General features: G+C 72.8%; 55 protein-coding genes (2 of these 55 cut by a window edge). 21 read left to right on the forward strand and 34 right to left on the reverse strand.

Annotated elements, in window-relative coordinates:
* On the forward strand, positions 1–346 hold the end of the coding sequence (locus BN6_RS31335; protein ID WP_015103857.1) for a PHP domain-containing protein. Its footprint begins 644 nt before the window's first position; the window shows 346 of its 990 coding nt (coding positions 645–990); its start codon lies beyond the left edge, outside the window; it ends in the stop codon at positions 344–346.
* Here BN6_RS31335 and BN6_RS31340 read toward each other — a convergent pair.
* Positions 330–1,334: a radical SAM protein gene (locus BN6_RS31340; RefSeq protein ID WP_015103858.1), complete on the reverse strand. Its 1,005-nt coding sequence runs from the start codon at positions 1,332–1,334 to the stop codon at positions 330–332. The two genes, BN6_RS31335 and BN6_RS31340, sit on opposite strands and share 17 nt — an antisense overlap.
* 196 nt (positions 1,335–1,530) lie before the next feature.
* On the opposite strand from BN6_RS31340, the gene BN6_RS31345 reads away from it, so the two are divergent.
* The 3 genes from BN6_RS31345 to BN6_RS31355 all read left to right on the forward strand — a co-directional run bounded on the left by BN6_RS31345 (position 1,531) and on the right by BN6_RS31355 (position 3,545).
* Positions 1,531–2,169: a sensor histidine kinase gene (locus BN6_RS31345; protein ID WP_015103859.1), complete on the forward strand. Its 639-nt coding sequence runs from the start codon at positions 1,531–1,533 to the stop codon at positions 2,167–2,169.
* 6 nt (positions 2,170–2,175) lie between these two features.
* The gene (locus BN6_RS31350) at positions 2,176–2,853 is read left to right on the forward strand and encodes a response regulator (RefSeq protein WP_015103860.1); all 678 of its coding nucleotides are present in this window, start codon (positions 2,176–2,178) and stop codon (positions 2,851–2,853) included.
* A gap of 68 nt (positions 2,854–2,921) precedes the next feature.
* Positions 2,922–3,545, forward strand: coding sequence for a helix-turn-helix transcriptional regulator (locus BN6_RS31355; RefSeq protein WP_015103861.1), 624 nt, complete (start codon positions 2,922–2,924; stop codon positions 3,543–3,545).
* Positions 3,546–3,591: 46 nt separating this feature from the next.
* Here the strand turns inward: BN6_RS31355 and BN6_RS31360 are convergent, their stop codons facing one another.
* The 18 genes from BN6_RS31360 to BN6_RS31440 form a co-directional block, all read right to left on the reverse strand.
* Positions 3,592–4,896, reverse strand: a complete 1,305-nt coding sequence (locus BN6_RS31360; RefSeq protein WP_015103862.1) for a COG1470 family protein — start codon at positions 4,894–4,896, stop codon at positions 3,592–3,594.
* Between the two features lie 89 nt (positions 4,897–4,985).
* The gene (locus BN6_RS31365) at positions 4,986–8,219 is read right to left on the reverse strand and encodes a DUF11 domain-containing protein (protein ID WP_015103863.1); all 3,234 of its coding nucleotides are present in this window, start codon (positions 8,217–8,219) and stop codon (positions 4,986–4,988) included.
* 7 nt (positions 8,220–8,226) lie between these two features.
* Positions 8,227–9,096 carry a zinc ribbon domain-containing protein gene (locus BN6_RS31370; protein ID WP_148303101.1) on the reverse strand — a complete coding sequence of 290 codons (870 nt, stop codon included), beginning with the start codon at positions 9,094–9,096 and terminating at the stop codon, positions 8,227–8,229.
* Positions 9,097–9,272: 176 nt separating this feature from the next.
* Complete coding sequence (locus tag BN6_RS31375; protein WP_015103865.1) at positions 9,273–9,812, reverse strand: phage tail protein; 540 nt, start codon at positions 9,810–9,812, stop codon at positions 9,273–9,275.
* Positions 9,809–11,749, reverse strand: coding sequence for a putative baseplate assembly protein (locus BN6_RS31380; RefSeq protein WP_015103866.1), 1,941 nt, complete (start codon positions 11,747–11,749; stop codon positions 9,809–9,811). The genes BN6_RS31375 and BN6_RS31380 overlap by 4 nt, the downstream gene beginning before the upstream one ends.
* Positions 11,749–12,159 (reverse strand): GPW/gp25 family protein, encoded by a 411-nt coding sequence (locus BN6_RS31385; RefSeq protein ID WP_015103867.1) that lies wholly within the window; start codon positions 12,157–12,159, stop codon positions 11,749–11,751. The genes BN6_RS31380 and BN6_RS31385 overlap by 1 nt, the downstream gene beginning before the upstream one ends.
* A 1-nt stretch (position 12,160) precedes the next feature.
* Positions 12,161–12,442: a PAAR domain-containing protein gene (locus BN6_RS31390; protein WP_015103868.1), complete on the reverse strand. Its 282-nt coding sequence runs from the start codon at positions 12,440–12,442 to the stop codon at positions 12,161–12,163.
* Between the two features lie 13 nt (positions 12,443–12,455).
* On the reverse strand, positions 12,456–14,270 hold the full coding sequence (locus tag BN6_RS31395) for a VgrG-related protein (RefSeq protein WP_015103869.1): 1,815 nt from the start codon (positions 14,268–14,270) through the stop codon (positions 12,456–12,458).
* A complete protein-coding gene (locus BN6_RS31400; RefSeq protein WP_015103870.1) occupies positions 14,260–15,018 on the reverse strand; it encodes a CIS tube protein in 759 nt (252 codons plus the stop codon). Before BN6_RS31400 ends, BN6_RS31395 begins: the two co-directional genes overlap by 11 nt.
* A gap of 7 nt (positions 15,019–15,025) precedes the next feature.
* Positions 15,026–15,457, reverse strand: coding sequence for a phage tail protein (locus tag BN6_RS31405; RefSeq protein ID WP_015103871.1), 432 nt, complete (start codon positions 15,455–15,457; stop codon positions 15,026–15,028).
* Between the two features lie 13 nt (positions 15,458–15,470).
* Complete coding sequence (locus BN6_RS31410; protein WP_148303102.1) at positions 15,471–15,773, reverse strand: hypothetical protein; 303 nt, start codon at positions 15,771–15,773, stop codon at positions 15,471–15,473.
* A gap of 1,413 nt (positions 15,774–17,186) precedes the next feature.
* Entirely contained in the window at positions 17,187–17,345 is a 159-nt protein-coding gene (locus BN6_RS47515; protein WP_015103873.1) for a DUF6760 family protein, read from the reverse strand.
* Complete coding sequence (locus BN6_RS31415; protein ID WP_015103874.1) at positions 17,342–17,776, reverse strand: hypothetical protein; 435 nt, start codon at positions 17,774–17,776, stop codon at positions 17,342–17,344. The genes BN6_RS47515 and BN6_RS31415 overlap by 4 nt, the downstream gene beginning before the upstream one ends.
* A 4-nt stretch (positions 17,777–17,780) precedes the next feature.
* Positions 17,781–18,224: a phage tail protein gene (locus tag BN6_RS31420; protein ID WP_015103875.1), complete on the reverse strand. Its 444-nt coding sequence runs from the start codon at positions 18,222–18,224 to the stop codon at positions 17,781–17,783.
* A gap of 13 nt (positions 18,225–18,237) precedes the next feature.
* The gene (locus BN6_RS31425; protein ID WP_015103876.1) at positions 18,238–19,761 is read right to left on the reverse strand and encodes a phage tail sheath family protein; all 1,524 of its coding nucleotides are present in this window, start codon (positions 19,759–19,761) and stop codon (positions 18,238–18,240) included.
* 289 nt (positions 19,762–20,050) lie between these two features.
* Positions 20,051–20,755: an eCIS core domain-containing protein gene (locus BN6_RS31430; protein ID WP_015103877.1), complete on the reverse strand. Its 705-nt coding sequence runs from the start codon at positions 20,753–20,755 to the stop codon at positions 20,051–20,053.
* A gap of 141 nt (positions 20,756–20,896) precedes the next feature.
* On the reverse strand, positions 20,897–22,888 hold the full coding sequence (locus tag BN6_RS31435; protein WP_015103878.1) for an ATP-binding protein: 1,992 nt from the start codon (positions 22,886–22,888) through the stop codon (positions 20,897–20,899).
* Positions 22,885–23,493, reverse strand: coding sequence for a DUF4255 domain-containing protein (locus BN6_RS31440; protein ID WP_015103879.1), 609 nt, complete (start codon positions 23,491–23,493; stop codon positions 22,885–22,887). Before BN6_RS31440 ends, BN6_RS31435 begins: the two co-directional genes overlap by 4 nt.
* A gap of 419 nt (positions 23,494–23,912) precedes the next feature.
* Between BN6_RS31440 and BN6_RS31445 the strand changes: the two genes are divergently transcribed.
* Positions 23,913–24,599, forward strand: coding sequence for an NPCBM/NEW2 domain-containing protein (locus tag BN6_RS31445; RefSeq protein WP_041314713.1), 687 nt, complete (start codon positions 23,913–23,915; stop codon positions 24,597–24,599).
* 65 nt (positions 24,600–24,664) lie between these two features.
* Here BN6_RS31445 and BN6_RS31450 read toward each other — a convergent pair whose 3' ends face one another.
* A complete protein-coding gene (locus BN6_RS31450; protein ID WP_015103881.1) occupies positions 24,665–24,940 on the reverse strand; it encodes a hypothetical protein in 276 nt (91 codons plus the stop codon).
* A gap of 89 nt (positions 24,941–25,029) precedes the next feature.
* On the opposite strand from BN6_RS31450, the gene BN6_RS31455 reads away from it, so the two are divergent.
* The 3 genes from BN6_RS31455 to BN6_RS31465 all read left to right on the forward strand — a co-directional run bounded on the left by BN6_RS31455 (position 25,030) and on the right by BN6_RS31465 (position 26,307).
* Positions 25,030–25,872, forward strand: a complete 843-nt coding sequence (locus tag BN6_RS31455) for a helix-turn-helix domain-containing protein (protein ID WP_041314716.1) — start codon at positions 25,030–25,032, stop codon at positions 25,870–25,872.
* Between the two features lie 2 nt (positions 25,873–25,874).
* Positions 25,875–26,051 (forward strand): DUF397 domain-containing protein, encoded by a 177-nt coding sequence (locus BN6_RS31460; RefSeq protein WP_084672949.1) that lies wholly within the window; start codon positions 25,875–25,877, stop codon positions 26,049–26,051.
* 79 nt (positions 26,052–26,130) lie between these two features.
* Positions 26,131–26,307, forward strand: a complete 177-nt coding sequence (locus BN6_RS31465; RefSeq protein ID WP_015103883.1) for a DUF397 domain-containing protein — start codon at positions 26,131–26,133, stop codon at positions 26,305–26,307.
* A 43-nt stretch (positions 26,308–26,350) separates the two neighbouring features.
* Here the strand turns inward: BN6_RS31465 and BN6_RS31470 are convergent, their stop codons facing one another.
* Entirely contained in the window at positions 26,351–26,908 is a 558-nt protein-coding gene (locus BN6_RS31470; RefSeq protein ID WP_015103884.1) for a hypothetical protein, read from the reverse strand.
* Positions 26,909–27,150: 242 nt separating this feature from the next.
* On the opposite strand from BN6_RS31470, the gene BN6_RS31475 reads away from it, so the two are divergent.
* The 7 genes from BN6_RS31475 to BN6_RS31505 all read left to right on the forward strand — a co-directional run bounded on the left by BN6_RS31475 (position 27,151) and on the right by BN6_RS31505 (position 32,158).
* Complete coding sequence (locus tag BN6_RS31475; protein WP_015103885.1) at positions 27,151–27,510, forward strand: ATP-binding protein; 360 nt, start codon at positions 27,151–27,153, stop codon at positions 27,508–27,510.
* Positions 27,507–28,247: a SigB/SigF/SigG family RNA polymerase sigma factor gene (locus BN6_RS31480; protein ID WP_015103886.1), complete on the forward strand. Its 741-nt coding sequence runs from the start codon at positions 27,507–27,509 to the stop codon at positions 28,245–28,247. The genes BN6_RS31475 and BN6_RS31480 overlap by 4 nt, the downstream gene beginning before the upstream one ends.
* 37 nt (positions 28,248–28,284) lie before the next feature.
* Complete coding sequence (locus BN6_RS31485) at positions 28,285–28,653, forward strand: hypothetical protein (protein WP_015103887.1); 369 nt, start codon at positions 28,285–28,287, stop codon at positions 28,651–28,653.
* A gap of 68 nt (positions 28,654–28,721) precedes the next feature.
* Positions 28,722–29,636 (forward strand): baeRF2 domain-containing protein, encoded by a 915-nt coding sequence (locus BN6_RS31490; protein ID WP_015103888.1) that lies wholly within the window; start codon positions 28,722–28,724, stop codon positions 29,634–29,636.
* Positions 29,637–29,921: 285 nt separating this feature from the next.
* Positions 29,922–30,278 (forward strand): STAS domain-containing protein, encoded by a 357-nt coding sequence (locus BN6_RS44500; protein WP_158509470.1) that lies wholly within the window; start codon positions 29,922–29,924, stop codon positions 30,276–30,278.
* Positions 30,279–30,450: 172 nt separating this feature from the next.
* Positions 30,451–31,047 (forward strand): RNA polymerase sigma factor, encoded by a 597-nt coding sequence (locus tag BN6_RS31500; RefSeq protein WP_015103890.1) that lies wholly within the window; start codon positions 30,451–30,453, stop codon positions 31,045–31,047.
* Positions 31,040–32,158 carry a CU044_5270 family protein gene (locus tag BN6_RS31505; RefSeq protein ID WP_015103891.1) on the forward strand — a complete coding sequence of 373 codons (1,119 nt, stop codon included), beginning with the start codon at positions 31,040–31,042 and terminating at the stop codon, positions 32,156–32,158. Before BN6_RS31500 ends, BN6_RS31505 begins: the two co-directional genes overlap by 8 nt.
* A gap of 61 nt (positions 32,159–32,219) precedes the next feature.
* Here BN6_RS31505 and BN6_RS31510 read toward each other — a convergent pair whose 3' ends face one another.
* The 3 genes from BN6_RS31510 to BN6_RS31520 all read right to left on the reverse strand — a co-directional run bounded on the left by BN6_RS31510 (position 32,220) and on the right by BN6_RS31520 (position 36,245).
* On the reverse strand, positions 32,220–32,648 hold the full coding sequence (locus BN6_RS31510) for a nucleoside deaminase (RefSeq protein WP_015103892.1): 429 nt from the start codon (positions 32,646–32,648) through the stop codon (positions 32,220–32,222).
* A 126-nt stretch (positions 32,649–32,774) separates the two neighbouring features.
* Positions 32,775–33,548, reverse strand: coding sequence for a GNAT family N-acetyltransferase (locus BN6_RS31515; protein ID WP_015103893.1), 774 nt, complete (start codon positions 33,546–33,548; stop codon positions 32,775–32,777).
* 84 nt (positions 33,549–33,632) lie between these two features.
* Positions 33,633–36,245 (reverse strand): CHAT domain-containing protein, encoded by a 2,613-nt coding sequence (locus tag BN6_RS31520; RefSeq protein ID WP_148303103.1) that lies wholly within the window; start codon positions 36,243–36,245, stop codon positions 33,633–33,635.
* Positions 36,246–36,356: 111 nt separating this feature from the next.
* Between BN6_RS31520 and BN6_RS31525 the strand changes: the two genes are divergently transcribed.
* The 5 genes from BN6_RS31525 (at position 36,357) to BN6_RS49245 (ending at position 42,110) form a co-directional block, all read left to right on the forward strand.
* Positions 36,357–37,526: a S8 family peptidase gene (locus tag BN6_RS31525; protein WP_231904804.1), complete on the forward strand. Its 1,170-nt coding sequence runs from the start codon at positions 36,357–36,359 to the stop codon at positions 37,524–37,526.
* Between the two features lie 72 nt (positions 37,527–37,598).
* Positions 37,599–38,234, forward strand: a complete 636-nt coding sequence (locus BN6_RS31530) for an RNA polymerase sigma factor (RefSeq protein WP_015103896.1) — start codon at positions 37,599–37,601, stop codon at positions 38,232–38,234.
* Positions 38,206–38,664, forward strand: coding sequence for a hypothetical protein (locus BN6_RS31535; protein WP_015103897.1), 459 nt, complete (start codon positions 38,206–38,208; stop codon positions 38,662–38,664). The genes BN6_RS31530 and BN6_RS31535 overlap by 29 nt, the downstream gene beginning before the upstream one ends.
* A gap of 224 nt (positions 38,665–38,888) precedes the next feature.
* The gene (locus tag BN6_RS31540) at positions 38,889–39,695 is read left to right on the forward strand and encodes an SAM-dependent methyltransferase (RefSeq protein ID WP_015103899.1); all 807 of its coding nucleotides are present in this window, start codon (positions 38,889–38,891) and stop codon (positions 39,693–39,695) included.
* Between the two features lie 105 nt (positions 39,696–39,800).
* Positions 39,801–42,110 carry a diguanylate cyclase domain-containing protein gene (locus BN6_RS49245; RefSeq protein WP_015103900.1) on the forward strand — a complete coding sequence of 770 codons (2,310 nt, stop codon included), beginning with the start codon at positions 39,801–39,803 and terminating at the stop codon, positions 42,108–42,110.
* A gap of 469 nt (positions 42,111–42,579) precedes the next feature.
* Here the strand turns inward: BN6_RS49245 and BN6_RS31550 are convergent, their stop codons facing one another.
* The 5 genes from BN6_RS31550 to BN6_RS31570 form a co-directional block, all read right to left on the reverse strand.
* Positions 42,580–43,344 (reverse strand): class I SAM-dependent methyltransferase, encoded by a 765-nt coding sequence (locus BN6_RS31550; protein ID WP_051075810.1) that lies wholly within the window; start codon positions 43,342–43,344, stop codon positions 42,580–42,582.
* A gap of 76 nt (positions 43,345–43,420) precedes the next feature.
* On the reverse strand, positions 43,421–44,008 hold the full coding sequence (locus BN6_RS31555; RefSeq protein ID WP_015103903.1) for a GTP-binding protein: 588 nt from the start codon (positions 44,006–44,008) through the stop codon (positions 43,421–43,423).
* Between the two features lie 28 nt (positions 44,009–44,036).
* Positions 44,037–44,459: a roadblock/LC7 domain-containing protein gene (locus tag BN6_RS31560; protein ID WP_015103904.1), complete on the reverse strand. Its 423-nt coding sequence runs from the start codon at positions 44,457–44,459 to the stop codon at positions 44,037–44,039.
* Positions 44,456–47,554, reverse strand: a complete 3,099-nt coding sequence (locus tag BN6_RS31565; RefSeq protein WP_015103905.1) for a nitrate- and nitrite sensing domain-containing protein — start codon at positions 47,552–47,554, stop codon at positions 44,456–44,458. The genes BN6_RS31560 and BN6_RS31565 overlap by 4 nt, the downstream gene beginning before the upstream one ends.
* A gap of 258 nt (positions 47,555–47,812) precedes the next feature.
* Entirely contained in the window at positions 47,813–48,838 is a 1,026-nt protein-coding gene (locus BN6_RS31570) for an ABC transporter substrate-binding protein (protein ID WP_015103906.1), read from the reverse strand.
* A 188-nt stretch (positions 48,839–49,026) separates the two neighbouring features.
* Here BN6_RS31570 and BN6_RS31575 point away from each other — a divergent pair, with 188 nt between their 5' ends.
* Complete coding sequence (locus tag BN6_RS31575; protein ID WP_015103907.1) at positions 49,027–50,229, forward strand: 4-hydroxybenzoate 3-monooxygenase; 1,203 nt, start codon at positions 49,027–49,029, stop codon at positions 50,227–50,229.
* Positions 50,230–50,316: 87 nt separating this feature from the next.
* Here BN6_RS31575 and BN6_RS31580 read toward each other — a convergent pair whose 3' ends face one another.
* From BN6_RS31580 to BN6_RS31600, 5 genes are all read right to left on the reverse strand, one after another.
* Positions 50,317–51,201, reverse strand: coding sequence for an ABC transporter ATP-binding protein (locus BN6_RS31580; RefSeq protein ID WP_015103908.1), 885 nt, complete (start codon positions 51,199–51,201; stop codon positions 50,317–50,319).
* A gap of 1 nt (position 51,202) precedes the next feature.
* Positions 51,203–52,000 carry an ABC transporter permease gene (locus tag BN6_RS31585; RefSeq protein ID WP_015103909.1) on the reverse strand — a complete coding sequence of 266 codons (798 nt, stop codon included), beginning with the start codon at positions 51,998–52,000 and terminating at the stop codon, positions 51,203–51,205.
* On the reverse strand, positions 51,997–52,767 hold the full coding sequence (locus BN6_RS31590; RefSeq protein ID WP_015103910.1) for an ABC transporter permease: 771 nt from the start codon (positions 52,765–52,767) through the stop codon (positions 51,997–51,999). The genes BN6_RS31585 and BN6_RS31590 overlap by 4 nt, the downstream gene beginning before the upstream one ends.
* 161 nt (positions 52,768–52,928) lie before the next feature.
* Positions 52,929–56,639: an nSTAND1 domain-containing NTPase gene (locus BN6_RS31595; protein ID WP_015103911.1), complete on the reverse strand. Its 3,711-nt coding sequence runs from the start codon at positions 56,637–56,639 to the stop codon at positions 52,929–52,931.
* A gap of 175 nt (positions 56,640–56,814) precedes the next feature.
* On the reverse strand, positions 56,815–56,941 hold the end of the coding sequence (locus BN6_RS31600; protein WP_041314739.1) for a pseudouridine synthase. 614 nt of this gene lie beyond the right edge of the window; the window shows 127 of its 741 coding nt (coding positions 615–741); its start codon lies beyond the right edge, outside the window — the gene reads right to left on this strand; the stop codon is at positions 56,815–56,817.

Below are 56,941 nucleotides of genomic sequence, written 5' to 3' on the forward strand. Positions count from 1 at the left end.
GGCGAACCCGCACGTCGACGTGCTGGGCCACTGCACCGGCCGGCTGGTGGTCGGCAAGGGCCGGCCGGAGTCGCAGTTCGACGCCGAGGCGGTGTTCGCCGCGTGCCGGGACAACGGCACCGCCGTGGAGATCAACTCGCGCCCGGAGCGCCGGGACCCGCCGGGCCGGCTGCTGCGGCTCGCGGTGGAGCTGGGCTGCGAGTTCGCCATCGACAGCGACGCGCACGCGCCCGGTCAGCTCGACTGGCTGTCCTACGGCTGCGAGCGGGCCGAGGAGTGCGGCGTCGACCCGGAGCGGGTGATCAACACGCGCGGCGTCGCGGAGCTGCTCAACTCCCGGCGCTAGCGGTGCGGGCGGTCCGCGACGCCCGCACCAGGTGGCCGTACCACGGGATCAGCGGTCCGCTGCGGCCGTCCACCAGGCGCTGCCAGGTGGCCCGGCACAGGTCCCGGAACGGGACCGCGTCCCAGCCGCCGGCGAGTTCGGCCAGCGGCCGGTCGTGCACGTTGCCCAGCCAGTAGCGGCGGTCGAAGCCGTAGGCCACCGGCACGGCCGCGCCGTTGGCCTCGATCACCAGCGGGGTCAGCCAGTGGCCCAGCGGCTGCTCGTCGGCCACCGGGGCGGCCATGAACGCCTCCGGCTTGCGGGCCAGCATGGTCCGCGGCACGGCGTCGAGCTGCACGGCCAGGCCGTGCTCCTCGGCGATCCGGCCCAGCTCGACGGCCGCGTAGGCGAGCTCCACCGCGTCCGGCCGCTCCCCCGCCATCCGCCGGTTCGCCGCGCCCTCGGGTTCCAGCGGGTGCACCTGGAGCAGCAGCGCGCCGGACTGGGACGCGGCCAGCGCCACCTCGCCGAGCTGGGTGGCGTTGCCCTGGGTGAGGGTGGTGATGACGCCGACCGGGATGCCCGCCTCGGTGAGCCGCCGGATGCCCGCGAGCGCCTTGTCGAACGCGCCCTCCTGGTCCCGGATGCGGTCGTGGGTGCCCTGGTCGCCGTCCAGCGACACGGCCACCAGGTCGACCAGCCCGCGCACCAGCCCGATCCGGCGCTGGGTGAGCGCGACCGCATTCGTCGTGACGGTCGTTCGCATTCCGGCATCCCGAGCGGCCCTCAGCAGTGCGGGCAGTTCCGGGTAGAGGAACGGTTCGCCGCCGGACACGCTCATCACGTCGTAGCCGAGTCCGGCCGCGTCCCGGACCACGGCGGACAGCACGCCGATGGGCACCGACTCGGCCACGTCGGGCCCGGAGCTGGAGTAGCAGTGCAGGCATCTGAGGTTGCAGAGCCTGGTCGGGTGAACCTGCAGGACCGCCCTGCCGCCCGTTTGCCCCATTTCCACCCTCCTGTGAAGCCCGCTATCCGTATGGAGCAGGCAAGCGCACGGGTGATACGTCATTGCGTCACCAACAACGCCGACCATTCCCTCCAACGTGGGAACCTGCGCGTTCGCCTGAAACAACGGCGGCCGGGGATGCGACTTTCCAGACGAGGCGACCAGGCCCGAATGCCGCCCGACGGGGGGAGGGGACGTGCGCCGCAGGTTCGCAGTGCCCACCGATGCGGCCGACGAGGCCCGTCGCCGGGTGCTGCGCGAGCTGCACGACGGGCTGGGCCCCTCGCTCGCCGCGATCGCGCTCGGCCTGCGCGCCGCCCGGCACCTGGTGGCGCGCGACCCGGCGGCGGCCGGTCCGCTGCTGGCCCGGCTGGAGGAGGAGATGCACACCGCGGTCGGCGAGATCCGCCGGCTGGCGGCCGGCGCGTACCCGGCCGAGCTGGCCCGGCTGGGCCTGGCGGGCGCGGTGCGGGCGCACGTGGCCACCCTCGCCGACCGGCACCCGGTGCGGGTGCTCGTCAAGGCCGAGGGCGACCTGCCGGAACTGCCGATCGCCGTCCAGGTGGCGGCCTACCGGATCATCTGCGAGGCGCTGACCAACGTGGTCCGGCACGCCGGCGCGCGCACCTGCGTGGTGCGCCTGTGGTGCGCGGACGGCCTGCACGTCGAAGTCGTGGACGACGGCTGCGGCGCGGGCGAACCCGAGGGGAACGGCGTGGGACTGAACTCGATGCGGGAACGGGCGCGCGAGATCGGCGGGACGTGGGCGATGGGGGACGCCGCCGCCGGCGGCACCCGGATCGCCTTCGACCTGCCGGTCGCGGGCGGAGTGTGAGCGGACATGCCGCCTGCGCTCCGGGCGCTGGTGGTGGACGACCACCCGCTGTTCCGCTACGGCCTGGCCGCCGCGCTGGGGGCGGCGAACGACCTGGAGCTGGTCGGCGAGGCGGCCGGCGGCACGGCGGCGGTGGAGCTGGCCGCGCGGCTGCACCCGGACGTGGTCGTGATGGACCTGAACATGCCCGACCTGGGCGGGGTCGAGGCGACCCGGCGGATCGTGGCGCACGACCCGACCGTCCGGGTGCTGGTGCTGACCATGTTCGACGACGACGACTCGGTGTTCGCGGCGATGCGCGCGGGCGCGCTGGGCTACCTGCTCAAGGCGGCCCGGCCGCAGCAGATCGTGCGCGCGGTGCGGGCGGTCGCCGAGGGCGAGGCGATCTTCAGCCCCGGCATCGCGGTGCGGCTGCTGGCGTACTTCGGCGCGCCGGCCAAGTCCGAGGTGGAGGCGTTCCCGGAGCTGACCGTGCGGGAGCGCGAGGTGCTGCGGCTGATGGCCGACGGCCGGGGCAACGCGGTGATCGCCCGGATCCTGGTGCTCAGCCCCAAGACGGTGCGCAACCACGTGTCGAACATCCTGCGCAAGCTGCACGTCGCCGACCGGGCGCAGGCGGTGTCCCGGGCCAAGCGGGCCGGTCTGGGCGACGAGTCGGGACAAGTCGGGACACCGGGCCCGTAGTGCCGGGACGCGCCGGGTCGCGACGATGGGGGTGGTGGGGGCATCGGTCGCGGAGGCGGGGAGCTGACATGAACGGTGAGCAGATCGCGGTGGCGCTGCACGCGGCGGACTCGATCACCAGGGCCGGGGTGACCGCCGCGCTGCGATCGCGGCCGGAGATCCGGCTGGTCGAACCGGACGAGCCCGCGCCGGTCGCGCTGGTGGTGCTGGAGAAGCTCGACGGCGCCGCCCAGCAGCTGCTGCGCCGGTTGCAGGTGCCCGGCAGCCCGAACATCGTGCTGGTGGCGGGCGACCTCGCCGACCCGGAGCTGCTCACCATCGTCAGCAGCGGGGTGTCCGCGGTGATCCGCCGCTCGGACGCCACCCCGGACACGTTGGTGCGCCTGGTGAAGGCCGCCGCCGCCGGGCAGGGCGCGCTGCCGCCGGACCTGCTGGGCCGGCTGCTGGACCGGGTTTCCCGGTTGCAGCGCAACGTGCTCAACCCCAACGGCTGGACCATGGCCGGGATGTCCGACCGGGAGACCGAGGTGCTGCGGCTGATCGCGGACGGCTTCGAGACCAAGGAGATCGCCGAGAAGCTGTGCTACTCGCAGCGGACCGTCAAGAGCATCCTGCACGACATCACCAACCGGTTCCAGCTGCGCAACCGGGCCCACGCCGTCGCGTTCGCCTTGCGCGAGGGCCTGATCTGACCCGCTGCGCCGACTGCCCACGCCACCCGTCCGCGCAGATCGACGCTCACGCCACCCGTCCGGAGAAGGACACCGCGGGCTTGCAGTTCCCCTTCGCCGCCGGGTTCTGGCAGCTCACCGAGAACACGATCTTCTCCCCCGGCTTGAACTGCAACGGCTGCACGTAGTGCCGGTCCAGGTCGCGGAAGTTGGCCAGGTTCAGCTCCAGGATGGTGCTGCGGGTCCCGTTCGCGTCCCGCACGACCCGGACCAGGCCGAGGTCGCCGAACGGGTTCTGCAGCACGATGTCGCTGACGTTCACCGACTTCTTGTCGTCGGCGGGGGTGAACACGAAGTCGGTGAACAGCGCCGGGTTGGCGGTGATCGCCGAGTCGGCGGCGATCCGGAAGTCGGTGGGGTCGCCGGCCGGGGTGGCGGCCGGGCGCACCGCGCTCGGCTGTGCTCCGGGGGCGGCGGAGGGGTCCAGGCCGACCGCCTGCATGGCGGCCTCCGAGTTGCCCTTGGCCGCCTGGGAATCGGTCTTCGCCTGGCCCGCGCTGTCCTCGGCCCGCTGCGCGGCGGCCTTGACGTCACCGGCCTGCTCGGTCGCGGCGTCGCGCGCGGCGGACTTCACCGCGGACTGCACGACGGTGAACCACAGCACGCCCAGCAACACCGCCAGCGCGGCGAGTGCGAGCAACGCGGGCAGCAGCCACTTGGGCATGAGTTGGCGCTGCACGAACATGCCGTCCGCGACGAACGGGTTGCCTGCGTTCGGCAGCACCTCCACCCGGAACGGCCGGGACCGGGGCTGCCCGCGCAGGAACGTGTCGCGCGGTTTCACCAGCAGCTTCACGAACGCGGCGGTGCCGGGCGCGAGCACGACCTCCCGCCGGTCCAGTCTGAAGTCCAGCTCGCCGTCCGGGTCGCTCGGCGTGAACCGCAGGCCCACCGGGTGGTTGCCGACGTTGTCCACGGCCAGCTCGAACCGGCCCCGCCGGCCCGCCTCCACCTTGCCGGGCACGAGTTCGGCGCTCAGGTCGGTGAACGAGCCGACCTCGACCACGCCTTCCTCGACCACCGAGCCGTACGGGTCCTCGCGGGAGGCGACCCGCACCCCGAACGGCACCGGCCCGGCCGGCACGTCCGACGCGCGCGGCGGCGCGAACCGGACCACCACCTCGGCGGAGCCCTGCGGCACGAGGTTCACCGAGCCCGGCTCGGCCGACGACCAGCCGGCGGCGTCGCCCACGACGTCGACGGTGAACTGGTCGACCAGCTCCCCGGTGTTGCGCACGACGACCGTGCAGGTGGTCTCGGAGCCCGGTTCCACGGCCAGGCCCGTGGCGGACAGCGTCGCGGTAGCGCCCATGTCTCGAATCCTCCGGTGGACGGACTGCGCGGGCACGTGGCGGAAGGGTGGGGCGTGGTGCGTTCCCCGCTGCCCCAACGGGCAGCCGTTCAGCCCCGGGTCGCGAAGTCGGGCGGTTGCAGGGTGCGTTGCACGACCAGGAACGGGTTCGACCGCACGGCGGCGAACCCGGGCCCGGTCACCGGCGTGGCCACCAGTTCCCTGGTGCCGACCAGGTCGTTCTCGAAGACCAGGAACCCGGTGTCGACCGTGCCGTCGTCCCGCACGGTCATCGTGCCGGGCGTGGCGGAGATGCCCTGCGACCAGGCGAGCGCCACGGTGGCACCGGGCGGCAGGCCGCTACCGGTGACCCGGGGCACGAACCCGGTCGGTCCGACCAGCGGCTCGACGGCGAGTTCCGGTCGGCGCACCAGGACCTTGCCGACGGCGGTGTTGTCGGCGGCGTCGGCGTCCGGCCCGGTGCCCAGCGCGGAGCCGCCCGCACTGGTGTCCACAGCGGCCTTGGCGGGCAACGAGATCCGCACCTCGGCCACTTGGAGCGGTTGCAGCACACCGATGTCGCACGACGTGCCGTCGGCCGCGCACCCCGGCGAGGCCGCCGTGGGCGGCACCAGTGGCGGTGGCAGCGAGGTCACCACCCGGACGCCGGTCATCGGCGTGCCGGAACCGTTGCGCAGCTTGAAGACCAGCACGACGTCCGCGCCGCCGACGTAGCTCTCGGCGGGCAGCACCGCCACGGCCATCGACAGCGACCCGGGTGTGGGCGGCGGCGTGACCTCCTCGTCCACGGTGATCGTGACCTCGGCCCGGTTGTCGGCCGGGTTCACGTCAGGGCCCGCGTCAGGGCCCGCGTCGGCGCGCACGACCTGCGCGCCGGCCGTGACACCGGTGACGGTGAGCCGGATCTCCACGCCGGTCCCGGGCGCGAGCCGGCCCAGCGCGCAGGTCCTGGCGAGGGCGTCGCAGGTGCCGGCGGTCGGCACCAGCTCGTCGACCCGCAGGCCGGCCGGGACGGCCAGCGCCACGGTGGCGTCGGTCGGCGCGAACCCGGTGTTGCTTACCCGGAACCGGGCGGTCGTGGTGCCGCTGAACGGGATCCGGGCGGGTGCCACCGCTCCGGTCACCACCAGGTCCGGCAGCCGCTGGAACGCCGGGGCACGCGCGCTCTGCGCACCGAAGGACACCAGCTCGACCGGTGTCCCGCCGCTGGGCGGCACCGCGTAGATCCGGCGCGGCCCCTCCTCCCCGGAGGGCGCGGAGAACGCGATCAGCGCGCCGTCGGGCGACCACGCGGGTTGCCGCGCGCCCGAGCCGTCCGGCACCAGCACGGCGGTGTTCGCACCGTCCACGTCGGCCGTGCACAGGCCGTTCCCGTGCTGGTACACCAAGCGTCGGCCGTCCGGCGACCAGTCCGGGTTCTCGTCGCCCCGCGCGCACACGCCGGCGAACCGCACCGACAAGTCGGTCTGCACCAGGGGTCCGGTCACGTCGACCAGCCAGATGTCCTGGTAAGCAACGTCTTCCGGAACGAACACGGCCACGATCGAGGCCGCCCGGCCGATCCGACCGCCGTCGTCCGCGGTGCACGTGACGCTGGTGACGCCGACCGGGAACAGCGCGCCGGACGTGGCGTCGCAGGACGGCGTGAGCGGCGCGCCGGCAACGGAAGTGGCCGTGGCGCTGAACGTCACGGCCACCGGGAGGCCCTGCGGGCTGGGCGCGGCGGCCCCGTTCACCACGACGGTCGGCAGGCCGGCGGCGGCCTCGGTGATCCGGATCGTCTGCTCGTGCGGGCGGGTCGGGTCCTCGCCGTCGAACCGGAACTGGACCGTGCAGCCCCTGTGGTCGCCGACCGCCCGGGTGCCGGGGCCGGTCTGCGGGTCAAGCCGGACGGTCTCCTGGAACGTGACGTCGGTGTCGCCGTTGACCGTGGCCTCGGCCGGGGTGAACGTGATGGAGACGCCGTAGTCGCAGTGCGCGACGGGCGTGACGGTGACCGGGATGCTCTTGATGCCGCGGTCGATCGCGTTGGCGATCTCGGTCGGCCGCGCGCCCTCGGTGACCATCGAGCCGCCGGTGTGCCGGACCAGTTCGGTGGCCTGGAGTTGGCGGTCCAGCCCGTCGCCGGAACCCAGGATCGGCACCGCGACGAGCTTGATGCCGCGCGGCTGCCCGGTGGGCGGGTAGCCGCCGGCGAGGTCGAACTTGATCTCGTCGAGCGACCAGTACCACTCGCAGACCGGCGGGTCGAGGTCGGACTCGCACGGGTCGCCGGTCTGCTTGCTGCTCGCGTCGCCGGCGAGCACGACGATCCGGCTCGCGCCGGGCGTGTCGAACAGCCGGTGCCGGCCCTGGTTCTCCAGGTCGAGGTCGCGGGCGATCCGGTGCAGGCCGTTGAACCAGTCCTCCGGGGCGCTGTCGCCGCCGCCCTCGGCCTTGAGCTGCTCGGGGTCCGCCAGCAGCGCCTTGACCTCGGCCGGGCTCGTCAGGGCGAGCAGGAGCTCGTAGCGCCGCCCTTGGTCGGGCGTGTCCTTGTAGGAGGCCACGCCGAACCTCGCGCCGGGATCGCGGACGAGGATCTCGTCCATCACCTTGGGGATCTCGGCCTTGAACACGGCCAGCGCGTCGCCCATGGAACCGGTGGTGTCCACCAGGAACACGATCTCGGGCAGCCGGGGCACGGCCGGGGTGCGCAGGGTCGCGGACGTGCTGAACGAGCCGCCCTCGGAGGTGGACGCGCCCACCGAGCGCGGCGTGACCAGCGGGGTGTCCTGGCCCTGGCTGGTGCGGCTGAACGCGATGGTGCGGCCGTCGGGCGACCACGCGGGTTGGCTGTCCTGGCCGCGCAGGTGGTCGGGGCGCGGCACGGTCGACAGCAGCGCGCCGTCCGAAGCGCGCAGGACGCTGATCGAATCCCGGTCCGTCACGGCGATCCGGGTGCCGTCGGGCGACCACGTGGGCTGCGACAGGCCACGGCGCTCGCCGAGGTAGCGGGCGGCCGAGCCGTCGGCGTTCGCGACCCGGACCCGGGGCGGGTCCTCCCCGCCGCCGAACTCGGTCCAGGCGATCCGGGTGCCGTCCGGCGAGTAGGCGGGGTCGGTCTCGTCGGGCTCGCCGTCGCGGGTGACCGCGCGCTGGTCGCCGCCGCGCGAGTCGGTGCTCCAGATGTCGCCGGGATCGCCCCGGTCCACCCCGATCCGGTACGGCTGGAGCGGATCCGGCTGCGCGGCGGCCACCAGGGGCCGGGCGGCCGGCAGCAGACCCGCTAACAGCACGCACACCACCGCGACCACCGTCGACCGGTTCGTCCGTCCGATCCCCACCGCTGCCTCATTCCACCGTGAAGAACTCGATCTCGGAGATGGCGACGTCGGTGCCCTGCAAGGAGGGGTACGTCGACACGATGTACATCTCGACCCGCTGCACGCCCCCCGCGTTCTGGACCTTCACCGTCTGCGGGCCGGGCTCGTCGGCCAGCGAGAGGTCGAACGTGCCGCCGGTCGAGTACACGAGGTGCAGCTGGTGGGGGCGCAGGGCGGTCTGGAAGTCCTCGCCGATGCCGATCTGGAAGATGGCCTCGTTCAGGGTGACCGGCGCCTCGAAGGTGAACACCAGGGCGGGCAGCGGTTGGGCGGGCGCGGCCCAGTAGGTGTTCTTCGCGTTGTCGGCCACCAGGTCCGGCCCGTGGTCGGCGATGGACGCGCTCGCGGTCACCTGGCTCGGGCGCACCGGCAGCACCTGCTCGGAGAACCAGTTCCGCACGGTGTTCGCCGCCGACACCGCCTGGCCGTTCACCGCCTGGCGGAACGGGCTGATCAGCCCGTACGCGCCGATCCCGGCGAGCAGCAGGATCGCCAGCACCCACCGGACCACCCGGCCGATCGCCCGGCCGGCCGACCCGCGCCGCCGGTGCCGGGTGCCGGCCTTGGCGGGCTCCCGCTTCGGGAAGATCCGCCGCCACCACTTCTCCGCCACGACCCGCGCCTCCACCAGGCCGGACCCGCAGCGCGCGCAGAACTTCCGGACCGGCGGGTTGGCCTCGCCGCACTGGCCGCAGATCAGGTCGCCGGCCTGGGCCGCGCGGCGCTCGGTGAGCCGGGGCTGGTGCCCGGCCGGGGCCTGCCGCTCGGTCGTGGGCTGCATCGCCCCCGGCTGCTGCGGTTCCGGGCCGGGCTGGTGCTGTCCAGGTTGATACGGCACAGATTGATGCTGCCCAGATTGGTATGGCACAGGTTGGTGCTGCCCAGATTGGTGCTGCACAGGTTGGTGCAGTACGGGCTGCTGGGCGGGTTTGGGCTCCCACTCCAGGTAGGTGCCGCACGAGCCGCAGAACTCCGCGCCCTCGGCGTTGCGCTCCCCGCACTGCGCGCAGACGATCATGGTCCCCCCACCTCCAGTTCCACGACGACGTGGGCCGGCACCGCGGCGGCGATCGCCGCGGCCAGCCGCACCCGGTCCACCGCGCCCGGGTCGGCGACCCGGACCCGGACGGTCACCCGCGCGGGCCCGCCGTCCGGCAGCGGCGCGCCCGGCCGGTCGGTCGACGTGCAGCCCCCGCTGTCGGACACCTCGACCCGCCCGCCGGTCAGCAGGCTCACGTGCTCCACCAGGCCCGGCCGGGTGCCACGCCTGCGGTGCAGCCGGACCGCCGTGGCCACCAGCAGCCGGCGGTGTTGCACCGACCAACCCTCGCCGACGTCCAGCGCCACCCAGTGTGCCAGCCAGTCCAGGAAGTCCTCCGGCGCGACCCTGGGGTCCAGGTAGCCCGCGAAGCCGTCCAGCGCGGTGAACACCGGCGCGAGCACCTCGTCCAGCGCCGCCAGGAACCGCTGGGTGAAGTCGTCCTCCAGGTACACCGCGGGCAGCCGGTCGGCCAGCGGGTGCGGCGTGGGCAGGGTCGGTCCGCCGGTCCTCATCGCGTCACCCGCACCTGGTGGCCGTAGGAGAACGCCAGCCCGTTGGGCGGCAGGTCCAGCCGGGGCACCGCGTTGCCGCGCTCGCCGGTCACCGGGTTCGCGCCGAACAGCTTGACGTCCTCGACCAGCTCCACGCCGGGGATCCGCTGCAACACCGCGAACACCTCGCCGGACTGCACCGGCCGGCCGAACGGCCAGCCGTCGCCGTCCGGGCCGCCGCTGATCGGGTTGAAGTAGTCGTAGAGCGCCTGCACGGCCCGCGTGCGCAGCACGTCCTCCGGGGTGCCGGCGCGGGCCTTGAGCTGCCCCACGACCGTGACGCCCTGGTAGAGCGGCGGTTCCACGGAGACCCGCGCGCCGATGCAGCGCCGGTCGTCGAGGTACCGCTCGATCCGCTGCCGCACCTCCGCACCCGGTTGCAGCGCCCCGAAATCGGCCTCCTCGTTGGTGCCCACGGCGGGCACCACCAGCACCCGCACCGCCGCCGAGCCCTGCCCGGCCGGCACGCACCGCACCCGGGCGATCTCCGGCGCGGCCTCGCGGGTCAGCAGCTCGTAGTCCTCGGCGGTCACCGCGCGGTCGCGGGTGCGCAGCACGAGGGGCCCGCGCAGCGCCGCGTCGCGCACCGACTCCCCCGCCACGCCGCCGCTCGCGGGCTCGCGGTTGACCACCGAGTTGACGAACGGCACCGGGTCGCGCTGCACCCGCAGCAGGCCGCGCGCGACGTTGCCGCGCAGCCCGCCGCCGGTCCGGTACTCCGGCACCCGGATCGCGGCCGACTTGGCCGGCACCGCGCCGAAGTTGCGCACCCCGCCGTCCGGTTGGCGGATCGCCGGCCCGAAGATCACCTCGCCGCCGACCCGGTCCAGCACCACGTGCCGGTCGGCGGGGCCGGACTCGGCGAACGTGCGGACCTCGGTCCAGCGCTCCCAGCCCGCCGGCGTGGCGACCTCCACGACGAGTGTGCCGTCGGCGACCACGACGGGCGTGCGGGTGAGCGCGAACCGCTGCCCCGGAACGCCTTCCGACACGCCGATGGTCTCGCCGCGCACGATGTCGGCGTGCGTCGCGTCCGTGGTGCCGCCGATCGTGGCGGCGGTGGCCGAGAGCAGCTTGGGCGGGCGCTGGTAGAAGGGCCGGTCCGGCGCGGGTTCCACGGCCCGGCAGCGCACCCAGCCCGCGCGCTTGCGGGCCACCACCGAGACGGTGTGCGTGCGCGGGACGTGCACGACGACGTCACCGGGTTTGTTGAAGCCGCCGGTGGAGTCGCGGTCGACCTCGCACCTGGTCCAGCCGTCGCCGTTCCACGCCTCCCACACCCACGGCGGGTCGCGCGGGTCGACGCCGCGCCCCTCGGCGTGCGCCTCGACCCGGAACAGCACGGCGCAGCCGGGCACCGCGTCGGACAGCCCGAACAGCACCACGTCGCCCGCGGCCGGCGGGTCGCCGAAGCACTCCGGCGACTTGCCGTCCACCAGCTCGTCGGTGCGGTCGGCGGGCGGGAGGTTCGCGTCGGCCGGCGCGGTGACCAGGTGGGCCAGCTCGCACGGCGTGATCGACAGCTCCCGGTCGACGGTGAACACCACCGGGTCCTCGATCTCGGTGCGCTCGGTGGCGACCTGCGCGCCGTGCGGGACCACCACCGGCACCTCGCGCGGCGCGGCCAGCCAGAAGGTGACCTCGGCGCGGGCGGCGGTGGGCGGGAACAGCGTGACCCCGATCAGGTCGAGGAACCGCAGGTAGTGCAGGTCCGGCACGCGGTTGAGCCGGTAGAGCAGCTCGTCGACCATGTGCGCGAACGCCTCGATCAGCGTCACGCCCGGGTCGGACACGTTGTGGTCCGTCCACTCCGGACAGTGCTGCTGGACGCGGCGCTTGGCCTCGTCCACCAGGTCCTGGAAGCGGCGGTCGTCCAGGTTGGGCGTGGGCAGGGACATCAGGCGCCCTCCTCGTCGGCCTCGTGCGGCGGGATGACGTAGAAGGGGAACACCAGGTTGCGCGGGTCGTTCGTGCCGCGCAGCGCGTACCGGACGTCGATGAGCAGGGTGCCGTTGTCGACCTCGTCGAACCCGACCGAGACGTCGGCCAGGGTGATCCGGGGTTCCCAGCGCTCCAGCGAGAGCCGCACCTCGTAGGCGATCCGGCCCGCCGTGGCGGCGTCGGCGGGCGCGAACACCAGGTCGTGGATGGCGCAGCCGAACTCCGGCCGCATCGGCCGCTCACCGGGCGCGGTGGCCAGGATCAGCCGGATGCTCTCCACGATCTCGCGCTCGCCGCCGACCAGCGCGACCGAGCCGGTCGCGTCGGTGTGGATCGGGAAGGCCAGTCCCCGGCCGACGAAGTCCACGTCACCCTCCGATCAGCACGGTGGGGCAGCCCAGCACGATGGGCGCGCCGCACGCGGACAGGTCGCCCGTCCGGGCCGCGGGCCGGCCGCCGATCAGCACCGTCGGGCAGCCCGGCGGCGCGATCACGGTCGGCGGGTGCGGCGGCAGGCCGGGGAACGAGCAGACGTGCGGGTTGCCGACGACCGCCGCGGGCATCCCGCCGATCAGCACGGTGGGCACCCCCGGCGGCCCGACCACGCCGGGGTGCGCGGTCGGGTCGCCCGCCCTCGCCGCTGGTGGCATGTCCGCCTCCGCTCTAGTTGATCTTGACCAGGCTGCCGCGCACGGTGAGCACGCCGCTCGCCGTGACCTCGGCCTGCGCCTGCCCGGCGACCGACACCGTCGCGCCCTCGACCTTGACGCCCGTCGAACCGCTCACGCTCACCTGCGCGCCCTTGACCTCGACGGCGGTCTGGGCCTGCGCGGTGATCTTCTGCCCCTTGAGCTCCAGCGGCCCGGTGCCCGCGTCGAGGGTGATCCCGTTCTGCGCCTTGACCACCACGGCCTTGCCGCTGGTCACCTCGACCACCTGGGCCTTCTGGTCCAGCTTGACCACGAACTTCCCGTCACCGCTGGAGATCAGGATCCCCTCGTCCTCGACGAACTCGACCTTGTGCCCCTTGCGGGACACGAAACCCCGCACCGTCACCTCGCCGGTGCCGCCGTCGATCGGCTCCTGGGTGAGCGTGGGCGCGGTGTCCTTGCTGTTGTAGAGCCCGCCGAGCACGTAGGGGGCGTCGAAGTCGCCGTGCTCGAAGCCGACCAGCACCTCGTCACCGACCTCCGGCAGCACCAGCGCGCCGCGGCCGAGGCCCGCACCGGTCTGCACGGTCCGCGCCCACCCGCTGGCGAACTCGTCGGACAGCCACGGGAACTTGACCTTGACCCGGCCGAGCTTGGCCGGGTCGCGGGCGTCGGTGACGACGGCGGGCACCACCCCGGTGCGGCCCTCGCGCCCGCCGCCGCCGTTGGCCAGGCCGTAGAGCGAGCGCTCCTGGCGTCCGGAGACGGTGAACTCCGTGGTGTAGCCGCCCTGTTCGGCGAACAGGTGCCGGGTGCTGGTGAGCGTGTACTTGCCCGCGAACGGGTCGCCGATGTTGGTCAGCGCCACCGCCGTCCCCGCACGCAGCTTGGGGTTCCCGCGCGCCACGCCCGCGAGTTCCGCGCACGCCCCGCCCAGCTGCGTGCTCAACGCCGCGGCGACCGCGTCCACCTCGCCCTGCGCCCGGTACGGCCCGGTGGCCAGGTAGGGCGGGCTGCCGAACTTGCCCGCCAGCGCCACCGGGTCCACGCCGGTCACCTCGGTGCCCACCATGTCGGGCTTCTTGGTCGCGATGATCTCCTTCTTGTTCTCGTAGTCCCAACCGCGCACCCGCACCTCGGGCACCTGTTCGGCGGCGGTGATCGAGGCCCGCAGCGACAGCAGCGTCCGGTGCATCTCCAGCACCAGCGGGTTCGACCTGGCCTTGGCCGACTTCGCCGGCGCGCCGGTCGGCTCGTCCGGCAGCCGGAAGTCGAGCTTGCCCTCCAGCACGGTGATCTGCGCGCCGACCGCGCCGGCCAGCCGGGACAGGAACTCCCAGTCGCTGAGGTTGTCCTGGCTGATCTGGGTGTTCGGCCGACCGCCGACACCCTTGACGTCATCGATCGTGCCGACCGGGATCGTGGCCCGCTGCGCGACCTTCCGGACGATGTCGGCGACGGTCATGCCCGGGTAGGCGACCGTGCGACGGCCCCGGAACAGCCGGTGCGCCAGGTCGTAGCCGCGCACCTCGGTGAACGTGCCGCCGCTGTCGAACTGGACGCCGACCGCGGTGATCTCGCCGCTCATCAGCGGTTGCGGCCCGCCGGGGTCGGTGGTCTGCACCTTCAACGCGATCTTCGCGCCGATCGTGAACTTGCCCTTGGCCAGCACCACGTGCCCGGGGTCGCGGAACCGCAGCACGAACACGTCCGGCAGGTTGCGGCTGCCGTCCACGAAAGCGTGCGTCAGCAGCGGTTTGACGTCCTCGGGCAGCGGCGCGGACTCGACCTCGACCACCAGGGTGTTCGCGAAGCTCTCATTGGCCATCGCGGATCTCCTCCAGCGCCGGCACCAGCAGCCGCGACCCCGGCCGCAGCCGCATCGGGTCGTCGATGTCGTTGGCCTCGGCGATCTCGCGCCACAGCTCGGCGTTGCCGTAAGCCTCGTACGCCAGTGACTGCAACGTGTCACCCGCGACCAGGACGTGCGAGTCCCGGGCCGCCAGCGCGCCCGAGGTGGGGTTCTGGCCGCCCTGCTCGCCGGAGATCTCCTCCAGGTTGACCGTGCACAGCGCGCGCACCGGCGTGCCCGCCGGGGTGAACAGGGTGTACTTCGCGTTCACGCTGGAGACGTAGGCCGGGAAGCCGGTCATGCCGCCCCACTTGAAGATCACCCACGGCGGCGAGCCCTTGCCGTGTTGGCGGCTGTCCTCGGTCGGCACGCAGCAGGCGAACAGCTGCTCGACCTTCTTCACCACGCTGTCGTCCATGTGCTCGGTGGCGTCGAGGAACAGTTCGAGGGTGAGCTTGGCCGGGTCCGAGCCCTTGAACTCGGGCGTGCCGGACTTGGCGTTGTTGGCCTGCCGGCTGCGCTCCCACTTGGCGTTCTTGCTCAGCGCCAGCTCCTTGGGGTTGAACTGGAAGGCGATCTCGTGCAGCAGCCCGCCGGGCTTGGCAGCACCGCCGGCCTTGGGCGGGCTGTGCACGGCGAGCGCGGCCTTCTGCAGGTTGCTGGGCGCGGCGTAGCTGGTCGCCTTCGACGCGCCGGCCGACGTGAACGTGATCGGGGATGCCACGGCCGCCTCACCTCGCCGACGACAGGAAGCCGTGGTGGGCCAGTTCGAGCGTCTCGGTCGCGACCTTCGGCGAGTCGGCGGACAGCTGCGGCCCGCTCCACCGCACGGGGACGACGCCGGACAACGACCAGCTCGCGATCACCGTGCCCTGCAACGTCCGGGCCTCGATGACCGCCGTCTTGCGCGAGATCCCGGCCGCCATGCCCGCGATCCACGTGATGATCTTGGCGGAGTCCTTGGTGACCGGCCGGGAGAGCTTGACGTTCGAGTACTTGATCCGCGTGGGGAGCTGCCACACCATCCCGTTGTTGCCGCCCTCTTCCCGCTGCTCGACGGTGAACTCCACGCCGAGCCCGTCGCAGCTGTTGAACGACCCGAGGCTCTCGTCGTCGATGCGCACCACGAAGCACACCGCGACCGCCTCCTCCACCTCAGCCATCGCCCCAGTCCTCTCAGTGCCACCGGTCGGTCAACGACCCGCGCCGTTCCCGGTCCAGCCAGAGTTCGGCCTTGAGCCGGCGCAACAGCGGGTCGTAGAGCTTCTTGAGCAGTTCCTCCGGCTCCGGCCCACCCGCCGACGCGGGCGGGCCGGCAGCGGCCGGAGCGGCGGACACGTCGGGCGCGTCGGCGGGCACATCGGCCACCTCCCGCGCCACCACGACCTCGGCGGCACGCTGCGGAACCTGCGGTTCGGGCGTCGAGGCCGGGCCTTCGACCCGCTGCACGAACGTCCCGGTGGTGTGCGAAACCGCCACCGGCGCCCCCAACCCCACCTGCCGAACCCGAGGCAACAACGCCCCGGTCTCCTCGACAATTCGTTGCACGTACCCGTTCGGCGTTGTGCGCGCTGTGCGCGCTGTCGCCGCTGACACCGGGGCCGTCGACGTTGCCGGGGCCGGCGGCCCAGCCTGACCCCCCACACCGAGCGTGCTCCGGTCAGGCTCGACACCCGCCACCACATCGGCACTCCGCAACACTCCATCCCGCTCAGAAGATCCCGAGGACATGACGCCGGGCGCGGTGGTTCCCGATGCGGTGACACTCGATGTGACGATCCGTTGGGCCGCGATCGTCGGCGCAAGCCCCGACGGCACAACGGTCACGCCAGGCGCTGTTTGCATCTCGGGCACGGGCAGTTGCGCCTCGACATGGTCTGGTTCGCTCAACACAGGCAATGCCGATGCCATCCCCAGCACCGGCCCGGTGGACTCCCTCACGAGTCCCGTGTCCAGCGTCCTCCCGCCTGACGGCGACCCTTCCTCCGCCCGACCAGCGGCAGGTTCGACCCGAGGCAACCCCAGCCCCAGCCGCGGCGGAGCAGATCGAGGTCGGGCCTCGACCCGAGCCACGACCGGCCGCTCAACCGACACCGAGGTCCCCGAAACAGGAACCGACCCCCGGTGCGCAGACTCCACGGACCGCTGCACGACACTCGGCGGCTCGACGCTCGGCGGCTCCACGCTTCTGGCTGCACCGGCCCGAGGCTCAACGGTGCGCTCCACTCGGGACTCGCCCACGATCGGCAAACCCGGCTCCGCAAACGTTTCCGTAGGCGCGATGGCCCGCTCCACCTGCACCGACTCCGGAACTCCCAGCACCGGTGCGGGTGACACAGGTTCGGGTGACGCAGACCCGTTTGGCACCGGCTCGGCCGAAGCGGACCCGAGTGCTATCGGCTCGGCGGGTGCGGGCTCGACCGCGATCTGTTCTGCCGCGACCTGTTCTGCCGTGGCCAGCTCAACGTCCGGCGTCGGAATCTGCGCCGAAACGGGGATCGGGGTCGGAATAGGGGCCGCCGTGGTGGGAGCAGTGGCGGGAGGTCTCAGTGAGGCCAGCAGGCGTTGCACTACCGAGCCGCGTGGCTTGCGGGTCGGGGAGTGGGCCAGGGGCATCGCCACGGACGGCTCGGCCGGCCTCGGCACCACCGGACGGGCCAGGCCGTCGATCAGGCCGGACGGTTCGTCGGACGCCACCCGGTGCGCCAGCGGCTCCAGGTAGGCCGGGGACCGCCAGGACGCCAGCGACGACGAGAACCGCTCCACCGGGTTCACCAGCGGGTGGTCCGGGAGCACCCGCTGGATGGGCGGCAGCGCACGCCACTCCCCGCGCAGCACGGGTTGCGCCGCACGCGGCTCGGCCTGCCTTCTGCCCCACGGCCACATCGCGGTTCACCGCCCCTGGCTGATCCGGTTGTTGATACGGGCGATCTCGGCCACGTACCGCAGCCGGTCGTGGTGCTCCATGTCCACGATGGAGTCCCACGACCAGTGGAAGTGGTACGCCACGTACGCGACCTCCTCGTGGAGGCGATCGGCCGCGTACGTCACGATTCCCCCAGGCGGCCGCCCGCGACGTCGACGCTGAACCCGTGCCCGCACTCCGGGCACGCCACCGCCGCGCGGGTGTGGCCCTCGCTGTTGATCCTGCGGTACATGTCCTGGAGGAACGCCAGGTCCGAGGCGAACAGGTTCTCCACGACGCCCACGTGGACGTCGGTGACCGTGCCGATCCGCTCGATCACGCGGGCCAGCAGCACCACCGTGAGGTAGGCCGCGTTCTCCCGCACCCGGTCGTCGCGCAACGGCACCAGCTCGTCCCGCGCGGTGGCCAGGCGCATCACGCCCGACCGGTGCACGACGCCCGTGTCGTCCACGTACCCGCGCGGCAGCTCGAAGGCGAACTCGGTGCGCATCAACGACTCCGGCGCGGGCACCGGGTCCGGTGGTTGCGGTGGAACCGCGGCCATCACCCTGCGCATGGCGTCACTCGACTTCCATCTGCTCGTAGGTGATCACGAGCTTCTCGGTGAGGACGCTGGTGTCGCCGGCCTTCAGCGAGCCGATCTCCAGCGACTTGGGCCACGCGTTGGTCAGCTTGTACCGCTTGATCGCGTTGCCCTCGTAGTCGTAGACGATGATCGCGCCGCCCTTGCGGGCGCTGGCCATCTTGCCGAAGTGCGCGTCCTTGACCCACTTCTCGAAGCTGTTGTCGCCGGTGAGGCCGCGGGTCAGGGTGACCTCGCCCGCCTTGGGCCGGCCGGGCAACTTCTTGATCATGTACTTGCCGTCGTTGGTGTTCTGCTTCAGCTCGATGACGTCCTGCTCCATCTTCAAGCCGGAGACCTCGGAGATCTGCTTGATCGCGACGCCGTCGACTTCGAGCCCGAACGAATGGCCGACCGAGGTGTCGAGGTCGGGAAGGGCCATGACTCAACCGCCTTTACTCGTTGACGAGGCTGGTGCCGCCGGAGATCTGGGCCAACCGGAAGATCACGAACTCCGCGGGCTTCACCGGGGCGATGCCCACCTCGCAGACCACCTGGCCGAGGTCGATGCTCTCGGCGGGGTTGGTCTCGCGGTCGCACTTGACGTAGAACGCCTCGTCCGGCGTGAGGCCGAACAGCGCGCCCTTGCGCCACTCCGTCACCAGGAAGGAGCTGATGGTGCGGCGGATCCGGGCCCACAGCGCGTCGTCGTTCGGCTCGAACACGACCCACTGGGTGCCGATGAGGATGGAGTCCTCCAGGTAGTTGAACAGCCGCCGCACGTTCAGGTACCGCCACGCCGGGTCGGACGACAGCGTGCGCGCGCCCCACACCCGGATGCCCCGGCCGGGGAACGACCGCACGCAGTTCACGCCGATCGGGTTGAGCAGTTCCTGCTCCGCCTTGGTCAGCTGGGTCTCCAGGGCCACCGCGCCGCGCACGACCTCGTTGGCGGGAGCCTTGTGCACGCCGCGCGTGCCGTCGGTGCGCGCCCACACGCCGGCCATGTACCCGCTGGGCGGCAGGAACTTGTGCTCGTCGCTCGCCGGGTCGAAGATCTTGATCCACGGGTAGTACAGGGCGGCGTACTTCGAGTCGTAGCCCGCGACGTTCTGCCGCCAGTCCCGGACCTGCTGCGGGTTCAGGTCGGGCGGCGGGTCGAGGATCGCCATCCGGTTGCCCATCAGCTCGCAGTGGGCGATGATCGCCAGCTGCACGGCCTTGACCGACTCCAGCGAGATCAGACCCCGCTGGTAGGAGCTCATCAGGTCGGGGACGGCGACCATGGTGATGTTCTCGATGGCTTCCAGGCCGCCGAACCCGGTGCGGTCCGCGACGTCGCCCACGTAGTCGTCCGGGGCGATCTTGCGCGGCACGGGCGGGGCGGCGGGCGCGTTCTTCAGCGTGACCGCGCCCTTGTCGGGCTTGGCCAACGCGGTGGACGTTTCCTCGATCGTGATCAGGTTCGATTTCTCCTGCACGACGGTGAGCACGTTGTCCTTGGTGCGCTTGGTGGTCACGTTGTGCGTCTCGACCACCCGGCCGTTCTGCCTGACCAGCAGCGTGAACCGGTCCTCCGGCTGGTTCTCGCCCACCGCGTCGGCCACCTCGACGGTGATCTCCGGCGCGCCCAGTTCCTTGGCCTGCACCCGGTAGTTGCCCAGGACGGCCTGCGGGCCGGTCGGCTCCGCGCCGTTGCCGCTGCCGTTGCCGCGCTCGCCGCCGATGCGGACCACGTAGCAGTTGCTGCCGCCGTTGAGGAAGTAGCCGTAGACCGACTGGGCCAGGTAGCAGTCCTCGACGAAGTCGCCGAAGGTCTGCGTGTACTGCGCCCAGTTGGACACGAGGGTCGGGGTGTTGAAGGGGCCGCGCGCGGCGAATCCGACGAAGGCGGCGACGGCGGTGCCCACGCCCTCGATGGGCCGCGCACCCGCTTCCACCTCCTCGACGTACACCCCCGGCGAGAGATAGGTGGGCATTTGCGTTGCCTCCCAAGTCCGTGCGGAACCGGCTGTGGGGAGAATGCTCCGGCCGGCGAGCACCTCCGCGAAACGACCGTGCGGGCTGTGCCAGGGGGAACCGATAGCTGCCCGAAGAGGCAACCGCCGGTCCGGCCGTTCCACGGGCAGCCGAAACCACCACACGGGAGGCGTCCCGACCAACCGGCGCGCACGTCGAAGAGCGGAATTCACTGCACCACAACGGTTTCCACGCACGCCGACGATCGTCGTGCGTGCGTCCCGAACGGGAAGGGCCCCTGGGAAGCGGCTACTCGGCCTCTTCCTCTTCTTCCCGCTGCACGTAGGTCTGCGCGGCCGGCGCTTCCTCTTCTTCCACGGGCGCGTCCTCGCGCTGCACGGTCTCCCCGACGTGGTCGTGGCCGTCGTGCCGCTGCACGGGGGCGGTGGGCGCGGCCGACATCACGTGGTCGGCGTTGGCACTGGCCTCGCGCTCGAAGCGGTCCGACGGGTCGCTCACCTTCACGCCGCCGCCGGCGTCCGCGCCGTCGACGGGGCCGCTGCGCTGCTGCACGACGTGCGTCAGCTCGTGCGCGAGCACGTGCTTGCCGGAGTCGGACGACGGGTCGTACCTGTCGTTCTGGAACACGATGTTCTCGCCCACCGTGTACGCCTGCGCGTTGACCGACTTGGCCGACTCGTGGGCCGCGCCGTCGGTGTGCACCCGGACGCCGGAGAAGTCCTGGCCGAACCGGGATTCCATGTCCTCGCGCACGCCCGCGTCGAGCGGCGACCCGGTGGACCTGATCACGCCGTGCACCGGGGACTCCTCGTCCACCACGGCGCTCGCGCCCGCGTTGCCGACCGCGCGTTGCAGGCCCAGCATGCCCGCCGGGCCCAGGACGTCGGCCCGGCCGGCCGCCGCCGCACGCCCCATCAGGTCGTGCTCCTCGCGTTCGACCCGGTCGCCCTTCGGCCGGAACGAGGCTTCGCCGTCGTGCTCGTGACCGCGCATGGTCGCCCCCACGTGTCAGAGGTGTCGCCCTAGAGGATGGTCCCGCCGGCGCGGGCCGCGCCGGCATCGGCCGCACGCCCACACGGGCGTTCCGGGCTGCCCGAACGGGCAGTGCACGCCCGCCTGGCGCACCGTCCCCGGTCACGACGCGACCAGGTCCAGGTACGGCCCGAACTCCCGCGCGCCGACCAGTCGCCCCAGCTTGCGGTACTCGCGGGCGACCGCGCCGACCACCTCGGCCATCCCGACCGGCCGGCCGCCCCCGGCGGCCAGGTAGGCGGCGGTGACGGCCGCCGAGCGGATGTGCCCGCCCGCCAGCTCGAACGCCGCGGCCAGGAAGTCCAGGTCCACCTCGGTGCGCGGCGCGCTGCTGCCCAGGCACTTGTCCCACAGCACCCGGCGCAGGTCCCGCTCGGGCACCGGGAAGTCGACCACGACGTCCAGCCGCCGGGTGAACGCCTCGTCCAGGTTGGCCCGCAGGTTCGTGGCCAGCACGGCGATCCCGTCGAAGGTCTCCATGCGCTGCAACAGGTACGCGCTCTCGATGTTGGCGTACCGGTCGTGCGCGTCGCGGACCTCGGACCGCTTGCCGAAGATCGCGTCGGCCTCGTCGAACAGCAGCACGCCGTTGACGCCCGCCGCCTCGGTGAAGATCCGCTCCAGGTTCTTCTCGGTCTCGCCGACGTACTTGTCCACGACGGTCGCGAGGTTCACCGTGTACAGGTCGAGGCCCAGCGACGCGGCGATCACCTCCGCCGACATCGTCTTGCCGGTCCCGGAGTCGCCCGCGAACAGCCCGGTCACGCCCCGCCCGCGCCCGCCGCCGGGGCGCATCCGCCACTCGTCGATGACCTGGCCCCGGTGCTTGGCGCGGGCCGCCAGCTCCTGCACCATGCCCACGACCGCGCCCGGCAGCACCAGGTCGTCCCACGTCACGGCCGGCTCGATGCGGCGGGCCAGCCGTTGCAGGCCGGCCGCGTTCTGGCTGCGCGCGCCCGCCCGCAGGTGCGCGGTGGTCACGACGCCGCCGTCCACCAGCGCGGACACCGACGCGGCCCGCGCGGCGCGGGTGATCTGGCCGGGCCCGAGCACGAAGTGCGCGGTGGCCGCGCCCGGGTCGACGCCCGGCGCGAGCTTGCCGTGCAGGCGTTCCCGCCACAGGTCGGCGCGGGAGGCCGCGGGCAGCGCCGGAGCCTCGTGCAGCAGCGGGGGATCGGTGCTCCACTGCGGGTTCCAGATGTCGGGCCCGTGCACCACGAGTGGCACCGACGGGTGGGTGAGCGGGCGCAGCCGCGGCTCGTCCTCGACCGGCCCGAGCACCACGCCCGCGCCGCGCAGCACCGCCTCCCGCAGCACGGCGGTGGCCAGTTCGTCGTGGTCCGGCTCGGCGCGCAGCCGGACCGCGTCGACCTCCAGCACCGCGAACCCGGCGTGCGCCAGCGCGGCGGCGGCCAGTTCACGCGCGCCGCCGCCCGGCCGTTCCCGCAGGTGCACCAGCCGGACCTCGGCCCGCAGCGCCCGCACGATCCGCGCCACGTCGGCGGCGGGCACCGGCTCGTCCACCACCCTGGCCACGCCCGCCAGCGCCGCGTCCGGCACGTCGTCGCCGAGCAGGTGGTTGACCACCCGGTCCGGCACGCGCAGCGACCGGGACAGGAACGGGCGCTCCCGGTCCTCCACCACCAGCAGGCCGGCGGCGAGCAGCGGGGCGGACGGGTCGAGCCGCGACCGCCCGGCGGCCGACGCCTCGGGCAGACCGCACAGCCGCAAGGCCAGCCCGGCCGTGGCCCGCCGCCGGGTCACGTCGTCGTTGAGGTAGCCGTAGAACTGCTCGAACCGGCTGTCCACGTCCGGCGCGAGCGCCACCAGCAGCACCTCGACGTCCAGGCCGGAGAGCCCGCCGACCTCGGCCAGCCGGCCCAGCCGGCCGGAGGCGACCGCGGACTGCGACGGCACGAACGGATCGCGCCGGGACGCCAGCAGCGACTCGATCGCCTCGTCGGACAGGTAGAGGCCGCGGAACGGGTCGTCCGGGTTCGGGTCGGCCTGGCGGCGCGCCGCGACCGCGTCCCGGATGCGCCGCTCCAGCGCGGCCAGCCGGGCGAACAGGTGCGGCAGGCTGCCCGCGTTCACGGGAGCCTGCGCGACAGGGCGGGGCGGTGGGCGACCGAGTCGTCACCCAGCTCCAGCCGCAGGCCGTCCTCGACCGGGGGCCCGGCGGCGAACACCCGGCCCGCGTCGACCGGGGCGGACACCACGACGTCCAGCGACGGCTTGAGCTCGCCGCCCAGCGCGGTCCACACGTCGGCGAACGCCCGGTCCTCCGGCGGCGGCAGCGCGACGGTCATCGGGACCGGGAGTTCCAGCGCGGCCAGCGAGCCGGTGAGCAGGGCGGCGGGCAGGGACTCGTGCCGCAGGATCCCGACCAGGAGTTCGGACAGCAGCCGGTGCTCGTCCTCGGAGCGCTGGGTCCACGCGGTGACGAGGTAGGAGAGCTTGATGTAGCGGGGCGGCAGGTGGCGGGCGACGACCTTGCCGTCGTCGTACTCGTTGAGCAGGCCGCGCTGGCGGCGGCGCACGTCCTCGCGGATGTCGTAGAGGTAGACGTTCACGGTGGGCGCGTTGCGGCGCGCCGCCCAGTCCTTGGTCGGCGCGTCGAACGCGACCTCGACGTCCGTGCCGCGCAGGGCGTCGTCCCGGACCAGCCGGCGAAGGGCCTCGTCCACCTCGTGAATCACGCTCCCACCCTGGGCCGCGGTGAAGGTCGCCGGGCAGCGGCGCGGCGGCGGTCCTGGGGGCAGCGCCGGCTGCCCGCGAGGGCAGTTCACCGGCCCAACCATTTCATTTGCAATTACCGCAGTACTACGGAAACGACGGTTCGGGCCTCCGCTTTTACGCGTATTGAACCCGACCTGATCGGTGCTACTGTGCGCGCCAACCGAGACGTCCCGGGCGAACTCGCGAGCCGTCCTCGGATGGTTGCCGCAGAAAGGATCCGTGGCCAATGGATGGTCGGCACCAACGGGCGCGCACCTCGTCGGACGATCCCGAAAGTGAGCCGACTTCGCCGCGGACGGCCATCTCGGTGGCCCGCTGGTCCGGCGCGGCGACCAGTCTCACCGGAACGCTGATCGCCATTCTGACATTTCCCACGGTAGTGCTGAAAATCATCGGCGCGGCGGTCTGCCTGCTGATCGGGGTGACCGTGCTGACCACCACGCGGGCCCGGGACAGACCCCCGCCGCGCGTGCTGCTGTCGTTGACGCTGGCCGGCGGCGCGGCATTGGCGCTGGTAGTCGTGCTGGCGAGCGGGCACGCCCCGACCGAGCAGGCGACCTCGCAGGCCGCGCCGGGCACGCCCACCACCGCCGCCGACACGATCGGATCGGCGAAATCGATCCCGAACACCGCCCCCGGCGCCATTTCCCTGGTCGACGTGGGACCGGTCCGCAACGACCCGGCGGAAAACCTCTGGACCACCGGCCCGGTCCGGCTGAAAGGCGTGCCGCACGACCAGGCGATAGCGGCCACCGGCGCGTGGTGCGGTTCGAACCAGATCGAATACCCGCTGGACGGCCGGTTCGACCGGTTCACCGCATTCGTCGGCATCTCCGACGAGTCCGCCGAGACCAAACCGCTGGACTTCTTCGCGCTGACCGACGGAAATCGCGTGGTGGACCTGGCCGCGGTGAGCAACAAAGCGCCGCAACTGGTGGAGATCGCGGTGACCGGCGTGGCCCGCCTGGTGATCGGCGTCAAACCACCCGCCGGCGACCCCAGCAACTGCCCCGGCCCGGAACGCGTGGGCGTGTGGGCCGACCCGCTGCTGATCCCGGTCAGGTGACCACCCGACCCGTTCAAGGGGGCGGGACCCCGGGCCGGCTCGCCTTCCGAGCCGGCCCGAACCCCTCAACCCTCGGCCACGTACGAGGTCACGTCCTCGGCCACGTCCTCCGGCAGGTCCTCGACGTCCTCGAACCACGACGTGACGTTGTCCAGCGCGGCCGCGACCAACTCGGCCTGCCTGGGCGTGATGACGATGACCCGCCCGGCCGAATCGGTCACTTTCACGTGCGGCAGGGACAGTTCGATGACCGCCGGTCCGAGATCGCCGAACCCGGGCACGACGAATCGCTTGCCGAGCGGCCGACTGGCCATGTGGTCGAGCTTCTGCTGGGTGTTCATGACGGCAGGTTGACATTGTGCGACGGGTGCAATACATAGCCCGATCGGGTCATTGCCGATCAAATGCAGAATTGACGACGATTGGCCGCATGCCAGGAAACGCCTACACGTCGGTGCGCTCGCGGACCGTGGCCAACGCACTGCGACTCTACCGCGAGCAACACCACATGAGCTGCGAAGACGTCGCGGAGATGCTGGGCGTGTCGGCCAGCAAGATCAGCCGGATGGAGACCGGGAAGAGCGGGCTGCAGATGGACGACGTCGCCTCCCTGCTCGGCTTCTACAAAGTCCCCGGCGCACGCCGCCGCGAACTGCTCGACCTCATGCGCCGGGGCGAGGAGATGGGCTGGTGGGAACGTCAAGCCGGACTTCCGAAGCTGTGGCGCGCACTGATCGACTTCGAGAACAAAGCGTTGCGCATACACAACTACCAAGCTTTGATGATCCCCGGCCTGCTCCAGACCGCCGAATACGCCCACGCGCTGGTGAAAGCCATAGACCCCACCCTCTCGGAGTACGAACTGGACAAGCTGGTCTCGGCCCGGATGGCCCGGCAGACCCTGTTGTCCCGGAGCAACGGTCCGCAGTACCTCGCGGTGGTCCACGAAGCGGCGCTGCGCATCGAGGTCGGCGATCGCGGGGTGATGCGCCGCCAGCTCCGCCAACTCCAGAACGTCCTCGAACGGCCGAACGTCACCGTCGTGGCCGTACCGATGAGCGCCGGGCCGCACGTCGGGCTGCGCGGTGCGTTCATGGTCTTGGAGTTCGAGCACGAGCCCGCGATCGTGCACGTGGAGAACCAGGTGACGGGCCTCTTCCTGGAGGACCCGGCGGATCTGGAGGGCTATCGCCTTGCTCTCCGCAATATCCTCGGGGTGAGTCTTGCACCCGGTGCAACGGCCGACCTGCTCGCCGAGCTGATCAAGGAGTGACCGTGGACCTGACCACAGCCCGCTGGCGCAAGAGCAGCCGCAGCAGCAACACCTCCGACTGCGTCGAACTCGCCCGCACGGACGCAACCGCAGCCATCCGCGACTCCAAGAACCCCACCGGCCCCACCCTCGCGTTCACCACCAAGGGCCTGACGGCCTTCCTGGCCGGCCTGAAGTAGCGCCGGCCATTCATGATCTTGGACTTTGATCACGGGCCGTCCCCGTGCACGTGCTCGCCGAGCTGATCAAGGAGTGACCGTGGACCTGACCACAGCCCGCTGGCGCAAGAGCAGCCGTAGCAGCGACACGTCGAACTGCGTCGAACTCGCCCGCACGGACGCAACCGCAGCCATCCGCGACTCCAAGAACCCCACCGGCCCCACCCTCGCGTTCACCGCCAAGGGCCTGACGGCCTTCCTGGCCGGCCTGAAGTAGTGACCGTCTCCGGCGGCCGGGGTTGCCGGCCGCCGGAGACGGCTCAGTACCAGTCCGACCAGGGTCCGGAGCCCGCGCTGGCCTGCCGCTTGCAGTGCGAGATGTGGTCGGGGCCCCAGGCGCAGACCACGATGCTCAGGTCGGTCGCGTAGCCCACGTTCGGCTTGGTCGTGAGGTAGCCGCCGAGGCTGCTCCAGTTGCTCCAGCCGCCGGGCGAACCCGCGGACTGCCAGATGTGGTGCATGGCGTTCCCGCCGCCGATGCCGAACACCTCCAACGTGCAGGCGGCGTTGTAGTTCCGCGCGACGGCGATGTCGTAGACGAGCGACCCGCCGAGGCTGTGCCAGCCGCTCATCGGACCGCCTGGGGACACCTGCCACTGGTGCCACAGCGCCCCGTTGTCACCGATGCGGAAGTTCTCCACCCGGCCGTCGCAGTTCGATATCGAGATCGGCGTGGTGGCCGGCGCGGTCACCGCCCCCTCCGCCCGCGGTGCCGCCGCGGCGGTGCCGGAGATCATTCCGGCGACGCAGACGGCCACCGCCGCCGCGAGCACCAGTCCCCTGGCGCGCCCCAGCCTGTTCACCCTGTTCGACAACACGGCAATCCCCTCTCCTACGCCGGTGGATCGGGCCTCGGACCGTCCGACCTGGTCGGACCGGGCTGTCGATCCGGGTCACAGCATGTCGACGACCGATTGCCGTTTCGTTGCCGGCGACCCCCGCCGGCCGCCTCACGCCGTCCCCGAACCGCCGTGCCCGCCGGCCGGAGCTTTCTCGATTCCGACGTCCTGTCCTGTGTGGACGGGGTGTAGTCGGCGCACGACCCGGGTATGCGCCACGCATGGACCGCGCGGACGTGGAATTGACCCTGGCGGCACGACCCGCGCACCTGTCCACGGTCCGAGCCGTCGCCAAGGCCATTGCCCGGCCGCTGCCCGGACTCGCGGTGGACCTGGTCATCGCGGTGGACGAGGCGTGCGGGACGTTGATCGCCCGCGCCCGCCGGCACGCCCTGCTGGTGTGCCGGTTCGTCCGAGACGGTGATTCCGTTCGGTTTCGCGCACAGGTCCGCTCCTCGGCCGTGACCGTCCCCGACCACCGCTCGTTGTACTGGCGGGTCGTCAGTTCGGTGACCGACACGGTGGCCACCTGGGTGGACGGAGACGGCCTGTTGCACGTCGAGTTGAGGTGCCGGGCATGAACGCGGTCGACTACCAGCCGCTGTTCGTGGAACTGGCGGCGGCACAACGTGACGGCTCGCGCTATGCGCGGCTGCGCGACCACCTGGTCACCGAGCACCTACCGCTCGCCTGGCACATCGCCGACCGGTTCGCCGAACGCGGGGAGAACGCGGACGACCTCAGGCAGGTCGCCGCCTTGGGGCTGATCCACGCCGTGGACCGGTTCGACGCGAGTCGCGGCATCGAGTTCCTGGCCTTCGCGGTGCCCACGATCACCGGCGAGGTGCGGCGCTACCTGCGCGACCAGGGGTGGGCGGTGCGGGTGCCGCGCCGGCTCAAGGAGCTGTGCCTGTCGATCGACACCGCGCGGGTCGAGCTGGCCCGGCGCACCGGCCGCTCCCCCAAGCCCACCGAGGTCGCCCGGCACCTGGGCATCGGCCTGGACGAGGTGTACGAGGGCCTGCACGCCACCTCCGCGCACCACCTGCTGTCGCTGGAGGAGCTGACCGGCGGCGAGCTGGCCGCCGACGGGCTGGCGTTCGACGACCCGGCGCTGGAGGTGGTGGAGCTGCAACACGCGCTGGACCCGATGCTGCGCGGCCTGCCCCGGCGCGAGCGGCGGATCGTGGTGCTGCGGTTCTTCCGGAACATGACGCAGAGCCAGATCGCCGACTCGGTGGGAGTCTCCCAGATGCACGTGTCCAGGCTTTTGAGCCGATCACTGGCCCGGTTGCGCAGTCTGCTCGATGATGTGTGACTGAGCCCACACCGGGCTGGAAAGCGGGGTGGTCGCCGTGGCGGACCTGTCCTGGCCGCAGCGCACGGCGCTGGTGCTCGGCGCGCTGCTCGTGGTGTGGGGGTTGGTCGACTTCGTCGCCGGGCGCACGCCGCTCGGGCTGCTGCACGTGATCACCGGGGCGGCGGTGCTGGTGGCCGCGTTCCGGGCGCGGGCGATCCGGCTCGTGGGCACGTTGATGGGACTGGTGTTCCTGGTCGTGTTCGCCTACGGGCTGGGCGACACCGGCGGCGCGATGGACGCCGGGTTCCTGGGCAACGCGGCGCACCTGCTGCTCGGGTTCGCGTCGGTCGGGATCGCGGAGAGCTGCGTGTGGTGCGAGCAGCGCACCCGCGGCGCGGTGCGGCGGGTCGAGCGCCTGCCCTAGCCCGCCGCGCGGTTGCCCCGGACGTGGGACGGGTACCTCCTCGGTGACGACGACCGGGAGGGACCGCGATGCAGAGCTGGCACGGGGTGGTGGGGGTCGACGGTCCGTTCGCCTCCGTCTACCTCGACGTGAGCGACCACCTGGACCTGCGGTGGCGTGCGGTCCGGGACCAGTTGGAGGGCTTCGGCGCGGGGCCCGGCGTGCTGGCGGTGCTCGACGGGGCGATGGTGGAGGCGACGCCGGCCGGGATGACCGGGCGGGCGCTGGTGGTCGGCGACGGGCGGGTGCTGGTGGACCGGTTCCTGCCGGTGCCGCCGACCGGGTACGTGGCGCGGTTCGGCGACCTGCCGTACCTGCTGCCGATGGTGGACCTCTCCGAGCCGCTGCTGCCGCACGTCGTGGTCGACGTCGGCGCGCACGGCGCGGAGCTGCGCGGCGTCGACCCGACCGGCCGGGCGGTGGCGGTGGCCTCGGTGGGGGCGCGCCGGCCCGACCGCCGGCTGGACCCGGCCGAACTGGCCGACGTGGCGTCCGAGGCGACCTCGCTGGTGGACCTGGTGCGCGCGCCGCTGCTGGTGCTGGCCGGCACGTTGTCGGCGCGGCGGTCGCTGCGGGTGGCGCTGCCCGAGCGGTACCGGCACCTGGTGGTCGAGGTGGAGGGCGCGCCGGACCGCGCGGTGGCGGCGCTGGCCGGGCGGGCCGACCAGGACGGCCGGCGGGCGGTGGTGCAGCGGTTCCGCGACGAGTCGGCGCGGCTGACCGGGCGGGCCGTGCACGGCGTGGCGGCGGTGCAGGCCGCGCTGGAGGCCGGGACGGTCGGCACGCTGCTGCTCAGCGACCCGCTGGTCGGGTCGCTCGACGCCGACGGCGGGCGCGCCGACGAGGTGCTGCCGCTGCTGGCCGCGGCGTCCGGGGCGGAGGTCGTGCTGGTCGGCGACGCCGTGCGGCTGCACGAGGACTCCGGCGCGCTGTTGCGCGACTGAAGACGTCACCGCGCGACCCGCTGGGCGGGCGGTGCCGGGACCGTGGGCACGGCGGCGGAAACCCACTCGCTAAAATTCACCCGGAAGTTTGGGTTGAACCGCGCGCCCACGGGGTATTGGTGCGCCATGACGCAGTCGAGGACCGTGGGCGGGGGGACGCCGCCCGTCGACGTCCCGGCGCGCATCCCCCCGTCTGCAGTGCAGGATCACCCCGGAGTCGACGGATTCCGGATTACCGTGGACCACGCGCCGCACCGGCGGTGCGCGATGAGAGAGGAGACGGGCGTGCCAGAGCCCTCGGCAGCGCTCGCGTCCGTACAGGTGGACCGGTCGGACGGGGTGGTGGTGCTGCGCGTGTCCGGCGAGCTGGACGCGAGCAGCGCGGACGAACTGGCCAGGCCCCTCAAGAGCGCCCTGGTCGACGGGGTGCGGGGTGTGGTGGTCGACCTGACGCAGGTCCGGTTCCTCGGGTCGGCGGGTCTCGAATCGCTGGTCACCGGCAGCAAACGGGCGGACGGGCTCGGCGTGCCGCTGCTGGTCGTCGCCGTCGGCCGCGCGGTGCTGCGGCCGATCGAGGCGACCGGGCTGACCGCGGTGTTCACCCTCGCGGAGACCCTGGAAGAGGCCCTCGGGCGGATCTAGCCCTCGCGCACGCCAGGTGCGGCGGGCGGAGCCGGTGCTCGATCACCGGAACTCCGCCCGCCGTTCGCTTTTCCCACCCCTGTGGCGGGCGTCCCGAGCGCACCGCGCGCCCACCCGGCAGGCTGGCCGTGAACGTGACCGGCTCCTGCGGGCAATACCGGGTGTGAGGACGATGACCGATCACGCGGCACCCGCGTCCCGGGCGGCCCACGCGGACGACCGACCCGACCTGTCCGGCCCGCGGCCGGACCAGGTCTTCGGGGACCTGTTCGACCGCCACGCCCGGCCGCTGCACCGCTACCTGGCGCGCCGGGTGGGCGACCTCGCCGACGACCTGGTCGGCGAGACCTTCCTGGTGGCGTTCCAGACCCGGACGGGCTACCAGCCCGACCGCGGCACGGTCCGGGCGTGGCTCTACGGCATCGCCACGAACCTGCTGCGCCGACACCTCCGGCAGGAGGTGCGCGGCCTGCACGCCGCCGCGCGGGCGGCCGGTTCGGCGGCGGGCGACGAGGACCACGGCAACCGGGTGTCCGACCAGGTCGACGCGCAGGCCCGGACCCGGCTGCTGGCCGGCGCCCTGGCCGGGCTCGACGTCGGCGACCGGGACGTGCTGCTGCTCACCAGCTGGGCCGGGCTCGACTCGAACGAGGTCGCCGAGGCGCTGGGCATCCCGGTCGGCACCGTCCGGTCCCGGCTGCACCGCGTCCGCCGCACCCTGCGCGCCCACGCACCCACCACCGACCACGCGAGGACTCGCGATGAGTGACGACAACGTCCACCGCATCTGGACCGACGACGAGCTCGACGGCGCGCTGGACGCGCTCAACGCGGACACCCGCGCCGACGAACCGGCCCTGGCGCGGGCCAGGGCCGCGCTGGTGGGCACCGCGCTCGCCGGCGGCACGACGACGAGCACCACCGAGCAGGGGGAGATCGAAGTGACCGAGGAACAGCGTCCCACGCGGTCCAAGCGGCGCTGGCTGGCCGGGGCGGCGGCGGTGGCCGTGCTGGTCGCGGCCGGGCTCGTGGCGCAGACCGTCTCGTTCGGCCGCGACCGCGCGCCGGCCAGCGCCGAGGCGGTCTCGGCGCTGGACCGGGCGGCGGCCCTGACCATCGGCGCGGCCGACCCGGCGGTCGGGCCCGGCCAGTACCGCTACGTCGCCACGCACGCGTGGTGGATGGCCTCGACGGCGGGCACCGACAAGCAGTTCGCCCGGCTGGCGGAGAACGTGCTGGAGACGTGGGCGCCGACCGACCCGCGCGACGAGTGGCTGCTGCGCCGCGACGTGACCGGCAACCAGCAGTGGGTGCTGGGCACCGAGCAGGAGGCCAAGGCCGCCGGGGTGTCCGCCGAGGGCGGCTGGCCCGAGGGCGAGTGGCGGGCCCCGTGCGGCGACTTCTTCGCGCAGGACCCGGCGAAGCGCTGCGCCGAGCCGGGCAACTGGCAGAACCCGACCGCGCAGTGGCAGGCGGGCCTGCCCACCGACCCGGACGCGCTGTTCGAGCGGCTGTCCGCCGACGCCCCGGACAACGACCTGGGCGACGCCGAGCTGCTGGTCTACGCCGCCGACGCGCTGCGCAGCGGCCTGGTCGGCAAGGACCTGCGGGCCGCGCTCTACCAGGCGCTGGCCAAGCTGCCCGGCCTGGAGGTGACCGAGAAGCAGGCCAACCTGGCCGGGCGGGTCGGCACCGCCCTGGGCATCGACGACGGCACCACCCGGCACGAGATCATCATCGACCCCGCGACGGGCCAGTTCATCGGTGAGCGCCAGGTCGCGAGCCGGGACGGGGACTCGTTCAAGGCGGGCACCGTGCTGAGCTTCACGTCGGTGGACACCGGGGTGGTCGACACGATCGGCGTCAAGCCCGCCAGCTGACCCGGGGGGAAGGGGGTCCGTGCGCGTCGGGGGCGCACGGACCCCCTTCGTCGTCCCGGGTTCAGTCCTGGCCGATGTCCTCGAACCACAGCTCCGGGCGGGCCGCGATGAAGTCGGTCATCAGGCCGGCGCACGCCGGGTCGTCCAGCAGGGTGATCGCCACGCCGTGCTCGGCCAGCCAGTCGTGGCCGCCGTGGAAGGTGCGGGCCTCGCCGACCACCACCCGGGGGATGCCGAACTGGCGGACCAGTCCGCTGCAGTACCAGCACGGCGACAGCGTGGTGACCATGATCGTGTCGCGGTAGGTGCGCCGGCGGCCGGCGGCGCGGAACGCGGCGGTCTCGGCGTGGGTGGACGCGTCACCGTCCTGGACCCGCCGGTTGCGGCCGCTGCCGAGCAGCACGCCGTGCACGTCGAACAGCGCCGCCCCGATCGGGATCCCGCCTTCGGCCAGCCCCGTCCGGGCCTCCCGCACCGCCACCGCGAGCATGTCCTGTGCGTCCACCCGCCCAACCTATCCGGTCACCCGCGCGCCGACGCCGGTCGGCGCGCAGGTGCTGGAGCCGACGCGGTCGCCCTCGGGGCGGTCGAGCAGGTCGGCGGCGGGCACGCGGGGTCAGCGCCTGACGGCGTGCTCGGTGAAGTGGCCGCAGGCCCGGAAACCCAGGCGGCGGTAGACCGGTTCGCCGTCGGCCGACGCCTGGAGGACCGCGATCCGCGAGCCCAGGGCGCGGGCGGTGCGCAGGGCGGCGACGGTGATCGCGCCGCCGTGGCCCCGGCGGCGGTGCGCCGACAAGGTGCAGATGTTGTAGATCCCGGCGACACCGGCGTGCGGGAACACCTCGGCCGAGCACACCGGGACGCCGTCGGCGTACCCGACCAGGTACCGCGCCAGGCTCGTCAGGGCCTCGGTGGCGGCGAAGAAGTCGCGGACGGTCGCGGCGGGCGGCGTCCAGTTCGCGGCCAGGACCCCGGCGAAGTCGGCCAGTTCGTCCTTCGTGCTCACCACGCGGAGGTCGAGCTCGGTCGGCGGCGCGGGGCGGTCGTCGAGCTCGGCCCACATCGCGGTCTCGCGCTCGACCGGCGGGAACCCGGCGGCGGCCAGCCGGTCGGCCAGGTCGGGCGGGGTCGACGCGGGGCCCACCCACCAGGAGAACGGACGGCCGGCAGGCAGGCCGGCGACCGTCTCGGCGATGCGGCGGTCGGCGCTGCCGGCCGTGAAGCGGGCCGCGGCGACGATGTTGAACGTGTCGTCGGCCAAGCCGCTGTCGGCGACCAGGACGTCACCGGGCTCGGCTACGGTCGAGCCCGGCAGGCCGCGGCGCAGGTGACACGCGTGCTCGGCCAGGTTCGCCTCGATGCGGGCCGAGAGGTCGTCGGCACTGGTCATGAGATCACCCCAAGGTATCGCTGACGGTGGGCAACCGGCGGGGCAGCGGTCCGGCGCCCCCGCCGCGCACTACGCGCCGGAGCACTACGCGCCGAAGCAGAGGAACCCGACGCTGGCCGCGAACTCCGCGTCACCGCCGTCGGCGTGCGCCCGCTGGGCACCCGCCAGCGCGACCGCCGGGGCCTCGCCCAGCCCCAGCCGCCGGTGCAGGTCGACCATCAGCGGCGTGGTCACCTCGGCCGGCACCGGCACCACCGGCGCGACCAGGGTCCGCGTGCCCAGGCCCAGCAACGCCGACGTGAAGCCCATCAGCTCGTCGCCCGGCCGCACCGCCGACAACCCCGAGTCGCACGCCGACAGCACCACCAGCGCGGGCGGGGTGCGCAGGCGCTCCAGGTCGTAGACCGTCAGCGGGCCGTCGGCCAGTTCCAGCGCCGAGAACAGCGGGTTGTCCGCGCGGAACGAGCCGTGCGCCGCGACGTGCGCCAGCGGCGCGCCGTCCATCGCCGCCGCCACCGCGTCCACCGTCGCCGCCCCGCCCACCAGCACCGTGGCCTCGGTCGCGAACGGCGTGATGGCGGCGATCTCGGTCGGCGCGGCGGGCAGCCTCGGCCCGGCCGCGAGCACCGGGCGGTCGTGCGGCACCCGGGACGACGCCGCCGCACGCTGCCACACCGTCGCCGACGGCACGACCGTCACCGAACGCCCCCGGCAGCCCGGCAGCGCCGACCACGGCAGACCGCCGAGCAGCCCGGTCGGCGCGAGCACCAGCGCACGCCCGTCCAGCCTGCGCCGCAACGGTTCCAGCAGCCGTCGGTCCAAAAGGGACGCTGCGTGTTCCGCGCCCGCGCGCACCGCCGTGCGGTCCAGGTGCTCGGGCAGCGTCACCAGCCGGTGCAGCGCGAACCGCAGCAGCCGGATCTCGCGCACCGCGCCGTCCAACGGCCCCAGCCGGTGCAGGCTCGCCCGGCCGCCCGCGACCACCACGGCCAGCAGCGCGCCCTCGAAGTCGACGTACTCCACCAGCGCCGCGTCCCCCAGCGCCCACGCCAGGTCGCGCACCGCGGGCACCCGGTCGACCGCTCCCCCGCCGCTGGTCTGCCGGGTCAGCTCGCGCACCCGCTGCTCGCCGCGCAACTGCCGCTGCCGCAGCGCCGACGTCGGCTTGCCGGCCAGCAGCGCCAGGTCGATGTCCGAGGTCACCGCCCGCAGCTCGGCCAGCGCGTCGGCCAACCCCGAGTCCTCCGGCGGGCGCGCGGGCGTCATCCGCATCGCCCCGGCCCGCCAGCTCTCCGCCCAGCTCAGCACCTGCCCGGCGTGCCCGCCGGCGACCGCCGTGCGCAGACCCTCCAGCGCCAGCGCCTTGCCCTGCGCGCCGCTGAGCGCCCGCAGCTCCGCCGCGCCCAACGACACCCGGTACTCGTCGAGCAGCCCCAGCCCGCGTCGCAACGCGCTCTGCGCGCCCCGCGCGTTGCCCGCCAGGTCGCGCCGCAGCGCCTCGGCGTACCAGCCCTGCACGCGGTGCGCCGCCGGGCCGCCGCGCCGGGCCGCGCCGGCCGCCGTCAGCTCGACCAGCGCCCGCCTCTTGTCGCCGAGCTCGCGGGCGATCAGCGCCGCGTCCACCCGCGCCTCCAGGCCCGCCATCCGCCAGCCCAGTTCGTCCAACCGGGACGCCACCCGCGTCATCGCCGTGCACAGCGCCCGCGACCGCTCGCCGCTCAGGTACGCCGCGCGCAGCTCGACGTGCCGCGCGCCGACCTCCCACACCTCGCGCTTCTCGCGACGGAAACCCTTGCGCGCCAACACCGCCGTCCGCACCGCCAGGTCGAGGTCGCCCTCCATCAGGGCGATCCGCGCCCGGTAGAACAACGCCTCCGAGCGGGCCAGCACCAGGCTCTTGTCCAGCTCCAGCAGCGCCCGGTCGGCCGCCGCCCGCGCCTCCTCCAGCAGCGGCACCGACACCAGCACCTCCAGCCGGTTGATCAGCAGCGCCGGACGCGGCACCTCCAGCCGCCGGTACTCCCGCTCGGCCTCGGCGAACATGGTCAGCGCGCGCGGCACGTCCCCGGCGCGCGACGCCGAGATGCCCGCGTTCCACCGCACGTCCGCGACCGCCAGCTCCTGGTCCAGCTCCCGGTACAGCGCGGCGGCCCGGTCGAAGTCCTCGTCGGCCGCCCGCAGGCCACCGGTGTAGGCGCGCAGCAGGCCCCGGTTGTTGCGGGCGCGGGCCTCGCCGAGCTTGTCGCCGTCGCGCCGGGCCGCCTCGATCGCCCAGTTGTACTCGCGGCGCGCCTCGTCGTAGCGGCACAGGTAGTGCAGCACCAGGCCGCGCTGCATCCGGGCGTAGTCGGCGTCCACCCCGCGCAGCTCGGGCAGCGCCGCGTTCACCGTGCGCAACGCCTGCGCGTGCCGCCCGGTGTTGGACAGCACGAACGCGAGGCTCACCCGGGCGAGCGCGGCGAGCCGGCCCGAACCCGCTTGCTCGGCGATCCGCACCGCGCGCCTCAGGTGCCGCAGCGCGCCGTCGAACTCGTGCAGTTCGCGCAACGACAGGCCGATCGCCCGTTCGGCGGTGGACGCCTCGCGCGCGTCGCCCGCCGCCCGCGCCGCCTTCAGCGCCGAACGGCCCATCTCTATTGCCGCGTGCGGGTCCCGTTGCCGGGCTTCCAGCGCTGCGGCAGCGGATACACCGGTCACGAACCACACTTTATTACCAAGAACACTGTGGTAGCTTGATCAAGCTCAGCACCCGTCTACGCTGCATGTGAGGCCGTGGTGTCCGAATCGTCGAACCGCCCAGAGCTGTACGTGAGAGCGTTCGAGCAGGCGATCAGGGAGCACAAGGACCTGCGGCTGCACGCCGAGCGCGGTCGCGAGTTCCTGTTCGTCGCGCGGGAGCTGCTGACCATCCCCGAGGACGTGCTGCGGGTCGCTCGCAAGCTCACCCAGAACGGGATCGGCAACGAACGCGGACGCGATTTCGCGGGCATGTCCCGACTGGTGCTGCCGCGCAACCCCGACGACATCCCGGCCATCGTCCGGTTGCTGCGCGACCCGCAACAGTGGCCCGGCGAGCGGGTGCCGTTCGTGCAGCCGCACCACGCGGTCGTCGGCCACGGCGGCAACATGCACGGCCACCCCGGGCAGCCCCCGCACGTCGCGGGCCCCATCCCGGACCCGCCCGCGGGCTCGGAGGCCAAGGGCAAGGGCGTCGTCGTCGGCATCCTCGACACCGGCATCGCCAAGACCGCCGCGAACGACCACCCGCTGTGGCTGGGCGGCGCGTACCTGCCCCGGGCCGACGAGGTCGACGCCGCCTACTCCAGCGGCGACGTGTTCGCGCTCGAAGGCGGGCACGGGACGTTCGTCGCGGGCGTGGTGCGGCAGGCCGCGCCGGGCGTGCGGTTCGACCCGGAGAAGGCGCTCGACCCGTCCGGGCTGGGCACCGAGGAGGACTTCGCGCGGGCGCTGGGCTCGTTCGACGAGCAGGTGCAGATCGTCAACATCTCGCTGGGCTGCTTCACCCAGGACGACGTGGCCTCGGAACCGGTCCGCCGCGCGCTGGCCAAGCTGCCCAGGACGACCGTGGTCGTCGCGTCGGCCGGCAACCAGGGCACCAACCGGCCGAGCTGGCCCGCCGCGCTGCCCGGCGTGGTCGGCGTGGCCGCCGTGGCGCAGGAGCGGGACGGCACGCGCGCGCCGGCGTGCTACTCGAACTTCGGGCACTGGGTGGACGCGTGCGCGGTCGGCAACCGCACCAGCACCTACCTCAAGGGCAAGTGGGCGCTGCCGGGCGACACCGCGGTCGACGTCTACGACCGGTTCGCCTACTGGCTGGGCACCTCGTTCGCCGCGCCGCACGTGTCCGGGCGGATCGCCGAGACCATGACCACCCACGGCCTGACCGCCGAGGCCGCCCGCGACAAGCTGCTCGCCGGACCGGCGTTCTTCCCGAACTACGGGGTTCTCGTGGAGTAGGCGTATCTGGCGAGGACGCCCGCGCTCCGTAGTGTGTGGAAGCAACGAGGAGACCCGAGCCCAGGAGGGGCCGTGACCCCTGCATCTCCCACCGCCGCGCTGGTCGGCGCGGCGGCGCAGGGCGACCAGCGGGCGTGGAACGAGATCGTGGACCGCTACACGCCGCTGGTGCTGTCGGTGATCTACAAGCACCGGCTGCGCCCGGCGGACGCGGCGGATGTCAACCAGACGCTGTGGCTGCGCCTCGTCGAGCAGATCGGCAAACTGCGCGACCCCGACGCGCTGCCCGGCTGGATCTCCACCACCACCCGCAACGAGTGCCTGCGGATGCTGCGCATCCAGCAGCGCACCCAGCCGTACGACCCGCTGTCCGACGAGGAGCCGGCCAGCCCGGTCGACGCGGTGGCGGACCTGGACGAGGAGATGGAGGCCGCGCAGCGCCGGCAGGCGTTGCGCGACGGGTTCCGGACGTTGACCGCGCAGTGCCGGGAGCTGCTGGCCAAGCTGATGGCCGACCCGCCACCCAGCTACGCCGCCGTCAGCGAGCAACTGGCGATGCCGGTCGGCAGCATCGGGCCGACCCGCATCCGGTGCCTGGAGAAGCTGCGCCGGACCCCCGAGGTGCTGCGGCACCTCGACCCCCGGCCGGTCCGCGGCGGTGTCGGAGGAGGTGTGCCCGGTGAGCGTTCCGGGGTGGGAAGGCGATGAGGTCCTGCTCAGGGACCTGACCGAAGCGCTGGCCGAGGCGCGCGCCGTGCCCGAGCAGTTCTACGAGGCGGCGCGGGCCGCGTTCACCTGGCGCACCGTCGACGCCGAACTGATGCTGCTGACCAGCTACGACTCGATCCTGGACGCCGAGCTGGCGGGCCGGGCGCGGGCCGCGCTGACCGCCCGGCAGCTGGTGTTCGACGCCGAGGGGATCTCCGTGCAGGTGGAGGTGACCGAAGCCGGCGTGGCGGGGCAGGTGCTGCCCGCGCGGGCGGCCCGGGTCACCCTGCTCACCGCGACCGGCCCGGTGGAGGACGCCGAACTGGACGAACTGGGGTGCTTCCTGCTCGGACCACCCCCGGCCGGCCCGATCCGGTTCCGCCTCCAGACCGGCAGCACGACCGTGATGACCGACTGGGTCTGCGTCTAGCCCCGTCGCGATGCCCAGCCCTTCGCGACGGGGCCCTTTCACGCCCGCCCCGCGGCCGTGGCTGCCTGCTCGCCGTTGCCCCCTCCTGCCCGGTCACGCCCGTCCTCTGTTGTCTGCTCGCCGTTGTCCACTTGTGGGTGATCACGGTGCCGAATCGATCGGAACAGGCCCAGCCGCCAGTACCGTGAAGCCGGATCTTCTTCCCGACGGCGGAGGCGTGGGCGGTGACCGAACAAGTGCGCTGGTCACCGGCCGGGGTCGACCTCGACCTGCCGAGCTCGGCCCGCATCTACGACTACCTGCTGGGCGGCGGGCACAACTTCGCCGCCGACCGGGCCGTGGGCGAGGCGCTGGCCGAGGTGCTGCCCGTCCGCGACATGGCCCGGCTCAACCGGTCCTACCTGCGGCGCGTGGTGCTGGCGCTGGTCGAGGCGGGCGTCACCCAGTTCCTCGACCTCGGGTCGGGCATCCCGACCGTGGGCAACGTGCACGAGGTGGCGCAGGACGCCAACCCGAAGTGCCGGGTGGTGTACGTGGACATCGAGCCGGTCGCGGTGACGCACGCCGAACTCCTGCTGGCCGCCAACCCGGACGCGACGGTGATCCTGGCCGACCTGCGCGACCCGGACGCGGTGGTGAACGCGCCGGAAACCCGGCTGCTGCTCGACTTCAGCCGCCCGGTGGGGCTGCTCGCCGTGGGCGTGCTCCAGTTCGTGCCCGACGCCGACCGGCCGCGCGACGTGCTGGCCCGCTACCGCGACCTGCTCGCGCCGGGCAGCTACCTGGCGCTGTCGCACTTCACGCCCGACCGGATGCCGCGCGAGATGGCGGCGGGCGCGGACATCTTCCAGCACACCGCGGAGCCGATCACGCCGCGCACCCGTGCCGAGGTGCTGGCCCTGGTGGACGGCTTCGACCTGGTCGAGCCGGGCCTGGTGTTCACGCCCGAGTGGCGGCCGGAGTCACCCGACGACGTGCCGGCGGACCCGGGTCGCGCGAACCTGTACGCGGTGGTCGGCCGCAAGCCTTGACGCGGGGTGGGTCGGGTACGCAAGATTTGCGCACCTGATCTTATGCGCCACCCCTCCGCGATGACCGATTCGGCACCAGACGTGCAAGCCTCGGGAGCGCCTCCCGTGGCCGGTGCCGCGCGCCCCGACCCGGTCGGCCGCTGGACCAGGGAGCTCCTCGACTCCGCGTACACACCCCTGTCCCGCCCGAAGGTCCGCCGCCGGCTGGCCGCGCACTGGGCCGCCCTGGCCGGCTCGGTGCGGGCGGCGGAGTTCACCCCGGACGCGGCGACCGCGCTCGGCGAGTGGCTGGTCGAGGCCCGGTTCACCGGCCAGGACAGCCTGAGCCGCACGGTCGAGGTGCTGGGCGCGGCACTGGCCGGCGACGACCCGGTGCGGGTGGCGCAGGCGCTGGGCGCGGTGGCCGCCGGCTACGCGAACGCGGCGCGCGACCAGATCTTCACCGAGCAGGAGGAGATCCGCACGTCGCTGCTGGTGACCCTGGAGCAGGCCCGCCAAGACCTGCACGACAGCGAAGCCCGGTTCCGCCAGGTGTTCACGTCCGCCGGCGCGGGCATCGCGATCTTCGACGCGGCCGGCCAGGTCGTGGAAGCGAACCCGGCGCTGGCCCGGATGCTGGGCCACACCGGGAACACCCCGGACCCGGGAAAGCTGTTCACCCAAGCAGACCTGGCCGCACTGCGCACCGCCTGGGAAGCCGCCGACAGAACAACCACCCCTCCCGCCCCCTTACCCCCCACCGCACCCTCTCCGCCCGCCCTGGCCGCTCTACCGACTCCCTCCCCGGTCGCTGCCACCAGGCTGGAGCAGCAGTTCACCGGCCCATCCGGCGATCCGATGTGGACGAACGTGGCCCTGTCCGCCGTACGCGACCCGGAGGGCAACCCGAAGTACCACGTGGCGGTGATCGAGGACGTGACCGAGCAGCGGATGCTGCGGGACTACCTGCGTCACCAGGCGTTGCACGACGTGCTGACCGGCCTGCCGAACCGGCAGAGCTTCCTGCCGAGGTTGGAGCGGGCGTTGAGCAGGCCGGGCTCGATCACGTTGTGCTACCTGGACGTGGACAGCGTGGCGATCGTCAACGACGGCATCGGCTACGAAGCGGGCGACGAGATGCTCCGGGTCGTGGCGCGACGGCTGACCACCGTGGTGTCCGGGGAGAACGCGACGGTGGCCAGGATCGGCGGCGACGAGTTCGTGGTGCTGATCGAGGACACACCGGACACCCCGAGCATCTCGGCGCTGGCCGAGGCGATCGACCAGGAACTGTCCGAACCGGTCTACCTGTCCGGCCGCGGCGTAGGCGTGACAGCGGGCATGGGTTTCGTCCGCACCTCCGCCCGCGACGGCGACGCGATGGCCCTGCTACGCCAAGCCCACTCGACCCTGCGCCGCGCGGAAACCGGAGGCAAGGGCCAATGGGGCATCTACGACGCCGGCCAAGACGCCCGAGACCGAGGCCGCCTGGCCCTGATAGCCACCATGCCGGGAGCCCTGGAAAACGGCGAAATAGCCATCGACTACCGCCCAATAGAACGAGCCACCCCCACCCCTCACCCCAGCGTCGACACCCCCTCCACCCACAACCCCCACTCCACCCACAACCCCCACTGCACCGACGACAACCGCTCCGCTGACGGCATCAACTCCAGCGACGACAACCGCTACGGCGGCAGCGATCGTGTCGCCGTTGCGGCCCGCCTACGCTGGGACGAACCGGAGTTCGGCGTCGTAGGCCACGAGGAGTGCCTAGCCTTCGCCGACACCCTGGGCCTGAGCGGCCACTTGGGAGAGTGGCTCCTGGACGAAGCCTGCGCCTTCGCCGCAGCAGAAGGCGTCCCGGTGGTGGTCCGCCTGTCAGCCGACCAGTCCCGAGACCCGGACCTGGCAACGAAGGTCAGCTACGCCCTGCGCACCACCGGCCTGGCCCCGGCGTGCCTCTGGGTGAGCCTGGCATCAAGCTGCCTGGCAAGCGGCCTGGACGCGGTGGAAGACAACCTGACCACCCTCGCGGACATGGGCGTCCGCCGCCTGCTCCACGGATTCGATTGCGGACTGCGCGAACTGTCCCTGGTACAGCGACACGCGCTACACGGCGTAGAGCTGGACACCCCACCCGCACACCAGCCCCACGGCTCGCCCAACGAGCAACCGACCGACCAGCCAGCCGAGCCTTCACCCCACCAGCACGCGGCCCACCAGCACGCGGCCCACCAGCACGCAGCCCACGAGCAGCCGGGCCACGAGCAGCCGGGCCACGAGCAGCCGGGCCACGAGCAGCCGGGCCACGAGTACCCGGCTCGGGAACCAGTGGCCCGCGAGGCGCTGGCCATGCTGGTGCCGCTGGTGCGGTCGACCGGCGCGCTGGTGATCAGCGACGTGCCGGGAGCCGACCTCACCGTGCGTTGGTGAGCACCACCACCCCCTCGCCTGTCCTCCGCGCGCCCGCGGGAGCATCGTTCTGTGTCCGGTGGCCGGGTGGCCGCCGCGCTGTCGGCACGTCCGGCGCTGGGCTGCGATCCGCTCGGCTACGGTCCGCTGGGCTGCGGTCCGCTGGATGCGGACGACCTGCCGCACGCTCGCGAGGTTGTTGGTCGCCCGAGTCGCCTCCGTGCCTATATAGGCTCATGCTTCGAGGCTGGCGTTCGGTTGTCATGATCCAGCCGATTCACTCGCACGTGTCATAACGGCAAGCAGCCCGCGCTGGGGAGCCGCAACAGCGGCGACGCGGTGGTGTGGCCGGATCAGCGCGGAACCGGAGGTCGGCTGCCGGCGTGCGGTGGCCCGTGGCCCGGCACCGGCCGTCAGGATCGGGGCGAGTCAGCGGGGCCAGTCAGCGGGCCACTCAGCGGGGCGGGTGTCAGCGGGGCGTCGCCAGGCATCAGCGGGCATCAGCGGGTGGGACGGCGGGGAGGGAGGGGACCAGGGGGTGGGTGATGGTGATGACTTCTCGGCTGTTCTCGGTGAAGGGCGTACGGTCCCACCAGCCGTAGCGTTCGGTCACCACGAAACCCCTGTCCCCCAGCAGTTCGTCCAACTCCGGGGCCGGCAGGAAGCGCAGTGACGCCCACGTCACCCTGGGCTGTTCCCACGGGCCGCTGTACGTCTCGCTGAACCTCACCACCCCGTCCACCACGCTCTCCACCTCGTGCGTGACCACGACCGTGCGCCCCGCCGCGTCGGTGATCTCGCTGGCGTCGGCGGGGTTCCAGCGCTCCCACCCCCGCACGGCCGGATTGCGGGTTTCGAAGGCGAAGCGGCCGGTGGGGGTCAGGGCTTGGCGCACCCCGTCGAGCAGCGCGCGTGCCTCGTCGTCGGTGAGCAGGATCTGGAACGCGTGGCCGGTCATCACCACCAGGTCGAACTCACCCGCGAACGGGACCGTGCCCAACGTTCCGCGCACCCACTCCACGTCCGGCCGGTCGCGGGCTTGGGCGAGCATGCCGTCGGCCGGGTCCAGGCCGCACAGGCGGCCGGTGTGCCCGTTGTCCCTCGCGGCTTTGAGCAGGGTTCCGGTGCCGCAGCCGACGTCGAGCACCGAGTTCGCGGACAGGACCAGCCTCAGGTAGAAGTCGTCGCTCGCGTCCCAGCCGTTGATCGTGTCGTAGAGCGCGGCCAGTTCTTCGTCTTCGTAAGGGTCCGGCATGTGACGCAGTGTGCCGAAACACCGAGGGCGGGTGCGCGGGGTTTTGTCCCCGCGCACCCGCCCCCGGTGTGGGATCTCAGGCGAAGGTGGGCAGCCGCATCGCGTGTTGCACCAGCGTGATCAGCGTCTGCTTGGTCGACTGGCGGTTGCGCGCGTCGCACGGCACGATCGGCACCGCCTGGTCGATGGTCAGCGCTTCGCGGATGTCCTCGATCCGGTGGTGCAGCAGGCCGTCGAAGCAGTTCACGCCGACGACGTAGGGCAGCTCGCGGTCCTCGAAGAAGTCGATCGAGGCGAACGCGTCGGACAGCCGCCGGGTGTCGACCAGCACGACAGCGCCGATCGCGCCGCGCACCAGGTCGTCCCACATGAACCAGAAGCGGTGCTGCCCGGGGGTGCCGAACAGGTACAGGATCAGGTCCTGGTCGAGGGTCACGCGACCGAAGTCCATGGCCACGGTGGTGGTCATCTTGTTCGGCGTGCTGGACAGGTCGTCCACGCCGACGCTGGCCTCGGTCATCACCGCCTCGGTCGTCAGCGGCACGATCTCGGACACCGAGCCGACGAACGTGGTCTTGCCGACGCCGAACCCGCCGGCGACCACGATCTTGGTCGACGTGACCGTCAGGCTCGGTGTGCCCGGCCCGGGAGCGCCACCGCTCATGTTGCTTCCGCTTTCCCTAGGAGAGGATCTAGCCACGCATCGCGACGTGCAGTTGGGACCTGATCTCCGGGGTGAGCTGCACGCCCACCCGCTCGACCAGGCGGGTCATCGCATAGCCGATGAGGCCGATGTCGCAGTTGGGCGCGGCCAGCACCGCCAGGCACGAGCCGTCGCTGATCGACATCAGGAACAGGTAGCCCCGTTCCATCTCGACCACGGTCTGCTTCACGTCGCCCGCCTCGAAGCAGCGCGCCGCGCCGAGGTTGAGGCTGACCAGACCGGACGCCACGGCCGCGAGCTGTTCCGCGCGGTCGATCGGGAGCCGTTCCGAGGACGCGAGCAACAGGCCGTCCGCGGAGACGACGATCGCGTGCGCCACGCCCGCGACGCGGCTCACGAAGTCGTCGACCAGCCAACTGAAGTTGTCCAGTTCCTCGGCTGCGGTGGTCACGTCTGCTCCTTGCCTTGGTTGCCGGGGTTTTCTCCGTTGCCGAACGGCGCGCCTTCCCAGGGCATCCCGTTTTCGTCGGCGGACTCGCGGCCCAGTTGGATGCCGCGCTGGTAGGTGGCGAACCGCTGGCGCAGCCGGTCGGCGGACCGGCGGGGCGGGGCGGCGGTGGCCACGCCCGAGGCGGCCGAGCTCCCGTTGGCGGACGGCGAGGAGGGGCGCTGCGGCGGCGCGCTCAGGGAGCCGGGCATCAGGCGGGCGTTGGGCACCCGCTTGGGCAGGCCGGCGGTGGTGGTGTCGTCCACTTCGGACTTGAGCTTGTCGCCGGCGGCGGACCAGCCCTCGTCGGCGGGGCCCCAGCCGGTGGTGGTGGCGGGCACCGGGGACGGGGCGGGGGCGCGCTTGGGGAGGCCGGCGGCGGTGGGTGTCGGGCTGACCCGCTCCACCTTCTCCGGCTTCTCGGGGCGGTCGGGGTCGCCGATGAGGTCGACGCGGTCGGCGTACACGGTCGGTTCGGCGGACGGGTCGGGGCCGACCAGGTCGACCCGGTCGGCGAACATGGTCCGCTCGGCCGGGGTCTCCGGCGGGACGGTGTCGCCCAGTTCGCCGTGCACCGCCGCCTCCGCTCCCTCGGTGCCCTGGAACCAGCGTGACAGCACGTCCTCGTAGATCGGCAGCCGCTGGGTGGACGCGTCGTCTTCCTCCACGACGATCGGCGGCGCCGCGGCCGTGCCGGGGTAGGAGTAGTCGATGGCGCCTTGGGCGGGCGGCTGGGTCTCGACGACGGTGGCGGTGAACAGGTCGGCCGCGGGGGTCTGCTCGACCTGGAAGTAGTTCGGGCCCTCGTCGGCCGGGGCTTGCACGACCTGCGGGTACGGGGCGGCGGTCTCGGCGGGGGCCGGGAACGGCGCGGGGGTGGCGTCGGGTGCGGTGAAGGACGCGGGTGCCTGGTCGGGTGTCCACTTGGGGACGCCGGCGAGCACGCCGACGCCGCTGCCCTCGATCTCCAGCGGCGCCTGGCGCTGCGGGAGGGCGGGCGCGGGCCGGGCGGCCAGCGGTTCGGGGCCGCGGTGCAGCAGCGACACGGGCAGCACGACCTGGGCGGTCACGCCACCCTCTATGTCGTCGTTGTTGGTCAGCGTCACCCGGATCTCGTGCCGCTTGGCGAGCTGGCCGACGACGTACAGGCCCATCTCGCGGGCGACGGACACGTCGACCTCGGGCGGTTCGGCGAGCTTGATGTTCGAGTCGATGATGTCCTGCTCCTGCATGCCGACGCCGCGGTCGTGGATGCGGATGGACACCTCGCCGCGCCGGGTCTCGATGGCCCGGACGGTCACCTTGGTGGTGGGCTTGGAGAACGCGGTGGCGTTGTCCAGCAGCTCGGCGATGAGGTGCGCGAGGTCGTTGACCACGCGGCCCTGGACCTTGAGCTCGGGCGCGGGCGCGACCTGGACGCGGGCGTACTTCTCGACCTCGGACACGGCCGCGCCGAGCACCTCGTTGATGGGCACCGGCCGGGTGACCCGGCGGTTGACCGTGGTGCCGGAGAGCACCAGGAGGTTCTCGCTGTTGCGGCGCATCTGGGTGGCCAGGTGGTCCAGTTCGAACAGGCTGGCCAGCTGGTCGGGGTCCTGCTCGTCCTGCTCCAGCCGGTCGATGACGGTGATCTGCCGCTCGACCAGCGCCTGGGAGCGGCGCGAGAGGTTGATGAACATGTCGTTGACGTTCGCGCGCAGCGCCACCTGCTCGACCGCGAGTCGGACGGCTTCGCGCTGCACGGCGTCGAACGCCCGCGCGACCTGGCCGACCTCTTCGGTGGTGTGGATGGGCACCGGCACCAGCGACTCCTCGGCGGCGCGGGCGGGGTCGCGGTGGGTCCGGATGCGCTTGATCGCCTCGGGCAGGCGGTTGCGGGCGACGTCCATGGCGGCGCGGCGCAGCACGCGCAGCGGCGTGAGCATCGAGCGGGCGACGAAGGCCATCAGGGCGAAGGCGAGCAGCAGGGCGACGGCGACCAGGGCCGCGTCGCGCCAGGCGGCGCCGCGGGCGCCTTCGGTGAGGTTCACCGCGGTCCGGTCGGCCTGCTGCTCGATGTCGAGCGAGATCTGCCGGTAGAGCGCGCCGGTCTCCTCGCCGACCCGCATGACCTCGGCGTCGGAGATGGACACCTCGCCGGACTCGTCCTGCTGCACGAGGGCGAGCTGGACCAGCCGGCTGCGGGCGTCCACGGCGGCACCGGACACCGTGTCGGAGTACCGCTGGCGGTTCTCCTGGGTGGAGGTGTTGGCGAAGTCGGTGAGCGCGGCGTCCAACCGGGACTGGGCGGCGCGCAGGGCGTTGACCTGTCCGGGCGCGAACTCGCCGCGCTTCGCGGTGGACAGCAGGATCGCGTTCTGCTGGAAGAGCTGTTCCTTCGCGCTGTAGAGCGCGAGGTTGGCGCCGGAGAGCGGGGTGATCTCCTCGTTGCTGAGGCTGCTGGCGGTGGTCCGGTGCACCTGGGCGAGGGCGCTGAGCACCTGGCCGTAGGCGCTGGCCACCGAGATGTCGGGGTACTTCGTGGTCAGCGTGGTGTTGCGCAGCGCGGACAGGCCGTCGAGGGACTGCAGCGACTTCTGGAACGACTCGCGCACGCTCTCGTCGATGCCCGAGGTGGACGCGGCGACCTCGCGGTACTCGCCGACCTCCTGGTCGACCTTCGCGGATCGGGCGACCAGGTCGGCGCTGTTGTCCGCGCGCCCGCCCGCGACGAACCACACCGCGGCGTCGCGTTCGAGCTGGAGCGCGTCGGACACGGCGGCGGCCTGGGCGGACAGCTGGAGTTCGCGCTGCACCTTGCCGTAGAGCTCGACGTCGTCGAGCTGGGTGTTGAGCCGCAGGCCCGCGAGGGTCAGCGTGCTCAGCGCGGGCACCAGGAGCACCACGGCCAGCTTGCTGCGCAGCCTCCAGTTGCGCAGGCGCCACCGGGAGATCTCCCGGTCGGCGGGCGCGGTGGTGCCTGTGCTCGGACCCGGTTCGGGCGGAACGGCGTCCACCGTCTCGTCGGGCTCAATCCGCTCCGGTTCACTCCCGGAGGCGTGGTCATCGTGACCGCGCACCGTCAGCACACTCCCCAGCCCCCCAGCCAGTTAACGACACGTCCTTACAAACCCGGTGGATCTTGGTGGAAAATCCCCCGGAGTCATACCGCCGTTCGGACGAGGACGCCGGTATTTTGCAAATCAACCATTGTCCCGCACCGCCGCGGGTCGCGGGCTAAACGATCGCTAACCCGCGTTCACGGCTTTTTCACGCCACCGACCCGAACGGATAACGCGTCGCGGGGGAGCCCGTCGCCGGGCTCCCCCGCGACCGGGTCAGCTACCCGACGCGGCCACCAGCATCGGCTTGACGTCGAAGTCCTTCTCCAGCAGACCATAGGTTTTCATCAGCGTCGCCACCCGCTGCAGGCGGGTCGCGTCGAGCGTGGTGGGGAACTCACCGAAGTGAACCAGGCTGGCGGTTTCCTTGTCGACCTTGGCGTACTCCACCAGCAGCGGCTCGACCGTGGGGCGGTCGGCCGCGTCGCGCTGGCCCTTGGTCAGCGCGCGCTGGAACGCGGCGACGGTGTTCGGGTTCTCCTTGGCGAACTTGCCGGTCGTGCCGTAGCCCGCGACCGGGATGCCGTCCGTCGGGCCGGACGCGGCGTCGAGCACCGTGATCGCGCCGATCGCGCGCTGGGCCTTGCTGATGAACGGCTCGACCATGAAGGCGGCGTCGACGGTCTTGTTCTGCAGCGCCGCCTGCATGTCCGGGAACGGGAACTCCTTGAAGGTCACCGACTTGGGGTCGACGTCGTTGGCCTCCAGGGTCGCCTTCGCGGTGAGCTCGGCGATGTTCTTGAACGTGTTGATCGCGATCGTCTTGCCGGCCAGGTCCTTGGGCGACTTGATGGTCGAGTCCGGGCCGGTGAGGATCAGGAACATCTCGGGCTTGGCCTGGTAGCCGTCGTTGATCAGCTTCAGGCCGTCCACGCCCTTGGCCACGTCCTTGGCCTGCGCGGCGAAGAACGAGACCCAGTTGCCGAACGTGATGTCCAGCTCACCGTTGACCAGACCCGGGATGGCCGCGGCGCCACCCTGGATCGAGACCGGCTCCACTTCCAGGCCCTCGTCCTTGAAGTAGCCCTTCTTGATCGCGACGTGCACCGAGGCGACGTCGAGGATCGGCAGCAGACCAAGCTTGATCTTGGTCTTTTCGACCTTGCCCGGAGCGGCGGCGCCGTCCGTCGGCTTGTCCGTGGAACCGCCGAGCAGACCACAGCCGGAGACCACGGCGAGCATCGTGAGCGCGGTCAGTCCGCCGATGATCCTTCTTGCCGAGAGGCCGACTCTTCGAGTCATGGGGGGCATCTCCTGTTGGAGTGGCGACAGTGCGGGGGCAGGATGCACGGGCGACAGGTGGTCAGTGCAGAACCCACTCAAAGTGACTTTGGTGGTTCGACAAGACCCCAGTCGACCGACACTCGAAGGCTGATCCACTACCTTCGGTGAGCATCTTTGCACAGGCTGTCCAGAGGTTGGGGTACGCGGTGAGCGATCTTGATGGGGAATGGGCCGTACAGAGCAACCGGCGTCCGGTGGGGATCGTCGGCGCGGGACCGGCCGGACTGACCTTGGGGAACCTGCTCCAGCAGGCCGGGATCCCCTGCGTGGTGCTGGAGCGGGGCACCCGCGAGCACGTCGAGACGCGCCCCCGCGCGGGAGTCATCGAGCACCGGGCCGTCCGGATGCTGGACGACCACGGCCTGGCCGACCGGCTGCTGGCCGAGGCCGACCGGCACGGGGCGTGCGAGTTCCGGGTCAACGGGCGGGCCTACGAGGTGGACTACTCGTCGCTCTACGACGGGCAGACGCACTACGTCTACCCCCAGCAGGAGGTCGTCAAGGACCTGGTGGGCGCGTACGTGGCGGGCGGCGGTGACGTCCGGTTCAGCGTCACCGACGTCGAGCTGCACGACATCGAGAGCGGCGAGCCGTCGCTGACCTGGACCTCCGCCGACGGCCGCGCGGAGCGGCTGGACTGCTCGTTCATCGCCGGCGCCGACGGCTTCCACGGGGTGACCCGGCGCAGCATCCCCGCCGGGGCCATCCAGGAGTTCTCCCACCAGCACGGGATCGAGTGGCTGTCGATCCTGGCCGAGGCGCCGCCGTCGACGCACAAGGTGATCTACGCGCTGCACCCGGACGGTTTCGCCGGGCACATGCTGCGCAGCGCGACGGTGTCGCGCTACTACCTCCAGGTGCCGGTGGACGACACGGTGGACAACTGGTCCGACGAGCGGGTCTGGACCGAGTTGCACAAGCGGTTCGCGCTGCACGACTCGGACTGGTCGTTGACCGAGGGCCGGATCATCGAGAAGCGCATCCTGGACATGCGCAGCCATGTGGTCGAACCGATGAACCACGGCAACCTGTACCTTCTCGGCGACGCGGCCCACATCATCACGCCGGTGGGCGCAAAGGGAATGAACCTCGCTTTGCACGACGCCGAGGTGCTGGCCGCCGCCCTCACCGCTTTCCACCGATCGGGTGACGAGACTGGACTGAACGAGTACTCGGACACCTGCCTGCGCCGGGTGTGGCGTGCCCAGGAGTTCTCGCAGTGGATGGTCTTCATGATCCACCGCTCGCCGGAGCCGTTCCTGAGCCGATTGGGCCAGGCGCGACTCGAACACCTCATCGGGTCCGGGTCGTCCGCCGGGTATTTCGCCCAAAACTACGTCGGCCCCTGAAGAGGGTCCCGCACCCCACCGCGACAACCGCCGGGGGCGGGCGATTCCGGCGAAAGAATCGTCCGCCCCCGGCGGTGGCAGCACAATTCAGGACGACGCGGCGCGGTCCTCCGCCTCGGCGCGGGAAACCTCGGCGCGCTCGGCCTCCGCCCATTTCGCCGCGGACTGCTCGTCGGCCTTGCGGCGGGCGCGCACCTCACCCGAACCCTTGCCGACGTTCAACAACCGCGCCACCTCCGCGCGCAACCCCACGAACGCGTCGGACTCGCGCGTGGTGATCTGGTCGCGCGGCGCGGGCAACCGCACCGGCAGGTCCGCCACGACGGACGCGGGCGAGCCGGAGAGCACCAGGATCCGGTCGCCCAGGTACACGCTCTCGTCGATGTCGTGGGTGACCACCAGCACCGTCGTGTCGTGCTCGGCCTTGACCTTGAGCAGCAGGTCCTCCAGCTCGAACCGGGTCTGCGCGTCGACCGACGCGAACGGCTCGTCCATCAGCAGCAGGGCCGGCCGGTAGGCCAGCGCCCGCGCGATCGCGACCCGCTGCTGCATCCCGCCGGAGAGCTGCCACGGGTACTTGCGGTGCGCCTTGGACAGTCCCACCCACTCCAGCGCCTCGGCGGCCCGCGCGCGGCGCGCGGAGCGGCCCAGCGAGCGCTTGAGCGGGAACTCGACGTTCTTCTGCACCGACAGCCACGGGAACAGCGAGCGGCTGTAGTCCTGGAACACCACGGCCAGGTCGTCGGGCACCCCCAGCACCGCGTTGCCGTGCAGGGTCACCTCGCCCCTGGTCGGGCGGACCAGGCCGGAGATGGTGCGCAGCAGCGTGGACTTGCCGCAGCCGGACGGGCCGACCACGCAGACCAGCTCACCCGGCCCCACGGTGAACGAGAGGTCGGCGATGGCGGTGTGGGCACCGTCCTTCGCCTGGTAGGTATGGCCGAGATCGGCCACGGACAACATCGCGGTCATGTCAAGCCTCCACCGTCGCGGGGGTGCGCTCCCGCTTCGGCTGCCACGACAGGGCGCGGCGCTCGAAGACCAGGAGCACGGTGTTGAGGACGTAGCCGAGGACTCCCAGGAGGACGATCCCGGCCCACATGTCGGGGAAGTCGAACTCCCGCTGGGCGACGAGGAGTTGCGACCCGATCCCGTTGTCGGTGCCGACCAGTTCCGAGACGACCATCAGGACCAGGGACAGCGACAGGCTGACCCGGAGCCCGGCGAAGATCTTGGGCGCGGCGGCCGGCAGGACGACACCGAGGACCCATTGCGCCTTGGGGATGCGGAACACCGCCGAGGTCTCGGACTTGGTCGCGTCGACGGAGCGGGCGCCGTCGACGCTGTTGAGCAGGATCGGCCACAGCACGCCGAACACGATCGTGGCGAGCTGCATCTGCGTGCCGACGCTGAAGACCAGCAGGAACACCGGCACCAGGGCCGGCGGGGGGATGGAGCGCAGGAAGGTCAACAGCGGCCCGGCGTACTGCATGGCGGCGGCGGACCGGCCGAGCGCCACGCCGAGCGAGATGCCGATCAGGGCGGCGATGCCCCACCCGGCGAGCAGCCGGCCCAGGCTCGGGAACACGTGCTCGAACACCGTGTCGGTGAGGAACAGGTGGTCCGCGGGACCGGACAGCCACAGCGTCCACGCCGATTCGGCGATCACGGTGGGACGCGGGAAGAACGGGTCGTCGGCCACCCAGGTCAGCAGTTCCCAGACCACGACGAGGCCCGCGAACACCGCCCAGCGCTGGACGAAACGGGTCATGACCGGCCTCCGGTGACCGTGCTCCACGCGACCCAGCGGCGTTGCGCGCGTTCCAGGCCCTCGTTGACCGCGAACCCGATCACACCCGCGACCACGGTCCCGGCCAGGACCAGGTCCATCCGCCCCGCGCCGCTGCGCGCGTCCATGATGAACTGCCCGAGGCCGCCACCGGAACCGCCCGCCAGCAGTTCGACGCTGACCAGCACGACCAGGCAGGTCGTGGCGGCCAACCGGATTCCGGTGAGGACGAACGGCAGCGAACTGGGCAGCGCCACCGAGAACAGCACCCGGACCCGGCCGGTGCCGAACACCCGGGCGGTCTCCACGAGCAGCGGGTCCAGCTCGTCGAGCGCGTAGATCGTGTTGAACAGGATGGGCCACACCGCCGCGTACACGGCGAGCGTGATCTTCAACTCCGGCCCGATGCCGAGGACCAGGATCGCCAGCGGGATCAGCGCCACCGACGGGATCGGCCGCAGGAACTCGACCACCGCGCGGGTCGCGTGCCGCACCGCGGGGACGCTGCCCAGCACCAGTCCCAAGGGGACGGCGATGCCGGCGGACAGTCCCACCGCGATCAGCAGCGCCAGCACGGTCGCGATCACGTCGCGTAAGAACGCCTGGTCGCCCAACAGCCGGGCTAACTCGACCCCCACCACGGAAGGTGGCGGCAGATACTCCGCGGGAACCAGCCGTGACCGGCCGAACAGCTCCCAGATGACGAGGAACCCGGCCACACCGAGCAGTCCTCGGGTGAGCGCACGCACGCGCAACGCCTACTTCCAGTTGATCAACCCCAGCCAACGCGGCTCAATCTAGAGAGTCGGCACCCATCGCGACAATGAGTGCACGACAAATCACTGTCACGAATGTTCACCGGTCCGGGCGGTGGGCCGCCGGGCCGCCGGCGCCTCCGGCGACCGGCCGGCTAGGGGCACGGCGGGCGGAACGGCAGGTCCGGGAAGTGCCCGCGCCACTCGTCGGCGGTCATCCTGGGGTGGGCGGTCGCGCAGATCCGCTCCTCGACCCGGCGGGGGTCGGTCTCGCGCAGCACGATCGACGTGCCGACCCCGGTGACCAGCGTGTGCCCGTCCGGCCCGAACGCCAGCGGGGTGCCGCCCTCCTTCCCGGACAGCACGGCGACCTCGCGCGGCGGGGCTGTCGCGGCGAGCTCGAACAGGTGCACGTCGCCGTCCGAGGCGGCGGCCGCCGCGAGCGAACCGCCCACCGCCAGCGACCGCACGTCGCCCATCAGGTCGCCGCGCACCACCGAGTCGGGCTGCCCCGGCACCTCCCGCCAGTGCACCGCCCGCCGCCGCTCGTCCACGACCACCGGGTGCCCGCCCGGTCCGACGGCCGCCCGCGAGGACGTGGTGAACCCGATCGCGCCGGGCCTGCGCGCGGGCCGGATCGGGTCGCTCACGTCCCACACCGCGATCCGACCGTCCTGGGTGGAGACCAGCAGCCGGCCGCCGGCCGGGTCGAAGGCGAACTCGGCCACGCCGGGCACCTCGTCGACGGCGGTCCGGGCGCGCGAGACGATCCCCAGCGTGGCGGTGCCGCGCAGGTCGAACCCGCCGCCGGGCGCACCGACCGCGAAGAACGCGCCGTCCGGGCTGAACCGCACGGCGGACCCGCCGGGGAACTCGCCGACCTGCTCGGGCGCGGCCGGGTTGGTGGTCCGCCAGACCCGGGCCACCTGGCCCGCCCCGATCGTGACCAGCCGGTCGCCGCCCGGACTGAGCGCGGCGGCCAGCACCGGGCCGGGGTGCCGGGTCAGCCGCCACGCGGTGCGCAGGCCGCGCGGCCCGGAGATGTCGGCCAGCCGCAGCACCCCCTCGACGTCGAGGGTGAGGGCGAGGCCGCGCCCGGCGGCGACGTCGACCGCCCGGATCCGGGTCGGCTGGCCCAGCGGCAGGTCGGCGAAGTCCATCAGCCGGGCGGTCCCGTCCAGGCCCGCGACGACCACCGCCCGCCCGCCGACGCCGAGCGCGAGCGTGTCGCCGAGCCGGCCGGTCAGGTCGGTGAGCAGCGCGGGCGCGGTCCGGTCGGTCAGGTCCCAGATCCCGCCGGTGCGGTCGTCGGCCCCGACGACCAGCGCGCGCCCGCCCTCGCCCAGCGCGAGCCGGCGGATCACGCCCGAGGCGTGGTCGACCGACGCGGTGCGCACCGGGTGCTCCAGGTCGGCGAAGTCCCACACGTCCACGCCCCGGTCCTCCCCCGCCGTGACGACCACCCGCGCGTCGGCGGCGACCGCGAACGCCGTCGCCCGGCCGTCGTGCGGGGCGAACTCGACCGGCCGGCCGGGGTCGGACAGCCGGCACAGCCGGATCCGCCCGGCGTCCTGGACCAGCAGCACGTCGTCGGTGAGGAACGCCGCGGTGTCCCACGCGGCGCCGGCCAGGCCGGGCAGCGCGCCGAGGTCCGGGCCGGGCACCGGCCGGCGCAGGTCCGCGAGGTCCCACACCACCGGTGAGCGGTGCTGGTAGCCGACCGCCAGGTAACGGCCGCCCGGCGCGAACGCGACCGAGACCGGGCTGTCGTCGACCTCGGGGTGGACCAGCCGGCCCACCTCCCGGGGGTTGCCCGGGTCGGCGACGTCCACCAGCACCGGGTGCCGGCCGGTGACCGCGAGCAGCCGGCCGTCGCGGCGGAACGCCAGGTCCCCCATGCCGGGCACGACACCGCGCCGGACCGGGCGGTGCGGGTCGGCGAAGTCCCACAGGTCGATGTCGGGGTCGGCCCCGTCGCCGACCAGGGCCAGCAGCGACCGGGCCGCGTTCACCTCGAGCCGCCGCCCCGGCGCGACGCGCGTCGAGTACGGCGTGGTGAACGCGTCGAACAGCGCGTCGCGGGTCTCAGGCAGCGGCCGCAGGCGGTGCGCGGCCAGGGTGAGCTGCAACGCGAGCGCCGGGTTCTGGTCACGCAGCCCGGCCGCCTCGCTGAGCACCTTGCGGGCCATCGCGATGTGCAGCTGCTCGGTCGCCGCCAGCTCCGCCCGCCCGGCCCGGACCGTGGACAGGCCCGCCAGCAGCAACAACACCCCGAGCACGCCGATGAGCTGCCGCAACCGCCGGGTGCGCCGGGTCTCGGCGGCGGCGACCGCCTCCTGCGCCCCGATGCTCGCGTCGAGGAACCGGGCCTCGGCCGGGGTCGGCCGGGCGGTGGGGCCCGCCGCCCACTCCCGGGCCACGGCCAGCCGCGCGCCCCGGTAGAGCGAGCCCGGCTCGCGGTCGAAGGCCTCCCACACCCGGGTCGCCTCGGTGAGCATCCGCTGCACCCGCAGCCCCGCCCGGTCCTCGGCGATCCAGTCGCGCAGCCGGGGCCAGCTCCGGATCAGCGCCTCGTGCGCCACCTCGACGGTGTCCCGGTCCAGCACCACCAGCCGGGCGTCGGCCAGCACGGCGAGCACCTCCGGGTGGTCGACCTCGTCGCGGGCCACCCGCCGCTTCACGTCCGCCGAGCCCGCGTCGACCGCCACCAACCGCAGGAACACCTGCTTGGCCAGCGCCCGCCGCGGCTCGGTCAACCCCAGGTAGACGGCTTCCGCGCTGCGCGCCACGGAGTGCTCGACCCCGCCCGCCGCCTCGTACCCGGTCAGCGTCAGCGCCATCCCGCGCCGCCGCCGCCAGGTCTCCAGCAGCGCGTGCGACACCAGCGGCAGCGCGGCCGGCTGGCCCGCCGCGTCCGACACCAGCCGGGTGACCAGCGCCGTCTCGACCTTGCAGCCGGCCGCCGCGGCCGGTTCGACGATCGCCTCGCGCAGCTCGTCGGCGGTCATCGGACCGACCAGGACGTGGCCGCCGCGCAGCGCCGCCACCAGCTCCGGGTAGCGGCCGCAGTGCCCGAGGAAGTCCGCCCGCACGCCGAGCACCACCCGGAGCCGGCTGGTCGGGGCGGCCGCGGCGGTGGTCAGGGCGGCCAGGAACGCGGTCCGCTGCGCCGGGTCCGGGCAGACCGTGAACAGCTCTTCGAGCTGGTCGACCACGAGCAGCAGGTCGTCGTCGCCGGCGACCAGCCGCTGGCGGACCCGCAGGTGCAGGTTCTGCGGGTAGGCGGTGAACTCCTCGACCAGCGACCCCGGTGGTTTCCCGGCGAACGCGGCGACGTGCACCGCCAGCTCCTCGACCGGCCGCGCGCCGGGCGTCACCACCAGCACCGGCCCGGTGGCCCGAGCCGCCAGCCCGGCCCGCAGCAGCGAGGACTTGCCCGAGCCGGACGCGCCGAACACGCCGACGAACCGGCGGTTCGCGACCAGCTCGACCAGCTCGCCCACCAGCCGGTCGCGGCCGAAGAACCGGTCGGCGTCACCCACCTGGAAGGCGGCCAACCCGGCGTACGGGGGCGCGTGCCGGTCGGTCGGGGAGGGAGCGCGGTCGCCGGCGGCGAGTTCCCGCCAGCGCTCCTCCCACCACCCGACGTCCCCGCCGCAGGCCCGCACGTAGGCGAGGGTCACCGCGAGACTGGGCCGCTTGCGGCCGTTCGCCGCCTCCGACAGCGCCGCCGCCGAGTAGTGCGCGTTGCGGCTCAACTGCCGGTAGGTCGGGCTGCCCGCCTGCTCGCGCAACTTGCGCAACTGCCCGGCGAACACGCCCAACTCGCCCGCGCCCTCGTCTAACGGGCTCTCCCGCCTGGCCATCGCCGCCCCCTCGTCACCGGGGGCCGATTGTTCAGAGAAGCCTGTTCAGCGTCCACGCCCCGACACTGAACAACCCGGGTGCCGTAGCAATGGACGTGGTCGGAGGGGGTACGACCAGGGGGAGGGTGGAGGCGCCCGGACCAGGCGCCCGGTCCGGGCGCCTCCACCGCGACGACTACATGCCGACGGCTTTGTACAGCGAGCCGACTTCCTGGCGGTTGAGCACCCGCATCGAGCCGGGGCGCTGGTTGCCCAGCTGCACCTCGCCCACCGCGGTGCGCACCAGGTGCTCGACCGGGTGG

Origin of the sequence: Saccharothrix espanaensis DSM 44229, from assembly GCF_000328705.1 — a bacterium.
Taxonomy (GTDB): Bacteria; Actinomycetota; Actinomycetes; order Mycobacteriales; family Pseudonocardiaceae; genus Actinosynnema; species Actinosynnema espanaense.

Excerpts from the sequence above, each read along its gene's own strand:
- BN6_RS31340 (WP_015103858.1), bottom strand. The coding sequence starts at position 1,334 with ATGGGGCAAACGGGCGGCAGGGCGGTCCTGCAGGTTCACCCGACCAGG.
- BN6_RS31350 (WP_015103860.1), top strand. The coding sequence starts at position 2,176 with ATGCCGCCTGCGCTCCGGGCGCTGGTGGTGGACGACCACCCGCTGTTC.
- BN6_RS31355 (WP_015103861.1), top strand. The coding sequence starts at position 2,922 with ATGAACGGTGAGCAGATCGCGGTGGCGCTGCACGCGGCGGACTCGATC.
- BN6_RS31360 (WP_015103862.1), bottom strand. The coding sequence starts at position 4,896 with ATGGGCGCTACCGCGACGCTGTCCGCCACGGGCCTGGCCGTGGAACCG.
- BN6_RS31375 (WP_015103865.1), bottom strand. The coding sequence starts at position 9,812 with ATGAGGACCGGCGGACCGACCCTGCCCACGCCGCACCCGCTGGCCGAC.
- BN6_RS31380 (WP_015103866.1), bottom strand. The coding sequence starts at position 11,749 with ATGTCCCTGCCCACGCCCAACCTGGACGACCGCCGCTTCCAGGACCTG.
- BN6_RS31390 (WP_015103868.1), bottom strand. The coding sequence starts at position 12,442 with ATGCCACCAGCGGCGAGGGCGGGCGACCCGACCGCGCACCCCGGCGTG.
- BN6_RS31395 (WP_015103869.1), bottom strand. The coding sequence starts at position 14,270 with ATGGCCAATGAGAGCTTCGCGAACACCCTGGTGGTCGAGGTCGAGTCC.
- BN6_RS31405 (WP_015103871.1), bottom strand. The coding sequence starts at position 15,457 with ATGGCTGAGGTGGAGGAGGCGGTCGCGGTGTGCTTCGTGGTGCGCATC.
- BN6_RS31415 (WP_015103874.1), bottom strand. The coding sequence starts at position 17,776 with ATGCGCAGGGTGATGGCCGCGGTTCCACCGCAACCACCGGACCCGGTG.
- BN6_RS31420 (WP_015103875.1), bottom strand. The coding sequence starts at position 18,224 with ATGGCCCTTCCCGACCTCGACACCTCGGTCGGCCATTCGTTCGGGCTC.
- BN6_RS31425 (WP_015103876.1), bottom strand. The coding sequence starts at position 19,761 with ATGCCCACCTATCTCTCGCCGGGGGTGTACGTCGAGGAGGTGGAAGCG.
- BN6_RS31430 (WP_015103877.1), bottom strand. The coding sequence starts at position 20,755 with ATGCGCGGTCACGAGCACGACGGCGAAGCCTCGTTCCGGCCGAAGGGC.
- BN6_RS31450 (WP_015103881.1), bottom strand. The coding sequence starts at position 24,940 with ATGAACACCCAGCAGAAGCTCGACCACATGGCCAGTCGGCCGCTCGGC.
- BN6_RS31455 (WP_041314716.1), top strand. The coding sequence starts at position 25,030 with ATGCCAGGAAACGCCTACACGTCGGTGCGCTCGCGGACCGTGGCCAAC.
- BN6_RS31475 (WP_015103885.1), top strand. The coding sequence starts at position 27,151 with ATGGACCGCGCGGACGTGGAATTGACCCTGGCGGCACGACCCGCGCAC.
- BN6_RS31480 (WP_015103886.1), top strand. The coding sequence starts at position 27,507 with ATGAACGCGGTCGACTACCAGCCGCTGTTCGTGGAACTGGCGGCGGCA.
- BN6_RS31490 (WP_015103888.1), top strand. The coding sequence starts at position 28,722 with ATGCAGAGCTGGCACGGGGTGGTGGGGGTCGACGGTCCGTTCGCCTCC.
- BN6_RS31500 (WP_015103890.1), top strand. The coding sequence starts at position 30,451 with ATGACCGATCACGCGGCACCCGCGTCCCGGGCGGCCCACGCGGACGAC.
- BN6_RS31505 (WP_015103891.1), top strand. The coding sequence starts at position 31,040 with ATGAGTGACGACAACGTCCACCGCATCTGGACCGACGACGAGCTCGAC.
- BN6_RS31510 (WP_015103892.1), bottom strand. The coding sequence starts at position 32,648 with ATGCTCGCGGTGGCGGTGCGGGAGGCCCGGACGGGGCTGGCCGAAGGC.
- BN6_RS31515 (WP_015103893.1), bottom strand. The coding sequence starts at position 33,548 with ATGACCAGTGCCGACGACCTCTCGGCCCGCATCGAGGCGAACCTGGCC.
- BN6_RS31550 (WP_051075810.1), bottom strand. The coding sequence starts at position 43,344 with ATGCCGGACCCTTACGAAGACGAAGAACTGGCCGCGCTCTACGACACG.
- BN6_RS31555 (WP_015103903.1), bottom strand. The coding sequence starts at position 44,008 with ATGAGCGGTGGCGCTCCCGGGCCGGGCACACCGAGCCTGACGGTCACG.
- BN6_RS31570 (WP_015103906.1), bottom strand. The coding sequence starts at position 48,838 with ATGACTCGAAGAGTCGGCCTCTCGGCAAGAAGGATCATCGGCGGACTG.
- BN6_RS31580 (WP_015103908.1), bottom strand. The coding sequence starts at position 51,201 with ATGACCGCGATGTTGTCCGTGGCCGATCTCGGCCATACCTACCAGGCG.
- BN6_RS31585 (WP_015103909.1), bottom strand. The coding sequence starts at position 52,000 with ATGACCCGTTTCGTCCAGCGCTGGGCGGTGTTCGCGGGCCTCGTCGTG.
- BN6_RS31595 (WP_015103911.1), bottom strand. The coding sequence starts at position 56,639 with ATGGCCAGGCGGGAGAGCCCGTTAGACGAGGGCGCGGGCGAGTTGGGC.